This is a genomic window from Bacillus yunxiaonensis (assembly GCF_037104695.1).
Classification (GTDB): Bacteria; Bacillota; Bacilli; order Bacillales; family Bacillaceae_G; genus Bacillus_A; species Bacillus_A yunxiaonensis.
Map to the genome: position 1 here is coordinate 57,672 of NZ_JBAWSV010000009.1, position 57,671 is coordinate 115,342.

49 protein-coding genes (1 of these 49 only partly in view) are annotated in these 57,671 nt (G+C 35.4%); 15 read left to right on the forward strand and 34 right to left on the reverse strand.

Annotated features, from left to right (window positions below):
- Positions 1-86 precede the first annotated feature (86 nt).
- Positions 87-1,511: an amino acid permease gene (locus WAX78_RS21120; protein ID WP_336483998.1), complete on the forward strand. Its 1,425-nt coding sequence runs from the start codon at positions 87-89 to the stop codon at positions 1,509-1,511.
- Positions 1,512-1,522: 11 nt separating this feature from the next.
- Here WAX78_RS21120 and WAX78_RS21125 read toward each other — a convergent pair whose 3' ends face one another.
- From WAX78_RS21125 to WAX78_RS21150, 6 genes are all read right to left on the reverse strand, one after another.
- Positions 1,523-3,265, reverse strand: coding sequence for a putative bifunctional diguanylate cyclase/phosphodiesterase (locus WAX78_RS21125; RefSeq protein WP_336483999.1), 1,743 nt, complete (start codon positions 3,263-3,265; stop codon positions 1,523-1,525).
- 464 nt (positions 3,266-3,729) lie between these two features.
- Complete coding sequence (locus WAX78_RS21130; protein WP_336484000.1) at positions 3,730-4,464, reverse strand: Firmicu-CTERM sorting domain-containing protein; 735 nt, start codon at positions 4,462-4,464, stop codon at positions 3,730-3,732.
- Between the two features lie 192 nt (positions 4,465-4,656).
- The gene (locus WAX78_RS21135) at positions 4,657-6,006 is read right to left on the reverse strand and encodes a TIGR03111 family XrtG-associated glycosyltransferase (RefSeq protein WP_336484109.1); all 1,350 of its coding nucleotides are present in this window, start codon (positions 6,004-6,006) and stop codon (positions 4,657-4,659) included.
- 2 nt (positions 6,007-6,008) lie between these two features.
- The gene (xrtG, locus tag WAX78_RS21140; protein WP_336484001.1) at positions 6,009-6,593 is read right to left on the reverse strand and encodes an exosortase family protein XrtG; all 585 of its coding nucleotides are present in this window, start codon (positions 6,591-6,593) and stop codon (positions 6,009-6,011) included.
- Complete coding sequence (locus tag WAX78_RS21145; RefSeq protein WP_336484002.1) at positions 6,590-9,001, reverse strand: 6-pyruvoyl-tetrahydropterin synthase-related protein; 2,412 nt, start codon at positions 8,999-9,001, stop codon at positions 6,590-6,592. The genes xrtG and WAX78_RS21145 overlap by 4 nt, the downstream gene beginning before the upstream one ends.
- A gap of 13 nt (positions 9,002-9,014) precedes the next feature.
- A complete protein-coding gene (locus WAX78_RS21150) occupies positions 9,015-9,374 on the reverse strand; it encodes a 6-carboxytetrahydropterin synthase (protein ID WP_336484003.1) in 360 nt (119 codons plus the stop codon).
- A gap of 733 nt (positions 9,375-10,107) precedes the next feature.
- On the opposite strand from WAX78_RS21150, the gene WAX78_RS21155 reads away from it, so the two are divergent.
- The 4 genes from WAX78_RS21155 to WAX78_RS21170 all read left to right on the forward strand — a co-directional run bounded on the left by WAX78_RS21155 (position 10,108) and on the right by WAX78_RS21170 (position 15,144).
- The gene (locus WAX78_RS21155; protein ID WP_336484004.1) at positions 10,108-11,634 is read left to right on the forward strand and encodes a cardiolipin synthase; all 1,527 of its coding nucleotides are present in this window, start codon (positions 10,108-10,110) and stop codon (positions 11,632-11,634) included.
- Positions 11,635-11,892: 258 nt separating this feature from the next.
- The gene (locus tag WAX78_RS21160; RefSeq protein WP_336484005.1) at positions 11,893-12,786 is read left to right on the forward strand and encodes an ATP-binding protein; all 894 of its coding nucleotides are present in this window, start codon (positions 11,893-11,895) and stop codon (positions 12,784-12,786) included.
- Positions 12,787-12,789: 3 nt separating this feature from the next.
- Positions 12,790-14,673, forward strand: coding sequence for a vWA domain-containing protein (locus tag WAX78_RS21165; protein ID WP_336484006.1), 1,884 nt, complete (start codon positions 12,790-12,792; stop codon positions 14,671-14,673).
- Between the two features lie 213 nt (positions 14,674-14,886).
- The gene (locus WAX78_RS21170; RefSeq protein WP_336484007.1) at positions 14,887-15,144 is read left to right on the forward strand and encodes a hypothetical protein; all 258 of its coding nucleotides are present in this window, start codon (positions 14,887-14,889) and stop codon (positions 15,142-15,144) included.
- Between the two features lie 334 nt (positions 15,145-15,478).
- Here WAX78_RS21170 and WAX78_RS21175 read toward each other — a convergent pair whose 3' ends face one another.
- Both WAX78_RS21175 and WAX78_RS21180 read right to left on the reverse strand, forming a co-directional pair.
- A complete protein-coding gene (locus WAX78_RS21175) occupies positions 15,479-16,453 on the reverse strand; it encodes an L-threonine 3-dehydrogenase (protein WP_336484009.1) in 975 nt (324 codons plus the stop codon).
- A gap of 34 nt (positions 16,454-16,487) precedes the next feature.
- Complete coding sequence (locus tag WAX78_RS21180) at positions 16,488-17,678, reverse strand: glycine C-acetyltransferase (protein ID WP_336484010.1); 1,191 nt, start codon at positions 17,676-17,678, stop codon at positions 16,488-16,490.
- Between the two features lie 215 nt (positions 17,679-17,893).
- On the opposite strand from WAX78_RS21180, the gene WAX78_RS21185 reads away from it, so the two are divergent.
- Both WAX78_RS21185 and WAX78_RS21190 read left to right on the forward strand, forming a co-directional pair.
- On the forward strand, positions 17,894-18,625 hold the full coding sequence (locus tag WAX78_RS21185) for a class I SAM-dependent DNA methyltransferase (RefSeq protein ID WP_336484012.1): 732 nt from the start codon (positions 17,894-17,896) through the stop codon (positions 18,623-18,625).
- Between the two features lie 601 nt (positions 18,626-19,226).
- The gene (locus WAX78_RS21190; protein WP_336484014.1) at positions 19,227-20,618 is read left to right on the forward strand and encodes a peptide MFS transporter; all 1,392 of its coding nucleotides are present in this window, start codon (positions 19,227-19,229) and stop codon (positions 20,616-20,618) included.
- 31 nt (positions 20,619-20,649) lie between these two features.
- Here WAX78_RS21190 and WAX78_RS21195 read toward each other — a convergent pair whose 3' ends face one another.
- Entirely contained in the window at positions 20,650-20,829 is a 180-nt protein-coding gene (locus tag WAX78_RS21195; protein WP_336484015.1) for an acid-soluble spore protein H, read from the reverse strand.
- Between the two features lie 155 nt (positions 20,830-20,984).
- A complete protein-coding gene (locus WAX78_RS21200) occupies positions 20,985-21,272 on the reverse strand; it encodes an ArsR/SmtB family transcription factor (protein ID WP_336484016.1) in 288 nt (95 codons plus the stop codon).
- Positions 21,273-21,916: 644 nt separating this feature from the next.
- On the opposite strand from WAX78_RS21200, the gene WAX78_RS21205 reads away from it, so the two are divergent.
- The gene (locus WAX78_RS21205; protein WP_336484018.1) at positions 21,917-23,545 is read left to right on the forward strand and encodes an L-lactate permease; all 1,629 of its coding nucleotides are present in this window, start codon (positions 21,917-21,919) and stop codon (positions 23,543-23,545) included.
- A 24-nt stretch (positions 23,546-23,569) separates the two neighbouring features.
- Here WAX78_RS21205 and WAX78_RS21210 read toward each other — a convergent pair whose 3' ends face one another.
- On the reverse strand, positions 23,570-24,880 hold the full coding sequence (locus WAX78_RS21210) for a hemolysin family protein (protein ID WP_336484019.1): 1,311 nt from the start codon (positions 24,878-24,880) through the stop codon (positions 23,570-23,572).
- A gap of 114 nt (positions 24,881-24,994) precedes the next feature.
- The gene (gene gloA2 / locus WAX78_RS21215; RefSeq protein WP_336484020.1) at positions 24,995-25,381 is read right to left on the reverse strand and encodes an SMU1112c/YaeR family gloxylase I-like metalloprotein; all 387 of its coding nucleotides are present in this window, start codon (positions 25,379-25,381) and stop codon (positions 24,995-24,997) included.
- Between the two features lie 185 nt (positions 25,382-25,566).
- On the opposite strand from gloA2, the gene WAX78_RS21220 reads away from it, so the two are divergent.
- The 4 genes from WAX78_RS21220 (at position 25,567) to WAX78_RS21235 (ending at position 30,761) form a co-directional block, all read left to right on the forward strand.
- Positions 25,567-26,745, forward strand: a complete 1,179-nt coding sequence (locus tag WAX78_RS21220) for a NupC/NupG family nucleoside CNT transporter (protein WP_336484021.1) — start codon at positions 25,567-25,569, stop codon at positions 26,743-26,745.
- Between the two features lie 613 nt (positions 26,746-27,358).
- Positions 27,359-28,372 carry an LCP family protein gene (locus tag WAX78_RS21225; protein WP_336484022.1) on the forward strand — a complete coding sequence of 338 codons (1,014 nt, stop codon included), beginning with the start codon at positions 27,359-27,361 and terminating at the stop codon, positions 28,370-28,372.
- 369 nt (positions 28,373-28,741) lie between these two features.
- Positions 28,742-29,212, forward strand: a complete 471-nt coding sequence (locus WAX78_RS21230) for a nucleoside deaminase (RefSeq protein ID WP_336484023.1) — start codon at positions 28,742-28,744, stop codon at positions 29,210-29,212.
- Positions 29,213-29,504: 292 nt separating this feature from the next.
- The gene (locus WAX78_RS21235; protein ID WP_336484024.1) at positions 29,505-30,761 is read left to right on the forward strand and encodes a VanW family protein; all 1,257 of its coding nucleotides are present in this window, start codon (positions 29,505-29,507) and stop codon (positions 30,759-30,761) included.
- 1 nt (position 30,762) lies between these two features.
- Here WAX78_RS21235 and WAX78_RS21240 read toward each other — a convergent pair whose 3' ends face one another.
- Positions 30,763-31,035: a hypothetical protein gene (locus tag WAX78_RS21240; RefSeq protein ID WP_336484025.1), complete on the reverse strand. Its 273-nt coding sequence runs from the start codon at positions 31,033-31,035 to the stop codon at positions 30,763-30,765.
- 16 nt (positions 31,036-31,051) lie between these two features.
- Positions 31,052-31,570 (reverse strand): RNase A-like domain-containing lipoprotein, encoded by a 519-nt coding sequence (locus WAX78_RS21245; RefSeq protein WP_336484026.1) that lies wholly within the window; start codon positions 31,568-31,570, stop codon positions 31,052-31,054.
- 573 nt (positions 31,571-32,143) lie between these two features.
- Between WAX78_RS21245 and WAX78_RS21250 the strand changes: the two genes are divergently transcribed.
- Positions 32,144-32,692 carry a TVP38/TMEM64 family protein gene (locus WAX78_RS21250; protein WP_336484027.1) on the forward strand — a complete coding sequence of 183 codons (549 nt, stop codon included), beginning with the start codon at positions 32,144-32,146 and terminating at the stop codon, positions 32,690-32,692.
- A gap of 50 nt (positions 32,693-32,742) precedes the next feature.
- Here the strand turns inward: WAX78_RS21250 and WAX78_RS21255 are convergent, their stop codons facing one another.
- The 3 genes from WAX78_RS21255 to WAX78_RS21265 form a co-directional block, all read right to left on the reverse strand.
- Positions 32,743-34,425, reverse strand: coding sequence for a M4 family metallopeptidase (locus tag WAX78_RS21255; RefSeq protein WP_336484028.1), 1,683 nt, complete (start codon positions 34,423-34,425; stop codon positions 32,743-32,745).
- A 462-nt stretch (positions 34,426-34,887) separates the two neighbouring features.
- Positions 34,888-35,016, reverse strand: a complete 129-nt coding sequence (locus tag WAX78_RS21260; protein WP_336484029.1) for an NprX family peptide pheromone — start codon at positions 35,014-35,016, stop codon at positions 34,888-34,890.
- Between the two features lie 2 nt (positions 35,017-35,018).
- Positions 35,019-36,287: a helix-turn-helix domain-containing protein gene (locus WAX78_RS21265; RefSeq protein ID WP_336484030.1), complete on the reverse strand. Its 1,269-nt coding sequence runs from the start codon at positions 36,285-36,287 to the stop codon at positions 35,019-35,021.
- Positions 36,288-36,486: 199 nt separating this feature from the next.
- Between WAX78_RS21265 and WAX78_RS21270 the strand changes: the two genes are divergently transcribed.
- Entirely contained in the window at positions 36,487-37,950 is a 1,464-nt protein-coding gene (locus WAX78_RS21270) for a nicotinate phosphoribosyltransferase (RefSeq protein WP_336484031.1), read from the forward strand.
- 52 nt (positions 37,951-38,002) lie between these two features.
- Here the strand turns inward: WAX78_RS21270 and WAX78_RS21275 are convergent, their stop codons facing one another.
- Together WAX78_RS21275 and WAX78_RS21280 are read right to left on the reverse strand one after the other, a co-directional pair.
- On the reverse strand, positions 38,003-40,363 hold the full coding sequence (locus WAX78_RS21275; RefSeq protein WP_336484033.1) for a heavy metal translocating P-type ATPase: 2,361 nt from the start codon (positions 40,361-40,363) through the stop codon (positions 38,003-38,005).
- Between the two features lie 23 nt (positions 40,364-40,386).
- Positions 40,387-40,764 carry an ArsR/SmtB family transcription factor gene (locus WAX78_RS21280; RefSeq protein WP_336484034.1) on the reverse strand — a complete coding sequence of 126 codons (378 nt, stop codon included), beginning with the start codon at positions 40,762-40,764 and terminating at the stop codon, positions 40,387-40,389.
- A 147-nt stretch (positions 40,765-40,911) separates the two neighbouring features.
- Here WAX78_RS21280 and WAX78_RS21285 point away from each other — a divergent pair, with 147 nt between their 5' ends.
- Positions 40,912-41,529 carry a class I SAM-dependent methyltransferase gene (locus tag WAX78_RS21285; RefSeq protein WP_336484035.1) on the forward strand — a complete coding sequence of 206 codons (618 nt, stop codon included), beginning with the start codon at positions 40,912-40,914 and terminating at the stop codon, positions 41,527-41,529.
- 30 nt (positions 41,530-41,559) lie between these two features.
- Here the strand turns inward: WAX78_RS21285 and WAX78_RS21290 are convergent, their stop codons facing one another.
- The 15 genes from WAX78_RS21290 to WAX78_RS21360 form a co-directional block, all read right to left on the reverse strand.
- Entirely contained in the window at positions 41,560-42,120 is a 561-nt protein-coding gene (locus WAX78_RS21290; RefSeq protein WP_336484036.1) for a class I SAM-dependent methyltransferase, read from the reverse strand.
- A 186-nt stretch (positions 42,121-42,306) separates the two neighbouring features.
- On the reverse strand, positions 42,307-43,722 hold the full coding sequence (locus WAX78_RS21295) for an amino acid permease (RefSeq protein WP_336484037.1): 1,416 nt from the start codon (positions 43,720-43,722) through the stop codon (positions 42,307-42,309).
- A gap of 89 nt (positions 43,723-43,811) precedes the next feature.
- Positions 43,812-44,945, reverse strand: a complete 1,134-nt coding sequence (gene ald, locus WAX78_RS21300) for an alanine dehydrogenase (protein WP_336484038.1) — start codon at positions 44,943-44,945, stop codon at positions 43,812-43,814.
- Between the two features lie 781 nt (positions 44,946-45,726).
- Complete coding sequence (locus tag WAX78_RS21305; protein WP_336484039.1) at positions 45,727-46,827, reverse strand: ABC transporter ATP-binding protein; 1,101 nt, start codon at positions 46,825-46,827, stop codon at positions 45,727-45,729.
- A gap of 67 nt (positions 46,828-46,894) precedes the next feature.
- A complete protein-coding gene (locus WAX78_RS21310; protein WP_336484040.1) occupies positions 46,895-47,602 on the reverse strand; it encodes an HAD family hydrolase in 708 nt (235 codons plus the stop codon).
- Entirely contained in the window at positions 47,595-49,013 is a 1,419-nt protein-coding gene (locus tag WAX78_RS21315; protein ID WP_413789221.1) for a CehA/McbA family metallohydrolase, read from the reverse strand. The genes WAX78_RS21310 and WAX78_RS21315 overlap by 8 nt, the downstream gene beginning before the upstream one ends.
- Before the next feature lie 115 nt (positions 49,014-49,128).
- Entirely contained in the window at positions 49,129-50,490 is a 1,362-nt protein-coding gene (locus tag WAX78_RS21320; RefSeq protein WP_336484042.1) for an ABC transporter substrate-binding protein, read from the reverse strand.
- A gap of 25 nt (positions 50,491-50,515) precedes the next feature.
- Positions 50,516-51,343: a carbohydrate ABC transporter permease gene (locus WAX78_RS21325; protein ID WP_336484043.1), complete on the reverse strand. Its 828-nt coding sequence runs from the start codon at positions 51,341-51,343 to the stop codon at positions 50,516-50,518.
- 1 nt (position 51,344) lies between these two features.
- Positions 51,345-52,211: a carbohydrate ABC transporter permease gene (locus tag WAX78_RS21330; RefSeq protein WP_336484044.1), complete on the reverse strand. Its 867-nt coding sequence runs from the start codon at positions 52,209-52,211 to the stop codon at positions 51,345-51,347.
- Positions 52,212-52,381: 170 nt separating this feature from the next.
- Positions 52,382-53,170, reverse strand: a complete 789-nt coding sequence (locus WAX78_RS21335; RefSeq protein ID WP_336484045.1) for a DeoR/GlpR family DNA-binding transcription regulator — start codon at positions 53,168-53,170, stop codon at positions 52,382-52,384.
- Between the two features lie 485 nt (positions 53,171-53,655).
- A complete protein-coding gene (locus tag WAX78_RS21340) occupies positions 53,656-54,258 on the reverse strand; it encodes an NTP transferase domain-containing protein (RefSeq protein ID WP_336484046.1) in 603 nt (200 codons plus the stop codon).
- Between the two features lies 1 nt (position 54,259).
- Positions 54,260-55,216, reverse strand: a complete 957-nt coding sequence (locus WAX78_RS21345) for an XdhC family protein (protein ID WP_336484048.1) — start codon at positions 55,214-55,216, stop codon at positions 54,260-54,262.
- The gene (locus WAX78_RS21350) at positions 55,216-55,683 is read right to left on the reverse strand and encodes a (2Fe-2S)-binding protein (RefSeq protein ID WP_336484050.1); all 468 of its coding nucleotides are present in this window, start codon (positions 55,681-55,683) and stop codon (positions 55,216-55,218) included. Before WAX78_RS21350 ends, WAX78_RS21345 begins: the two co-directional genes overlap by 1 nt.
- Positions 55,680-56,522, reverse strand: a complete 843-nt coding sequence (locus WAX78_RS21355; RefSeq protein WP_336484052.1) for an FAD binding domain-containing protein — start codon at positions 56,520-56,522, stop codon at positions 55,680-55,682. The genes WAX78_RS21350 and WAX78_RS21355 overlap by 4 nt, the downstream gene beginning before the upstream one ends.
- Positions 56,519-57,671 carry the 3' portion of a xanthine dehydrogenase family protein molybdopterin-binding subunit gene (locus WAX78_RS21360; protein ID WP_336484053.1) on the reverse strand. It continues 1,187 nt past the right edge of the window, so the window shows 1,153 of its 2,340 coding nt (coding positions 1,188-2,340); its start codon lies beyond the right edge, outside the window; the stop codon is at positions 56,519-56,521. Before WAX78_RS21360 ends, WAX78_RS21355 begins: the two co-directional genes overlap by 4 nt.

The window sequence follows — 57,671 nt, forward strand, 5'->3', positions numbered from 1 at the left end:
TACATGGCTCTTTTTTATTTCCAAAAAACACTAGGTACAAAAAATAATAAAACAAAAAAACTATTACAAAAAGGAGTTAGACAATCATGGCAACAAAAAAATGGGGTTTATGGATTTTAACAGCATTCGTTGTTGGAAATATGGTTGGCGGCGGCGTGTTTATGCTTCCAGCAAATTTAGCGCAAGTATCAGGACCAATGGGATCCACGCTTGCATGGACAATTACCGGTCTTGGTGTATTTATGATTGCACTCGTGTTCGGAAACTTAGCAATGCGAAAACCGAATTTAAAAGCAGGTCCGCAAAGCTATGCGCAAGCAATGTTCACTTCACCAAAAGCTGGTAAAGTTGCTGGTTATAGCATGGCGTGGGGATACTGGGCTGCAAACTGGGCTGCAACAGCTTCTGTTATTATTTCATTTGCAGGATATTTATCTACGTTTTTCCCAGTTATGCAAAGTAAACAAATTTTGTTCACGACAAATGGTTTCTCGTTAGAACTAGGAAAATGCTTAACATTTGCTGTATGTAGTATTATGCTATGGGGCATTCAATATATTCTTTCTCAAAATATTGATCGTGCTGGTAATATGAACTTACTTGCAACTGTTGCAAAAATTATTGGATTTACGATGTTTATTATCATTACATTATTCATCTTTAATGCAGCGAATTTCGGTGATGGGCAAACGTTTATGAATGAGGCTGGAAAATCCATTCCATTAGGCGGACAAATCAATGCTGCTGCTATCTCAACACTTTGGGCGTTTATTGGTATTGAATCAGCTGTCATGCTTTCAAACCGTGCAAAGTCACAGCGCGATGTAAAAAAAGCAACGATTTTGGGATTAGTCATCGCTCTTATTATTTATGTAGCAATTACATTGTTAACAATGGGTGCTCTTCCGCAAGATGCGCTGAAAGGGTCACAAAAACCATTGGTTGACGCATTAAATATGGCTATTGGTAATAAAGGTGCATATATTATGGCATTCCTAGCACTTGTTTCTCTATTCGGCTCTACAGTCGGCTGGATTGTTGTAAGTGCAGAAGTTCCTTATCAAGCAGCAAAAAGCGGATTATTCCCAGCTTTCTTTGGAAAAACAAATAAAAAAGGAAGCCCAAAGAACTCATTATTATTAACAAATATCATGACACAAATATTCTTATTCTCTACTATTTCTGGATCAGTATCAGAAGCGTATAGCTTTGCAATTGTTGTTGCTACGCTTGCTTATTTAATTCCATATCTTGTTTCAACATTATATCAATTAAAACTTATTATTACTGGTGAAACATATGAGAACATGCAAGGCTCTCGTAAATTTGACGGTGTAATTACAGTACTTGCTCTTATATATTCCATTTGGGTTATCAAAACAGGAACAGCTGATATGAAAACTTTCTTACTAGGAATAGGATTATTCGCATTTGGATTTATTCTTTATCCGTTTATCATGAAAAATACTACTGAAAAGAACATAGAAACACTTAATACAAAAATTAGTTAAACTTAAAAACACTAGCTCCCTAAAGGGCTAGTGTTTTTAGGTTTAAACTCATTTTTTAATTCTGATACTGTTAACGGTTTCGCATAATAAAATCCTTGTACATAGTCACATCCCATTGATTGTAGTAACGTTTCTTGTTCAACAGTTTCCACCCCTTCTGCAACAATCTTCATATTTAAACTATGTGCAATGTCAATAACCGATTTTACAATTGTTCTTTCAGGTTGTGCCTCGAGATGATGAAATTCTTGAATAAAATTGCGATCAATTTTTACAATATCAAGTGGTAACTGTTTTAAATAATATAACGATGAATACCCTGTTCCAAAATCATCTAACGCAATTAAAATTCCCATACTTCTTAATTCTTGAAGGGCAGCAATAATGTATTCAAATTGCCTTACCGCAATACTTTCAGTGATTTCTAAAATTAATCTATTCGGTGAAAATGAAGTACGTGCTAATATACTACGCAAAGTAGGTATAAACCGATTTTGCATAATTTGTTGAATGGATATATTTACAGATAACTGTAAACCTTCTGCATATGCCGGCAATGTTTTAAATATTCTACATGATTGCTCTAATATCCAATCCCCTAACTTTGAAATCAATCCACATTCTTCTGCAATTGGAATAAATTCAGAAGGAGAAATGGGACCTTCTTCCGTATAGCAACGTAGTAATGCCTCCACTCCAGAATATTGCTTTGTTTGTAAATCAATGATTGGCTGCATTACTACTTTTAATTCTTCCTCACGAATTGCCTTTTGCAATACAAGTTCAACTTCCATTTTTCGTTGCATTGTTGATCGTAAATCATTTGTAAAATAACAAACGGAGGTTCTTCCTTGCTCTTTCGCACTGTACATAGATAAATCTGCATGTTTTAATAAAGACTCTATATCTCTACCATCTTTCGGGTATGAACATACTCCCAAGCTAGCAGAAACATACACTTCATTTCCTTCTAATATGAACGGTTCTTGAAAACAAGAAAGAATCGAACTTACTAACTGTTGTAGATCTTGTAATGTAATCTTCTGCGTTAGCAAGACAAATTCATCCCCGCCAAGTCTTGAAAGTACTTCCGTATCATCTAATACATTGTCGAGACGTGATGCCACTTCTTCTAGTAATAAGTCTCCAATCGCGTGTCCTAATGTATCATTTACCAATTTAAAACGATTTAAATCAAAATAAATGAGACTAAACGGTATTTTTTTATCTACGCGCTTATTTATTAATTCCATGAATTGTAAACGATTTGGCAAACCCGTTAGCATGTCATGATATGCTAATTCACGATAACGACTTTCACCTCCCCTTAACCGTTGCTCCATCTCTTTTCGCCTTGTTACCTCGTTTCGAATGGAAACAAATTGATATGGTTCTCCACTATCATCTAGAAAAGGAACAATGGTAGTACTTACCCAATAATAGGATCCGTCTTTTGCCTTATTACGAATTTCTCCACGCCAAACTTTCCCACCTGAAATACGCTTCCATAAGTGCTTAAAAAAAGCCTTTGAATGATATCCAGAATTTAAAATGCGATGATTCTGTCCGATTAGTTCTTCCTTTGTATATCCGGAAATTCCACAAAATTTATCATTTGCATATGTAATATAACCATCTCGGTCAGTAATAGCAACAATTGATGATTCATCTAAAGCAAATTTTATATCTTGCAATGCTTTCATCGCTCCTTGGAGCAATGAATCATGTAACACAAGATCTTGCTGCTCTATCATGCCTTATCTCTCCTTGTTTTTCTCTCTCAATAACAAGACAATACCTTTTCCTTTTTATAATTAACGAGAAGTAATATTCATTAAGTACCCAATCAATGGAAAACTTACTGACAAGAATTTTACTTTATAAATATCTCTAACTACAGATTTTGAATACAAATATCATACGTTTTATTTTTGCTCACGATTAACGTAATAACCGTATATGGAGTTATAAAACAATAATACCAAAATATTCAAAACTTTTCACCAGAAATTTGGAAATCCTTTCATTTAAAATCTAGTAATCCGCTCATCAGACATATAACATGCATAAACGAATCTAATAAAGGGAAACTTTCGTCAGTCGGGGGTTTTTCATCCCCCGCTGACGGAAAACTCTCACCAATCGAGCTTTTACATACCGTTATCCCTATCTGCCTCACTTCTCTCTGAATCTTGAAGTGGGGGTTTTACTACCATGACTAGTTTTTATTTCGCTTTTGAAAACGAAAAATGTGATATGCTGCAAATCCTGCGATTCCAAACCCTACGATTGCAGAGAATTGCCATAATGTTGGACCATTGTCAATGTTAATCCAGCCATCTCTGTCTGGAACCCAGTCAATTGTATTTTTTGCCGGGCAAACTTCTCCATTTACATTTGATTTTAATGCAAAGCGAATCTCCTTCTGCTTATCTAGTCCAAATTCTTTTAAAGGAACTCGGAATTCCATTTCCTTCTTATTATCACTTACAGAAAGGGTTTGTTCTTGGTATTTTCCTGAGTCCACATTTAGAGAATATTCATTCCCTTTTCCACTAATAAGATTTACAATTGCATAACGATACTGAACCATTTGACATTTACCATTTACCTCAATGGATTCCGAGTTACCTCTCCCGCCTTGTTTCGCATCGGGAAAAATTACGTGAAATGTCCAGCCATCTTGCTTAGAATGTCCTGCCGATTGTCTTTCTACATACAAATATAAATATTCTCCATCAGAATAATATTTAACACCCGTAATATCTTCATTATTCATTCCATTTGGCACATCACCTTTTGTATCCGAAACATACGGCATATTATTCCAATCAGAAAAATTCCCGTCAATTGTAATAGGAGATTTCTTAGTTTCTGCGAATACTTGGAGTTGTCCGATATTTAATAAACTTATACTGATTAAAAGTGACGCAAGTAGTTTGCTAGATTTCATAGTAGATCTCCTCCATTAATGAATCATGCTCATATAAAGTGAAACTTTAATCAGTGGGGGTTTTCTTCATCCCCCACTGATTATCAGCCCTCACCAATCGGGCTTTTACGGGCAGTTGATCTCCCACCTAACTTCTTTGCTTTCGCTGAACTTTGAGGTGGGAGTCTTACTGCCCGTTAATGCGGGATAAAATCATTTATTACCGCTGCCATTAATCCATTTCTTCAATTTAAAATAGAAGGAAAACTGTTTCTTCATTTTCTCACGAATCATCCGCATTTCTTTACTTAATGCACGCACATCCCAGCTTGCTTTCTCTTCTTTTGCATTAATCGTTCCAGCAAGGCGGCAAAAAAAGATAAACATCCGATAAAATGGAAGTAAAAATATTGTATATATATGCTTACGCATATATTTCTTTACATGCGGTTGTGGTTTCAAATACAATTTTGAAACAACATAAAACAACAACGAATTTGCTACATAAGAAAAATAAAGAATAATATTTGCAGTTACAATTAAATATAATGGATAATCTAAAAACATTAAGTATACTAGCGCAAAAATCCAAATCATTCTTGAAAAAATTAATGTATGATCTTTAATCATTGTATAACGAATTACATCTAAACTACCTCGCGTTTTTTTATTTAATAATTTATTAAATAAAGCAGTAACTTCTATACTGCCACGTTGCCAGCGTTGCCTTTGCATGTACAAACGGTCCGCAGATTCAATGGGATCTACATAGAAAAACGCGTCTTCGCATAATGCTACTTTTCCATCGTACATAAGACGAATTTGCGTTGTCATATGTGTGTCTTCTCCAAGCGTTTCAATATTATACATTTGTGTTTTTGTTAATACCTCTTTTCGGAATGCTGAAAACGCTCCTGATAAGGTAAAAATAGAATTACGTTTTGATTGGTAGCCTCGCCCTACTAAAAATGCTTCTACATACTCAAACAACTCACAACGCTGTAATAATTTTAATAATGGTTTATTATTTTCTTGAATTAACTCAGGGTTAATCATAACAACACCGGTCATTGCTGAAATACTCATATCTTGTTCAAATTTTCTTACTGTATTATAAACAGCTCTTGGATCAAGCATACCGTCTGAATCCACATTTAAAATATATCTTCCTCGTGAAAGATATATTCCTTGATTCAAAGCTTGTGCTTTTCCTTGCTTTGATTTTATATATCTAATATTTAAAACCGGCTGCTCTATTTGAAATTGTTGAAATACCTCAAAAGATCTATCTTCCGAACCATTATCAATTAAAATAACTTGTATATTTTGCAATGGATATTGTTGAGCTACAATTGAATTCAAACAATCTCCCAGTGTTTTCTCAGAATTATATACAGGAACAAGGATGGTTACATATGGAAAAAAAGTTAATTCTATCTCTTTCTTTTTTAAGTAAGCATGCAATACAACAATAGCACTTCCAAAGCCAGTGAAAAAATCAACAAGTAACGGAATAATAAGCCACACAGTCCAAAAAAAGACTTCCTGTAAAAACGCATCCATCGTCACTTTAATTCACCCACTTTCTGATATCTGATTTGAACAAGTGTAAATAGTACATAATAAAGGTATACTGTCAAACCAAAGAAAAGAATACGAGCAAATACCATATGAACGAGCTTATATGCTTCTGCTCCAAATATCTTTGTCATAACAATAATGAATAACAACCGCAAAATATTTGCTACAAATAAAAACGATACACCAAAAATAGTTGATAATACCTTTGTTTTTATATTTCCAAACGGGAAGAAAAGCACTAGAGAAAGAAATACAAGTAACTCAATACCACCAGAGCATTCATAATCCAATACCATGGTTACAATATCTTTTCCTGTTTCAATTGTTATTAATGCAAGTTCACTATGTACATGAAATACTGGAAATACATTCGAAATCCACTCTAACACATAGGAATTCATAAGGTTTGCGTATTTCTCAATATACGGCAGAAAGTACATCATACAAATTGTAAAAAAACCTACGCTTCCTACTACAAAAGCAAAAAAACGTAATCCAATACGTTGCATCATTATATAACCGAAAGCACAAAGTGCAATTAATAAAATACCCATTATAATAGAACTCATGCTTCTCCCTCCCTTCTTTGTCTTCTATAAATTCCATACGATAAACTACAAATTATACATAAAGCACTCACTGATAAAACAACACCTTGTAGCATATATGGGTGCCCAACATGTACTTTCACATGTTTCGTCTTCACATTCATAAATTGATTCATTTTTTCATATTTACCTTCTATTGTTTGGAAAGCATCAATTGCTGCAACAGGTACAAGTACATTTTCTTGTTCACTATCAACAATTACTTCATTATGATTCCGTTTTAAACTTACTGGTACAACTTCTCTTTTTGGTAATGTGTAAGCTTTTAATTGCAAGACATCCTCAAGAACTTTCAATGTATCTTCATTTTTCGTTAAAAACGTATAGTAAGGAATATTTAATGACATAAAAATTAAATTGTCATTCTTGCTTGTAGAAATATAATTCAAAATCTGTTTATCAACATATAATTGTGATTCTGAATGATTTGTATTACTAATAACATTCGTTCTCCAATCACTTGATTTTTTAGGAAACGGTTTTGTTTCTATTTTTTTATCTTTATAATATAATTCCCCATACTCATCTTGCAGCGAAATTGGTTGCACATTTACATTCAGAAATGACTCTGTCATTCCAGCTGTGTCAATTACCACTCTAATATTAGAATCAGCCAATTTTTTTACTAACTGTTCCGCTGCTTTCTTATCTTTATAAGCTAATCCTGAAATGTAAACAACCTTATAATTTTTCAACTCGCTAAAAGTGTAGTCATCAATGTTCATTTTGTCCCCTATTAACAATTGCGGAAACATATAAGTGATATTGGGTGCATATTTTCCAATTGCAATCCCATCATATTGCACTTTCGTTCCAAAATTCCCTTCAATAGGATATTTATAAATATAGTTACTAGGCGTCTCCTTTATTAATTCATATCCTACTTGTTTTGCCGATTCCTTCATTTCCTCTGGGTGTTTAACAAAATTTTTCTTTAATACGAATGTATCCGCTCCTGTTTCTAAAGTACGATCAAATAAAATATCATAATATTCATGTTCTAATGCTGTATTAATTTGTACTAAATTTTGTGTCGTTGTTGCGCCTTGCCATGCCCATCCATACACTTGATCTTTTACCTTATTTTGTTTTCCATGATAGGATAAATAGTAACTTGGAAAAGAACCATATTCGGAGTTATCTAACATTGATATACGCTGCGATGCTGCAGAGATCGCTACATCTAAATCTTCAGCTTGTCCTTTCGGAAACTCTCGGTTAAATCCAACTGTATAAAAAGAAGCACCTGAATCAACAGCTAACAACAAAATAAACATCCACATAAGAGACTTACGAAGATTTTTCCATAATAAAAAAGAAAATAAGATCATCGCCATGGCCATTGCAGTAAAGCGGCGCATCCATAACACTTGAACAAGAGGCATATTCTGTAAGAGTGGTAGAGCTAGTTTTGTTGTGCCTATCATAATTAATAATGCAACCGAAAACCCTGTCATCTGTTTCTTGGATCCAAAGAGTAAACCAAATAAAGCAAGCAAAGCAAACGAAAGTCCAAAATAATAGATTTCAATATCATTAAAACGTAAAAATGGATGCAGCGAAACAGTTAATGGATAAGAGTGTAGTGCCATTACTTCTAAATTAGCATCTCGGTCCATTCCAATAATACCGCCATTTAGTGCTGGAAATAGCCAAAATCCAGATAAACAAATCCCTAATGCAGCATAGATGAGAACAATAAACTTATGAATCATCTCTTTGTTTACAATTGAGTCGATAAGACAAAATAAAAAGAATGAAATACCAACCATAGCTGTTAACATCGGATGAATTAGTGTTATAATTGCCATTAATATAGAAAGGATTATGTACAAGTGAATTCTTTTTTCACGTACTGCACGGTAAAATATTAAAAATAGAAATGGTAATATCGATGTTATAGTACAAAAGGGAACATTTCCTTCTGCAAATAAAATGCGAAGATTTTCCGGAACAAAGAACCATAATATACTAATAAAAAATGCTAGCCATTGCCGTTTTGTATACACTCCCCACAATAACCAGCCCAAGCCCCCTACAATAAAAAGAAAAATAAAAAATAATTGATAAGCTCCAATCATATCCGTTGTAAACATTCGTAATACAGCTAAGATATAATAAGATAAAGGTGCCCAAAATCGAAATGGTTGAAATCCGTTATACCATTCAGCACTGTAATTAACATACCAGTTTCCTTTTTGAAATTCTTCATATAGTAAATTTGCTTTATATAAGTGTCCATACGTGTCCGATCCCCACGGATAACGCCCAAAACGATTCACATACCATGACATAAGTAAAGCACATGCTACTAATAAAGAAAATTGGAAAAGAAACAGCCAAACTCGTTTTCGTTGTTCAATTGTCATACTACTTTCCTCTCTACCCTCTTTGAATAACATATTGTCGCATTGGATTTTCACTAATTGTTAATTCTTCTAATGGCACGTGCTGTTTTCTTAAATTCTCTGTTAAGTCTGTAAAAAAGATTCTCCCAATTTGCTCCATCGTACAATTTTTTCCTGAAAATCTAGGAGAATCATTTAAGCATGTTCCCTGGTATTCATTTAAATACCCTCCAATGACATCTTCAATATGAGCAAAATTTAACTCTTCAGCTCCATCATGTGAAATAAGCAATGTAATTTCCCACGTATGTGGATGTACAGTAGACTTATTTCCATTGATAGATACATAATGTCTTGCATTCAAATAAAAATGTAAACGATATTTTGTAATCATTGCGATTTCTCCTTTAACCATTTTTCAGCATTCGTAAATAATACATTACGAACTGCATAATTTTTAAAAAACTTTCTCCTACTGAAATTACTTTAGAATATTGAAACGAAATATATAATAACACGCATTAATACTAAAAAATCAATTACCAATAAATACTTAACGTTTTTGCGATTATACAGCCTATTTAGCAGCCATCTCCTCCTTTTCCTATCATATTTAACATTTAAAATTTTATTATGATCATATTAAATTAAATGAATTTTGTATAGATACCTTATCATAAAACCTTATACTTCTTGAACACAACAAGTATAATCCTCCTCATTTTAACTATAATTATGAAAACTTCCACAGCTTATCTCCCGCTGATCTTGAAGCGGGAGATAAGCTGTGACATATGCTTTATAGGAGTGAAGGTGTCGAATCTAGATCTCCCTCTATTATCTACACTCTTTTTAACTAGTGAAATGAAGAACAAAAAAACACTATCCGTTCTAACAGATGATATCTCTTCCTATAATAGTTTTTAGACCTCACACTTAAAAATCTCCTTTAAATCAGTACCTTTTGATAATACGTAACTGTAGTTCGCCATGCCACCTATGACCAAACCCTCCGACAATACAAATATATGCAGGACAAATTTAGGAAGCATGGGCTATTGTTTAATGAAAATGAAACACTTTATAATAAGGATATAACTAATCAGAAAAAGGTGACATTCCTACCAATGAAAAATCGTGTTCTGCAATTATTATTCGTTATTGCAATTACAACTGTTATATTAATTCTATTAAACAAATCATCTATATCGTTATATACCTTCGTTGGAACAGTATTCTTTATTACATCTGTTGGTATTGCTTTCATCATCTTTATTGAAAACCGCTCCCCGCAAAGTACGTTAGCTTGGTTTTTAGTATTAGCAATTCTTCCTGTTTTTGGCGTATTTTTGTATGCTTTATTTGGTCGAAGCAGATGGCGCCGAAAAAAACATTTACATCGTGATGAAGAGCGAAGAAAGGTGTTCCGTGAAATTCTAGAAGGAAGTCGATTAAAACAAGAAATACCAGCGTCTCTAAATGAACGCGCTGCCCATTTGGCTACTATCGTTCAAAAATTTGGCGGGGGACCTATCGCTAATGAAACTGCAACAAAATTACTAACAAACGGAGATGAAACATTTACAGAAATTTTGACCTCCATTCAAGAGGCAAAACATCACATTCATATTCAATATTACATTTATCGAGCTGATGAAATTGGAACAAAGATCCGGGATGCTTTAATTGAAAAAGCAAAAGCTGGTGTAATTGTCCGCTTTTTATTTGATGACCTCGGAAGCTCCCAGTTACGAAGCAGCTTTTTGCAACCGATGAAGGACGCAGGAATTGAGGTAGTAGAATTCGAACCTATCCTTTCTCCGTGGCTAATCGAAACCGTCAACTACCGGAATCATCGTAAAATTATTATTATTGATGGAAAAATTGGATTTACAGGCGGATTGAATGTTGGAGATGAATATCTTGGTCGTTCTAAGAAATTTCCAATTTGGCGAGATAGTCATTTAAAACTTGAAGGGAAAGCACTATACAAACTACAAGCCATCTTTCTAGAAGATTGGTTATACGCATGTAGTGGATTAAATAGCTATTCTTGGGAACCTTTCATGAATAGAGAGTATTTTCCGAGGTGGACGGTTAACGCAGAAGGCGCTGTCCAAATTGTCGCAAGCGGTCCGAGTGCAAATGACAAAACAATTCGAAATGCCCTATTAGCGGCTATGACATCCGCAAAACGTTCCATTTGGATTGCAACGCCATACTTTATTCCCGATCAAGAAACGTTAACATTACTACGTTTAAGTGCAATCGCTGGAATTGATATCCGTATTCTATATCCTGGTATAAGCGATAGCGTTATAAGCGATCAAGCTTCTCAATCTTACTTTGCCCCGTTATTAGAAGCAGGCGTTTCTATTTATCGTTATAAAGACGGATTTATGCATGCTAAAATTGTATTAATTGATGAGGAAATTGCAACAATTGGAACAGCGAACATGGACATTCGTAGTTTTGAACTGAATTATGAATTAATCGCTATGTTATATGATTCTTCGACTGTCCTTGATATTAAACGTGATTTCGAACAAGACTTTAAAGATTCCACAGAAATTCGCTGGGAAGTATTTCAAAAGAGAAGCATTCGAAAGAGAATACTTGAATCACTGATGCGACTTATTTCACCACTTTTATAAAGTGAAACTTCCATCAGTGGGGGGCTTTATCCCCCACTGATGGTTAGTTGAACCAATCGGGCTTTTACGGACAGTTATCCCCCACCTATCTTCTTTGTTTCTCTCTAAATTTTGAGGTGGGGGTCTTACTGCCCGTTAATGCGGGATAAGGGAACATCTTCCAAATTGGAAGATGTTTTTTCTTTGCTTCACCTATAAAAACGCGTTATCATAAGAAGTATTGTTTACTTTATGAAAATAATGTTAGGTGGGAAATACATGTTAGAACAATTTCATATACATGAAGGATTAAAGCAACAACTTGTAAATATTCACGAAACAAATAAACATACAGCTGGCAATGCTGCTACTTTAATTGGAACAAAAATGTATAAAGCATCAGATAACAGCATTATTGAAGATGCTATTACTGCATTACTTCTTGGGAAAAACGTTTTATTAAAAGGCCCTACTGGAAGTGGTAAAACCGTTCTTGCGGAAACGCTGTCTTACTTATTCCAAAAGCCAATGCATAGCATTAACTGTTCTGTTGATTTAGATGTAGAAGGTATTTTAGGATACAACACATTAACAACAACAGACGGTGCATCTGAAGTTACTTTCGTTGATGGCCCATTAATGAAAGCAATGAAAAACGGTCACTTCCTTTATATCGACGAAATTAACATGGCAAAACCAGAAACACTTCCTCTTCTTCACGGTGCACTAGACTATCGTAAAATGATTACAAATCCATTCACACAAGAAGTTGTGTACGGTAGTGATGAATATCGTGTAATTGCCGCGATTAACGAAGGCTATGTTGGAACGAGCGAACTAAATGAAGCATTAAAAAATCGCTTTGTTATTATTGAAGTTCCTTATATTCAAGGTGATACATTAAAAGAACTCTTATTAGCAGAATCGAAATTAAAGGAAACAGCAACAATCGAAAAGTTTGTAGCATTCGCAAGTGACTTGATGCCGCTTGCTCGCGATGGCCGTGTAAGTGAAGAAGCTGCAAGTATTCGCGGTATTATCGATGCATGTGATTTAAGTGTATATATTCCAGTAATGCGTGCAATTGAACGAAGCATTATTGCAAAATTAAGCGATGAAACAGAACAAATGACGGTGCGTGAATTAGCAGAAAGTTATTTCTATGAGGGATAATTCATGAGACAAATTTTTAGTGACAAAAAAATCGATGCGTCTCTGTTTCTGCAAATGGAAAATTTAATGTATGCCCTTCTAAAAGAAGAAAATGCATATTTAGAATATGGATATAAAGCATATTATGACGAAATCGAAAATAAAATTGTCATCAGTCATTTTTGGGATGATCGAAGCGAAACTGATAAAGTGGTCGGTTTAAAAAGTGAGGTATATTTAAAAGCTCTCGGCTACAAACATCATTCCGATATGCAACTTATTCGCAACTATGCAAAAGAATTGCAGCAATCACCACTTAAAAATTTTTTAACGCAGTTATTTGTTCTATTAGAAGATTTACGAGTTGAAGAAATTGTTAAACGAGAGCGCCCTGGTACAAAACCAATTTTTGCACGCCGAAAAGAAATGTATCGGAATTATTTCAGCTCACAATACGAAATTAACCGTATTCGTAACTATCATACTGATATGCTCATTTGTTTATGTTACTTAACATTAACAAGCGACAAATACGAAATGTTTAACAACGATTACTTTGAGCATATTGAAGCAATCTTACACGAAACATTTCAAACGCGTACTACAGAAGATACAATGTATATTGTAGAAAAAATTCGCTATCGTTTAGAAGATTTCTTAGAGAACGATATGATTAATAACTACTTTGGCCTTGCGCCGCTCAATACTTCTATCGTTTTTGAAAAAATAGAGGAACGCGTAGATGAATTAGCAAATGACGATGTTCAAATTGTTGATGATGACGATAATAAGAGTAAAATAAATGAAAGTTTTTCAACTTGGCATCGTGAAAATAAAAACAATGAGAATGAAAACTTTTTACGCTTTGAATTAGAGAGCGGTACAAAAACAAATATGATGGGCGATACTGCCCGTGAATCTGAGGATAGTGATCAAGCGCTCGCTTCTGTGCAAGGCACTTCACAAAAAAGTACGCAGTCGAATTTCGACGGTGCGGATACTGAAGATACGAGAGCATCTCATGCTTCTAGCCAAAGTGAAGGTGTGTACGGTAAGTATAACGTCGGTGCATCACATATATTTAAAGAAGCACGAAAGCCTAATCCTGACGAAAAGAAAGACTATCAGGCCATTAAATCTGTCGTTAATAAAGATGTGAAAGAACTAAAGAAAATTATCGAAAAAACGATTGAAAATAAAACAAACGCACATGCTGATAAATACTACGGGAGACTTCGTAAAAAATTCCTGCGTATTTACACAGAAAAACAACCACGTATGTTCTATAAAAAAGGACAAGAATCACAAGAACTTGACGTTGTGTTCCACTTATTAGTTGACTGCTCTGGTTCGATGTATAACAAAATGGAAGAAACGAAAAAAAGCGTTGTTCTTTTCCATGAAGCTTTAAAATCATTAAAAATCCCGCATGCAATTAGTGGGTTTTGGGAAGATGCTTCTAGCGCGACCCCAGAAAACAAACCAAATGTCATTCACGAAGTCGTAACATATCAAAATTCAACGATTCCAAGCATTGGTCCGGAAGTCATGCAACTTCGTGAAGAAGAAGATAATCGCGACGGATACATTATTCGCATCGTTTCAGAAAAGCTTGCGAAACGTCCCGAAAAACATAAATTCCTGCTCGTATTTACAGACGGTGAACCATCTGCATTAGATTATCAACAAGATGGTATTTTAGATACACATGAAGCTGTAAAACTAGCTCGTAAAAGCGGCATAGAAGTCATTGGAATTTTCATTGAAGAAGGCGAAGCAAAAGAAGCAACCTATCAGTTGATGAAAAATATTTATAACCACCACTTCTTAGTGGCGAACCATGCTGAAGATTTACGGTTGAAGATTAAGCCGTTATTGAAAAAGTTATTATTGAAAACAATCGAATAGAAACAGGAGCTGGGTGCAGCTCCTGTTTTTTTTGCTCTTTTTATCCCGCTATTCGCGGGCAATAAGGCCCCCACCGCCGCTGGAAGTTTCACTTTATAGTCCACATTTTTAATATCAAAACAAAATGAAAGGATATCCAAAATTTATAGAAATCTTTTTGGGTATATTAAAAAGGAGCTTTACTCATAGAATGTATTTGAAAGGGTGTTCCATTTGTCTCCCAAAAAAGATGAACAATATACAGATGTTACTGCTGCTGAAGCTCGACATCAATATGTCATTCCTGAGGAACTTCCTGAAGGTCCTTACGGTTCTCCCACTAACAGAAAGCTAGGAAAATCGACACCTTGGGATGAGGATCAAAAAACACATAAAGCATTTAGCTACGAATATGAAAAACAATACGAAGAAACGGAATACCAATACCCAGAAGCGGAAAATATAGACACGCATGAACGAAAGTCTAGATAAAGTGAAACTTTAATCAGTGGGGGTTTTCTTCATCCCCCACTAATTATTAGTTGAACCAATCGGGCTTTTACGGGCAGTTTATCTCCCACCTAACTTCTTTGCTTTCACCGAATTTTGAGATGGGAGTATTACTGCCCGTTAATGCGGGATAAAGTGAGACTCCCATCAGAGCGGGGATTTTCTTCCCCCACAAATAGCGGGATAACGCCTTTAATCGCTGCTAGGCGGCTGGTTTCTTACCTAAATTGAACTTTCACCAGCAAGTAGCCCTCAGCTTAAATGAGTATACTGACAAAAAGAGCCGATTCAATACATTGAATCGGCTTTCTTTCAATTAGCCAAGTACTAACTCAGCTTCTAATTTTTTTTTTAATTTCGCAAGCATATCAGCAGTCATTTTATCTAAATCGTAGTCTGCTTTAAAGCCCCACTCTTCTTTCGCTGCTGTTGCATCGATTGAGTTTGGCCAGCTATCTGCAATCTTTTGACGAGCTGGATCAACTGCGTAATCCATCGTGAATGTTGGAATGTGCTTACGAATAGATGCTGCAATTTGTTCTGGCTCGAAGCTCATTGCTGTAATGTTAAATGCATTGCGATGTTTTAGCTTGCTTGGATCTGCTTCCATTAAAGAAATAATCGCTTGCAGTGCATCTGGCATATACATCATATCCATGTATGTTCCTTCTGCAATGTAAGAAGTGTACGTACCTTTTTTAATTGCTTCATAATAAATTTCAACTGCATAGTCAGTTGTTCCCCCTCCAGGAGGCGCAACATAAGAAATTAAACCTGGGAAGCGTACGCCGCGCGTATCTACACCAAACTTTTGATAGTAATAATCACATAAAAGCTCTCCAGCTACTTTGTTTACCCCATACATCGTAGTTGGACGCTGAATGGTGTCTTGTGGCGTATTATCTTTTGGTGTTGTCGGACCAAATGCACCGATTGAGCTTGGTGTGAAGAACTTACAGTTCAATTCACGAGCCGCTTCTAACGCGTTTACAAGACCACCCATATTTAAGTTCCAAGCAAATAGTGGATTTTTTTCTGCTGTTGCAGAAAGTAATGCTGCTAAATGAATGATTGTATCCACTTCATTACGCTTTGCAATCTCATGTAACTTTTGACCATCTGTTACATCTAGTATTTCAAATGGGCCAGACTTTACAACTTCACTATCTGTTTCACGAATATCTGTTGCGATAATGTTTGATGCACCATATACATCACGAAGTTTCGTTACAAGTTCAGAACCAATTTGGCCTAAAGAACCGGTTACTAGAATTTTTTTCATTTTCCCCACTCCTCATTTGCAAGCTTTCATAGATGCGAATGTGTTAAATAATTCCCATTTCTTTCCCAACTTTTTCATACGTGCGAATTGCTTCATCAAGCATTTCTTTCGTATGTGCTGCTGTTGGCATATTACGAACACGGCCTGTTCCTTTTGCTACAGTTGGGAACACGATTGATTTTGCATATACGCCCTCTTCATTTAGACGCTTACTAAATTGTTGTGTTAATACTTCATCACCAATAATACAAGGTGTGATTGGTGTTTCACTGTCTCCAATGTTAAAACCAAGCTCTTTTAAGCCTTGTTTTAAATAACGACCATTTTCCCATAAACGGTCATGAAGCTCTGTGCTTTCCATTAAAATTTCAATTGATCTCATACATGCTGCTGCATCAGCCGGCGTTAATGCTGTTGAGAATAAGAACGGACGTGAACGAACTTTTAACCAATCGATTAAGTTTTTCTTACCAGCAACATATCCACCAATTACACCAATTGCTTTAGATAATGTACCGATTTGGAAATCTACTCTATCAGATAGTCCAAAATGTTTAACCGTACCAGCACCTTTTCCAAGTACGCCAGAACCGTGCGCATCGTCAACATAAGTCATTAAATCTAGTTCTTCTGCAATTTCAACGATTTCTGGTAATTTTGCTACATCGCCATCCATTGAGAATACACCGTCTGTAATAACCATTAATTTATTGTATAAGCCAGATTCTTTTGCTTCGATTGCTTTTTTACGTAAATCTTCCATATCAGAATGCTTATAAACAATAATTTTTGCTCTTGATAAACGAGAACCATCAATGATTGATGCGTGGTTTAATTCGTCAGAAAGAATCGCGTCATTTTTATCCATAACAGCTGAAATCGCTGCCATATTACAGTTGAAACCAGATTGATATGCGATTGCTGCTTCTGTATGTTTAAACTTTGCAATTGTTTCTTCTAATTTCACATGTAAATCAAGCGTACCATTAATTGTACGAACAGCACCTGCACCAACGCCATATTTATGAATTGCACCAATTGCTGCTTCTTTTAAACGTTCGTCTGTTGCTAAACCAAGGTAGTTGTTTGAAGATAAATTAATATATTCTTTTCCGCCAATTGTAATAACTGGTCCATTAGAACTTTCAAGCGGATCAATAACGTTATAAAGCCCCTTTGATTTCAAATCATCTAGGTTTTCTACTAAAAATTTGTCAAGTGTTTTGCTAGACATCGTGAAACCTCCCTATCGTTCATATAAAGAAAGCATTATCATAATATAGGCAATACTCCCTTTAATAGCTTAACACGTTTCAAAAAAATATTATAGAAAAATAGCTAAAAGTAAACGCTTACAACTAATGATTATATCTTATATAATTACAGAAATCTATTATTATTATTTGGATTTTGCTAGAATAGAAAAAATGCTTTCAAGGAGAGGATACAATGTCTTATACAGAAGCTGACGTTTACAATGAGAACCTATTTTTTGAACAATATATGAAACGTAGACATCGAACCGATAATCCAAACGACACAATTGAAAAGCCCGCTCTCTTACAGTTACTTGGCCATATAAAAGATAAAAGTATTCTTGACCTTGGCTGTGGTGATGCACAATTTGGAGTAGAGCTAATGCAGAAAGGCTGCCAATCTTATACCGGAATTGAAGGCTCTCATCGTATGTATGAAGAAGCTCAAAAGCAATTACAAAATACAAATGGATTTGTCCATCTTTTAAACCTCAAAGACTATACATACCCCGATTCTACTTTTGATATCGTTACATCTAGACTTGTCCTTCACTATATTGAACATATTGAGGATACTTTCAAACAAATTTTTCAAACGTTAAAACCTAGCGGCACTTTTGCCTTTAGTATTCAACACCCGGTTATTACTTCCGCATTTGAAAGCTTACAAACAAGTGGAAAGCGAACTAGCTGGCTTGTTGATGATTATTTTAAAACTGGCAAACGCGTCGAGCCATGGATAAATGAGCAAGTTATTAAATATCATCGTACAATTGAGCAATACTTCCTTTCTTTACAAAATGCTGGTTTCACAATTACTAGTTTACGTGAAGCAACACCAGAGCCTCAGCATTTTCAAAGTGAAGAAGAATATGAACGTAGACTGCGTATTCCTCTGTTTTTATTATTTTCATGTACAAAATGAAGTGAAGCTTTCATCAATGTTTTTTCATCCCTACTTCACAATCTTGAGGCGGAGGGATCTCACTGCCCACGAATAGGGGGATAAAATTGGAAAAAGAATACATCAATGCTCCTTTATTAATGCTGCGAAAAACGATAAAATATACAAAATTAGTGATAATGCTTTAAATACAACTGATGACGTACTGGTTGCTAACTTAATGCCAGATAGCATTGAATAATACTTTACTTTGTAAAATAAAATATCTAGTAAAAAACAACTTCTATACTATAGAAGTTGTTTTTTATTTTGTATTCTTATTCAAAATATGTTATATTTCAAAAGTATATCAGAAAAGTATTCTGTATATCAGAAAAATTATTTTAATTAGAATTTTCTGAATTAGTACACTTTTTTATTCTTTTTGGACAAAAAAGAACACATTTGAAAACGCTTATTTTAAGGTTTTCGGGGAAAAATACAAATTATGACGAGGTTTTTTTAGAATTAACGAAATGTTTTTATTATATTTCCATATAATTCTATTGACTTCTAAATATTTTGTAAATTAAAATGATTACATAAATATCCGTTATACAGGACAGGATTAGGAGGAAAAAATATGGATGCAGCTTTAAAGTTACAAAAAGCTGAAGAACAACAATCACCGAAGAAACATCCTCCGGGATTATACTTGTTGTTCTTAACAGAAATGTGGGAAAGATTCAGCTATTATGGAATGCGTGGACTTTTAGTTCTTTATTTAACAACCGCAGTTGTTAGCGGTGGACTTGGATTTGACAAAGCTTTTGCAGTGCAATTATACGGAACTTTTACAGCTTTAGTATATTTCACACCGATTTTTGGTGGATGGTTAACTGACCACTTTATCCCAAGACGTCTTGCAATCACTCTTGGTGGTATTATTATGGCAGCTGGTAACTTTGTATTATTTTCAATGAATACAAAAACTGGACTCTTTTTAGGATTAGGATTATTAGTTATTGGTAATGGATTCTTCAAACCAAATATCTCTACCCTATTAGGTGAACTATACGGTGAAAATGATTCACGCCGTGACAGTGCTTTCACAATCTTTTACATGGGTATCAACGTAGGAGCTTTCTTTGCACCACTTGTTTGTGGTTTCCTAGCAGAAGATTTCTTTAAAACAAGCGTTAACGGCACTATGGTAATGGGATACAAATATGGCTTCCTAGCTGCTTGTATCGGTATGATTATCGGTCAGATTTTCTTTAACCTATTAGCTCCTCGTTACCTTGGTAAAGCAGGAACAACAGTTGTAGGTAAAAAATCAACAGACAAAAGCGCAAAAGTAGTTGAGAAAAAACCTTTAACAAAACAAGAAAAGAACCGTACTTGGGCAATCATCATTTTAACTTGCTTCGTTGTTTTCTTCTGGGCAGGTTTTGAACAAGCCGGTAGTTCTTTAACTCTTTATACAGATAAATTCGTTGATCGTACTATTTTCGGATGGGAAATTCCAACATCTTGGTTCCAATCTGTTAACCCATTATTTATCGTTTTATTAGCACCACTTGTTTCTATGTTATGGGCAAAACTTTCTAAAACAAAAAATGGTGATTTAAAAATCCCGACAAAAATGGCACTTGGTATGATTTTGTTAGGAATCGGTTACCTTGTATTAACATTAGCAGTTCTAAAAACAGGTAGTGATGAAGCTCATATTGTTACAAAAGCTAACTTACTATTTATTGTTTTCACATACCTATTCCATACAATTGGTGAGCTATTCCTATCACCAATCGGTCTCTCTATGGTAAGTAAAATTGCTCCTGTAAAATTAGCATCTCTATTAATGGGAGTATGGTTAGCAGGTTCTGGTATGGCAAACTATCTAGCTGGTGCACTAGCTTCCTTCACACAGTCTTTAGGCTACTTAGAAGTATTTGCAAGCATCGGTATTATCGTTATGGTACTCGGTTTAGTACTTCTTATGTTCTCTAAAATGATTTCACGTATGATGGAATAAATGAAAAAGCGGAGAAATTTCTCCGCTTTTTTTAATGCTCTTCTAATGCTGTAATATCTACTTGTACTGTTTCATGTGGTGTTTTTATATCGTGTACATTAGCAAGTCCACTTGCCTCATCACAGCTTTCAATCCAGACAGGCACACCGTGATATGTAACGTCAATTCTACTTGATGATGATAAAATTTGTTTTGCTCGCGTTATATCCACTATTGGTCCCTCCTTATTCTTTATTACATTCTTTTTTATATTGCCATGTCTGGATGAATTTTATCCCATTTATCCTCCTTCACTTCTATAACCTAACTTCACAAAAAAAAGGGCATGTACAAATACATACCCTTTTTTTCCATAATATCCAAATTTTAAGAAAATAATGTTTTTACAACTTCACTTACTTTATCACTGTGAACTTGATAATATACTTCTAAACCACGTCTTTCAAAACGTACGACTTTATTTTGCTTTAACTTTGTTAAATGCTGTGATACTGTAGATTGCGGAATTTCTAATACTTCCTGTAGCTGTGTTACGTTACAAGTTCCACGCTGCATAAGCTCCATTACAAGACGAAGACGAAGCGGATGAGCTAGCGCTCGCAACATTTGTACATCCTCTTCTGAAATACGACACTCAAATTGATTTGGACACATACTTTCCCCTCATTTTTTCTTTTTATTTTTCTATTTGTACACGTTTATTTTTATATTTCTTCCTATTATTAAATTTTATACTGAATAATTTCTAACAATAAAAACTACCTTCCCCCTTTATATAAAGAGAAAATTCTCTTTTTGATGTTTGAATATTATACTATACGACTCTGACAAAAAGCAAAGTATCTCTAATCATGTTCATTGCTTTCCAAAACTATTTTCTCAATACTTTTGTTATATTTTTTACACCTTACTTTTTCTATATTGGATCCCACTAGTAATCGTTCTCCTCAATTAGGCACGTATAAGACATATCCCCTATCTCTTTAACTCCTGAAGAGGGACCTTACTGTCCACGAATAGCAGGATAAAATATAAAAAACCAAAGAATATATAAGCACCACATAGCATACCCTATTCATGCACGCTTTTTACTGTATACTGATTCTCTTTTAATGTTTCCAATTTTTTCATAAAATGTAGCAGATTTTTTACAGTTCAAGGTTCTATGGAATAATTATACTTTTCCACGTTGACAATAGTGTTGAAGGAGACTATACTAACAATGTAAGTTGATTGTGAATGATTTCACAAATAAATGTGAATAGCTTCACAAATTATATATAGGAGATGTCGCAATTATGAGTACATGGACACAGATTTATGACCCATTACACAACATTTGGCTATCAGCACTTGTAGCCGCTCTACCAATTTTATTTTTCATACTATGTTTAACAGTGTTTAAAATCAAAGGATACTTGTCTGGACTTTATAGTGTTATTTTAGCTATTATTCTTTCTATATTTGTCTATAAGATGCCAGCAACTATGGCTGTATCATCCGCTGCCTTTGGTGTAGCTGCCGGGTTTTATCCAATTTGTACAATTGTTATCGCAGCAATTTTTCTTTACAAACTAACTGTAAAAACTGAGCAATTTAACGTCATTCGTGATAGCATTTCTAGCATTACAAACGACCCTCGTCTTCAAGTATTACTAATCGCTTATTCTTTCGGTGCTTTCTTAGAAGGTGCAGCAGGTTTCGGTGTACCAGTCGCTATTACAGCAGCATTACTTGTAGGTATGGGCTTTGATCCATTAAAAGCAGCTGGTATTTGTTTAGTTGCCAATATTGCCGGTGGTGCGATGGGAGCAATGGGTATTCCAGTTACAGTACCTGCTCAATTAACACAACTAGATCCATTAATTGTTGGCCATCAAACTGTAACATTATTACCTTTCATTAGCTTTGTATTACCATTCTTACTGGTTGCAATCGTCGATGGTTTTAAAGGAATTAAAGAGACTTGGCAAGGTATTCTTGTAAGCGGCGGTTCTTTCGCTCTTACTCAATTCGTTGTAACATATTTCCTTGGCGCAGAACTTACTGATATTTTCGCAGCTGTTGTCAGCATGATTGCATTAGCATTATTCTTACGTGTATGGCAGCCAAAATCTTCAGAAAAAAGTAAAACAAAACAAAAACAGACAGAAAAACATAGTTATACTATGAAACAAATTTTATATGCTTGGTCACCATTTGCATTCTTAACTATATTTGTAACAATTTTCAACTTAAAAGCAGTAAAAGTCTTATTCGCTCCAAATGGTACATTAAGTAACTTAGTATGGAATATTCAAGTACCTGGTCTGCACAATCACGTGATTAAAACAGCGCCAATCGTTAAAGCAAATACACCGTTTCCAGCAATCTTTAAGTTAGATGTATTCTCATCAACAACTACTGCAATTGTCCTTGCAATTATTGTATCTTTACTTGTATTCCGTGTAAGCGGTAAGTTAGTAAAAGAATTAACTGTTGAAACATTAAAAGAGTTAAAAGCACCAATTTATACAATCTGTAGTGTAATTGCATTAGCATATGTAACAAATTATTCTGGTATGTCTTCAACTCTTGGACTAGCCTTTTCATCTACTGGAAATGCATTTCCAATCTTATCTCCAATCTTAGGTTGGATCGGCGTATTCATAACTGGTTCTGTAGTATCCAGCGGCTCTCTATTTGCACCTCTTCAAGCTGTTACAGCCGCTCAATTAGATATCAACCCTTCTACTCTTGTTGCCTTAAACGTAGTAGGCGGCACAATGGCAAAAATGGTATCACCACAATCAGTTGCTGTAGCTTGTGCGGCAGTTGGAATAGTTGGTAAAGAATCAGAGCTATTTAAAATGACAATGAAATACAGCTTAATCTTCTTATTAATTATTAGCTTACTTCAACTGAACGCTGTGTTCCATATTTTCTAATATAAAAGGCTGATGACCCGTTCATCAGCCTTTTTCTTTCGTTTCCATTTTTTTAATCTCTACTCGCTTAATTTGATGAATATCTTTTTCAAGTATAGTAAATGTCCATTCACCAACAACAGTCGTATCCCCTTCTGCAATTGGTTGTCCTTGCATCATTAACCATCCCCCAATTGTGTCAACATCCTGTTCATCCAAATGTAAACCGAACAAATCATTAATTTCACTTACTAGTACTTTTCCGTCAACTATTTTACAATCGTCAGTAACATGTTGGATAGGTGGATGTTCATCCTCATCATATTCATCCCGAATTTCTCCCACAATTTCTTCTAAAATATCTTCAAGCGTAACAAGTCCTGCTGTTCCACCGTATTCATCATATAAAATGGCGAGTGGAATACGTTTTTTTTGCATGTTTAACAATAGATCATGTATTGGAATGTTTTCCATTACTTCAATAACTGGCCTTGTATATGTCGTGATTGATTTTGCTTCTTGCTTTTCTCCATCCATATAACGGATAAAGAAATCCTTTACATTCACCATTCCTATAACTTCATCTTTATCTTCACCGAATACTGGATATCTTGTATATTTTTCTTGCCGAATAATTTCAATATGTGTTTCAAATAAATCTTCCGCATATAATCCAACAATTTCCGTTCGCGGTACCATAATCTCTTTCGCAAGACGATTATCAAATTCAAAAATATTATTTACGTATTTGAATTCCGCTTGATTAATCTCTCCGCTTTCATAACTCTCTGATAAAATAAGGCGGAGCTCTTCTTCTGAGTGTGCAACTTCATGTTCAGAAGCAGGTTTTAGTCCAAATAAACTTGTCACAAAACGAGCAGCATGATTTAATGTCCAAATAAATGGATACATAATGCGATAAAAATAAATTAATGGCTTTGAAAACATCAGACTAATTTGCTCTGCTTTTTGAATTGCAAATGTTTTTGGTGCTAATTCTCCAATTACAACATGTAAAAAAGTAATAGCAGCAAATGCGATAATAAAAGATACAGTATTAGCAATTGGAGGAGCAATTCGAAGTGTAATCAATACAGGTTCTAATACATGTTTTACAGTTGGTTCACCTAACCATCCAAGTCCAAGTGCCGTAATTGTAATCCCAAATTGACACGCTGACAAATATTCATCTAAATTAGAAATCACCTTTTTTGCCGCTATTGCTCCTCGCCTTTTTTCTCCTACGAGTTGATCAATGCGACTACTGCGTACTTTAACAATGGCAAATTCAATTGCAACAAAAAAACCTGTTAACGCAATTAAAACGGCAACCAGTATTAAATTTCCTATTTCCAAATACCTCCCTCAGCTGCAGACAGCTAAGGTTACACCTCCTGCAAAAGATAAGTTTAACTTTCTTTATTTTCCCTCATTCCTTCATAAGAAAACCTGTATAAATTTCACATATTTTTATTTCTCATATAATTCCAGCGGTAATCCATCTGGATCTTGAAAAAACACAAAACGTTTTCCAGTAATTTCATCGATTCGAATTGCTTCAGTTTGTATACCATGCTGCTGTAGATATGACACCGCTTCTTCTATACATTCAACAGCAAACGCTAAGTGTCTCAATCCCGCTGCCTCCGGAAACGTTTTTCGCCTTGGAGGATTAGGAAATGAAAATAATTCAATTTGATATGTATCTCCAACACATAAATCGAGCTTATATGACTCCCTTTCTTCTCGATACACTTCACGCAGAACTTGAAAACCAAGTACTTCTGTATAGAATTTTTTTGATACTTCATAATTCGAACAAATAATTGCAACGTGGTGAACATGAGTAATATTCATAGTATCTTTTCCTTTCTTGCATATTCTTCTATGAAATGAAAAACCTATATAAAGTGAAACTTCCATCCGTGTCCCCCATTGATGGAAAGCCCGTCCAACCTGGCACATACTAGCAGTTATCCCCCACTCCTCGTTTCTCTTTGAATCTTGAGGTGGGGATAAAACAGTTCATAAGGAGGATTACTATGAAATTTTTCACATTTGTGCTCGGACTCATTGTTGTTTTTCTTCTTGCTTTTATAGCAAGTAACAATAGAAAACATATTAAGTTCAAGTCAATTCTTATTATGCTTATTATCCAATTAATTTTAACGTTCCTATTATTAAATACACAACTGGGACTTATCCTTATAACAGCAATTTCCAACTTATTAAATAAAATATTAGAATACGCTGCCGCAGGTATAAATTTTGTATTTGGTGGTCTTTTAAACAAAGGAGAAATGTCCTTCTTTTTAAATGTTTTACTTCCAATTGTATTTATCTCTGTGTTAATTGGAATCTTACAACACCTTAAAATTTTACCGTTTATTATTCGCTGGGTGGGCTTTGTACTTAGTAAAATAAATGGACTAGGTAAACTAGAGTCCTATAACGCAGTTGCATCTGCTATTGTCGGACAATCAGAAGTGTTTATTACTGTAAAAAAACAGCTCGGACAAATTCCAAAACATCGTCTATATACACTATGTGCTTCAGCAATGTCCACAGTATCCATGTCGGTCGTTGGCGCCTATATGACGATGATTGAACCAAAGTATGTTGTAACTGCTCTCGTCTTAAACTTATTTAGCGGATTTATTATCGTATTAATTATTAATCCATACGATGTGAAAGACGAAGAAGATATTTTAGAAATCAGGGAAGAAAAACAAACTTTCTTCGAAATGCTGGGAGAGTACATTTTAGATGGATTTCGTGTCGCAGTTGTTGTTGGAGCCATGTTGATCGGTTTTGTTGCTCTTATGAGCGCTATAAACGGTTTATTTGGAATTATTTTTGGTATTACATTTCAACAATTACTTGGGTATGCATTTTCTCCAATTGCTTTCATTATTGGTGTACCTGCTGCAGAAATTATACAAGCAGGCAGCATTATGGCAACAAAGCTTATTACAAATGAATTTGTAGCCATGATGGATTTAAATAAACTTGCCAATACACTCTCTCCTCGTACCGTAGGTATTATTTCTGTCTTTCTTGTATCTTTTGCAAATTTCTCTTCTATTGGAATTCTTACAGGAGCAGTGAAAAGCTTACATGAAGAACAAGGAAATGTCGTTGCAAGGTTCGGCTTAAAACTCCTATACGGAGCAACATTAGTGAGTATTCTATCTGCAATTATTGTCAGTGTTATGATTTAACATAGGTACATGTTAGCCTTTATTTTTTCTATACAATAATTTTTAAACAGATGCCTTCATTATGTGTAAGGTATCTGTTTTTTGTATAGAAACTTTTCATACAGTGTGACGTATGAAACATTTATCCCGCTATTCGCGGGCAGTAAAATCCTAATCTCAAAATTCAGTGAAAGCATTGTCCAGCTCCAGTGGCTAGAATGTTCGGTGGCTTCGCTTCTTCCAACGAGGTAAAAAACGCCTCTACGTCAGAAGCTCCATCCCCCTCACATTCTGAACGAGCCACTTCCGCATTTCTTCATTGTCCAGCTCTAGCGGCTAGAATCTCCAGTCGTTTCGCCCCCTTGGACGAGGCAAGAAGCGCCTCTACAGAAGATAGGTGGGGATAACTGTTGGCATGCGCCCGATTGGTGAGAGCTTTTCATCAGTGGGGAATGAAGCCCTCCACTGATGGAAGTTTCACTTTATGTCAAATTATATGTTTCATATATTTCATTTTCATGTCAATTAGAAATATATAGTGAAAACCCATTGTATTTATGTACAATAGAAAGTGTGCCTTTTTTAAAAATTATAAGAAAATATTTTAATTGATTGTTTAAAAGGAGAAATATTAATGAAGCCTGATTTAGAAACGACAGATAGAGTATCAACAAGACGCTCTAAGAAAAAGCGTATACTATGGTTTGTTCTCGTTCCTTTATTCCTTGTGATTATTGGAGGAGGCAGCTATTTCTTCCATATATATAACAAAGCACAAGCTGTTGCGGATGGTGCATTCTCCCAATTAGGACGAGGAGATAAATCTGATAAACGCGAAAAAGCAGTGAAACCGATGACAGATAATATTTCCATCTTAATCATGGGTGTAGATGAAAGTGATACACGCGCAAAAGAATACGGAAAAGCTATTCGTACAGATGCATTATTACTTGCAACTATTAATAAAAATGATAAGTCTGTAAAGCTATTAAGCATTCCTCGTGATTCTCGCGTATATATTCCATCAGAAAAGAAAGAAGATAAAATTACACACGCACACGTATTCGGTGGCGTTGATAGTACAATAAATACAGTAGAACGTTTTTTAGATGTTCCTGTTGATTATTACGTAAAATTTAACTTTAAATCATTTATAAAAATTGTTGATTCTCTTGGCGGCATTGATGTAGATGTACCAGTTACATTTACTGAGCAAGACAGTAAAGACCAACCTGGTGCTGTTCACCTTGAAAAAGGTCGTCAGCACTTAAATGGCGAACAAGCACTTGCATTAGCAAGAACACGTCATATTGATACTGACTATATGCGTGGTCAGCGTCAACAACTTGTTTTAGAAGCAATTGCTAAAAAAGCATTATCTGTAAATTCGATTGACAAGCTTGGTGGCTTACTAGATGCAGTAGACAACGATATCAAAACAAACTTAACTTTCGATGATATGATGGCAATTACTAAAAACACAATGGATTCCGGCCTGAAAATGGATAAATTACAAGTAAAAGGGAAAGACGAATATATCGATGGTGTATATTATTACATCCCTGACGAAAAAAATGTTCAATCTATTTCTGAAGAACTACAAAACCACCTCGGTGTTACAGGTAAATCAGATCATAAGAAACTATAAGAAAAACCAGCTGTTGTATACAATAAGTAGTTCAGATAACGTGAAGAAAATTGCAAATAAAAAAGCAATGTAATCAACCTAACAAATAACAAGTAAAGTAAAAAACACAAAGGACATTTTGTTCTTTGTGTTTTTTACTTTACTGTACTTATTTCTCAAATTGTTCAATTCCTTATGCCGTTATTACTTTTTTGAAATATACGTTTCAAATTCATATAAATCTTCATCGCATTCATCACATTGACAATATCCGTTGTCACGTTGTCAAAAACTATGTTATTTTGTGTGCTAATTATCATGTAAATCTAATAAAATACGATGAAGACGATGAATAATAGTATTCACCGATAAAGCAAAAAGGAGAACAAAATGAACATACATAGTAGGTTTATGAAAGAAGCCATTACACTTGCAACAGAAAATGTAAAGAATCAAGGCGGACCGTTTGGAGCTGTCATTGTAAAAGATGGAAAGGTCATTGCAAAAGGAGTTAATCGCGTCACAGACTCTTGTGATCCAACCGCTCATGCCGAAGTTGTTGCGATTCGTAATGCTTGTCAAACACTGCAAACCTTTGATTTAAGTGGATGCACCTTATATACAAGTTGCGAACCATGTCCAATGTGTTTAGGAGCAATATATTGGGCAAGACCTAATGCAGTGTATTATGCAGCATCACGAAAAGAAGCAGCACACGCTGGATTTGATGATGATTTTATTTATGACGAAGTACCACTAGAACCAGAGAAACGCTCCCTACCATTTTATCACCTTTCTTCAATTGAACACCACGAACCTTTTACAACATGGAATAATACAGAAAACAAAACATTGTACTAATCATTACTGTATACAACAGCTGCTTTTTTTCTTATACACACTTATCTTTCCATTACACATCGAAATATACATTTCATACTGCAATACAAGCATGAATTTCTTTCATTCCCCCACATAAAAATCCTAATTAAAGGTAATTATATTACAAAAATGTAACGTTTTTTTACAAAAATATTACACAGACGATAAAATTAGTAGTATACTAGTTTGTAATCAATATCGTTTTTATCATTTTATACGTTAAAAATCATACATATAATAACCTAAACATTTTCTTTTTGGGGGGAAATAAATGAAATTACGCAATTGGATTATTGGTTCTGCAATTGCTGGTGGAATCGTGCTTTGTGCTGGCGGTGTTGGCGCATATCAATATGTATCCAAATTGAATCATCAGTTAGATACATACGTTTTACCCCACACAACACTTGAAGGTATTTCCTTAGATGGCAAAACGAAAGCTGACGTTCAAAAAATTATTCAGCAAAAGGTTGATGAATTAAGTAAAAAATCCGTAAACTATGCCTTACAAGACAACACACATACATATACTTGGCAAGAACTAGGCGTTGAATATAAGGAAACAGATGTTGCAGATAAAATTTTCAAAGAACAAACAGGCAACATTTCCAATCGTTATAAAATGCGTAAACAAGCTGAAAAAGGTGAACTAAAGCGTGACTATAAGATAGCTCCCTCTATAAACACAGCAAAATACGATGCATTTATAAAGGAGAAATACAATGATCTCTTAGTAGAGCCTGTCAATGCAGAGTTATCTGTTTCGGGAACAACAGTTAATATTAGCGAGAGTAAAGATGGCGAAAAGGTTGATAAAGAAAAATTAAAATCTTTAACAGCAGAAGCAATTGCTACAAATAAACAGGACATCCAAGTTCCAGTCGTAGCCGTGAAACCCGAACACTCAACAGAAGATGTAAAAAACATGGGGATTCAAGAAGTAATTGGTGAATTTTCTACTCCTCTGGCTGGACGAAATGCAAACCAAACATTTAACGTACAACGCGCTACGAATACATTAACAGGAGTACTTATTGCACCAGGTGAAACATTTAGCTTTAACAACCGTGTTGGCATAACAGATGCGGCACATGGCTATAAGTCAGCTGCTGTATATGTAAACGGAAAAGTTGAACAAAGTGCTGGTGGTGGTGTTTGCCAAGTAAGTAGTACATTATATGGTGCTGTATTGCGTGCTGATTTAGGTGTTGTAGCTCGAAGTAATCATTCTTTACCAGTACATTACTTACCACTTGGTCAAGATGCAGCTGTTGCTGACTATGGTCCTGATTTGAAATTTACAAATAATACTGGTAAGTATATTTACATTCAATCATCCACGAATGGTAGTAGTGTAACTGCTCGTATTTTCGGTACAGATACAGGAAAAAATGTAGAAATTTCTTCGAAAGTTATAAGTGAAACTGATAAAAACATCATAGCTGTAACATATAAAAAAGTAACACAAAATGGCCAAGTGCTCTCCAACGGTCAAATTTCAAAAAGCACATACAAAAAGGCGGGATGATTCACGCCTTTTTGTTTTGTAATATAGAAACAAAATTACTAATATGCGCTTTTGTTTCTTCAATTGTCCATATACGATTCCCATACCGCTCAGCTTCTTGACAAACTTTCTTCCAATCTACTGTTTTTTGCATTTGAGCAAATTCTTGTAATAATTTCTCTTTCGTTTCTTGTTCTTCCTGTTCTTTGAACTGTTGCATAAGATCATTCATTTCTTCTTCATATATACTTAGTGTGCAATATGCCTTAAGGAAATATTGAAATGTCGAATACATAAATTCCCCGCCTTTCTTATTTCTCAGAAGGATAAGAAGTAATAATTTTAAAACCGAGCTGACTTCCTTTATCTTTCTGCAACACAGTTACCGTATTACGAAGTCCATCTTTTACACGCATATCTTTTTTTAATACTGCTTTTCCAACTGGAAATGCATGCTTTGTATTCAATACAAGACGGCTTTCCTTCGATTCTTTCAGCCATGTATCAATTTCTTTTTCATGCTGCTTTAAGCTATCTTTTACCGCCTTTGTTGCCGTTTCTTTATCATAATATGTACTTGCAGCAGATACTTTATCTGTACGCAATCGTTCTTTTAACTGCTCTTCTGTTTTACCAACGTGACGCTCTAACGTATGACCATTTTTTGGCGGTCCTTCCATTTCATCTAAAATGTTGTCACTAACTTTTACAACTGATGCTGTATTATTTTCCTTTGACTTAGTTTGTTTTTGTTCCTGTCCTGAACATCCACTTAATACAAGTATCATCATAAGCATTACGCTTATAACAACATTCCATAATCGTTTCATCGTATCACCTCTTTCATGATTATTGTATTATCTTTAGAAAAAGTCAATTCTATGGTTTATCACAAAAAGATGGGGGGTGAACTATAGATAGATGTACACTCCACTCCGAGTGGACGCTTTCCTCGCTATTCCCGCAGGAGTCGCCACTCTTCGTTCCGTGTATGAAAAATGATTCATTTTCAAAAAATCAATCCCACGTTACGGTGATGAACCAATTTTATGCTATCGCATACAGCAGCTCCCCCATTCACCCCTAGCGATACTAAATATATGGTATATATAAATCCATTTTAATTTTTCAGCATATAAGTCACTGCCACGTAGAATACAACATGATCGCTACTTGCTTTCTCCTTTTGTTTTAGGCAGGAAAGGGTGCTGACCGCTTCTATGCATGACCAGATGCTCTCGTCCACCTAAAAAGAAAAGGGTTTTTATGCCTGTTTTTCAACTTGGATATATATAAATAAGGTTTTTCATTTAAAGAAATGTATGATTTTGCTAAGCTATTCTATTGTCTCCATATGAAAAATATGGTGTAATGCTTAAAAAGGCAAAGGAAATTTAATTCATATGGAAGAAACGATTCAATCTTTTCTCATAGAGCATCACACGATAGCAATCCCACTTAGCATTTTACTCAATATTCTTATTAGCTTAATAGCCTTTATTCCCAGTATTTTTTTAACTGCTATTAACATCGCGTTATTTGGAATAACTGAGGGGACACTTATATCAATTGCTGGGGAAGCATTAGGCGCTATTTTCTCTTTTTATTTATATCGGCTTGGTTTTCAAAAAATGGCTCAAAAAAATATAGATAAGTATCCAAAAGTACAAAAACTTCTTTATGTACAAGGAAAAGAAGCTTTCTTTCTCGTTTTATCATTTCGCCTCTTCCCCTTTATCCCTTCTGGCATCGTTACATTATTTGCGTCTTTAGGAACGATGTCCATTTTAACTTTTAGCGTCGCTAGTACACTTGGTAAAATACCAGCATTACTTATTGAAGTGTATTCCACCTATCACGTTATAAACGGAACAAATGAAGCAAAGTGGATTATTGCCATTGCTGGTTGTATCGGCTTGTTTTATGTATGGAAAACATGGAAGAAAAAATGAAAAAAGGAGCAAATGCTCCTTTTTTCATTTTTTATAAACGAGAGTGAAACCTATTTCACACCAACTGCATCATAAGACTGCTTCACAGCTGCCACTTCTGCAGAATTTGCACCATATAAATCAGCAGCTGCTTGTACTAATCCAGCACGAGCTTGGCTAAATGTTGTAGATTGAGTGAAATATACTGTATTTGCACGATAGTAAATTGCACCTACTTTATCGTTACCAATACCATTCACTGTTACACCATAATGCGTACCGCCATTTGCTAATAAGTAAGCAGCTTTATTGATAATACTACTATTTGTATGAACGCCGCCATTATCACTTGTTCCTGTATAACGTTTAGAATAATGATCTGGGTCACCATATTTTGTTGGGTCACTCATAGAACGAAGCGCATCCCCAGCCGTACCAGGCGTATAAATATCTTCCCCAATTTCCCAATCTGGATTACGGTTATCATAGTATTCTATTAATGTTCCAAAAATATCAGAGATTGCTTCATTTAATGCACCAGATTCATTTTGATAAATAAGATTAGAACTTCTTTCTGTCACAGCGTGCGTTAATTCATGTCCGACAACATCTTCACCACCAGATAATGGAATAAATGTATATCCATCACCATCTCCATACACCATTTGTGTTCCATTCCAGAAGGCATTGTTATAGTTGCTTCCATAATGAACTGTTGATTTTAACGCCCCACCAGCGTTGTCATAAGAATTGCGGTTAAATTTGTTTTTATAGTAATCATATGTTACACCAGCATAGTACTGTGCATCTACTGCCGCTGCATCACGAGTAGCATTAAAGATGTTATCTGCATCTGCCCATAACGTTCCTGGAAGAGTCGTACGATTTTTCCCATCATATGTGTAAATTACTGCACCGCGTGTATTATCTTGTAAATAATAGCTAGATCCAGATAATGTTGTATTAATAGACTTTGTATCACCTAACACACCTACGCCTGTTCCTACTTTATTTGTTCCTGTTACAGGCTTAACACTAGTACCAGCTGCAGGTTTAATTGGTGACTTATTTTCTGTTGCATTATGAATTGTATTATATTTATTTAAAACTTTACCGCTATCAGCTTCAATGAAATAATAATAGTTTCCTGGCTCTGGATCTAAGAAGTTTAATTTCACAACATATGCATACGTTGTGTCATCACCATTTTGATATACATATAAGTCCGCAGATGGATCTACTTCATACTTTGGAGTGAATCCTAAGTCTTGTTGTGCAATTGCAATTGCTTTTTTGCCTTCAATTTTATTTTTGTTTTTCAATTTCTCTTTCTTATCTAACTCAGGCGCAACTGTTCCTGATACAACTTTCAATGCACCATCTTTCCCAACATGAGCCACTTGAGTAGATCCCCATACTGGTACACCTTCATATACTTGTTGTAAACGAACAACCGTTGCGTCGCCAACAGAGTCTTTTGTAACTTGTTGTACTTTAAAAGATTCTTCTGCACTTTTTGCGCCTAGTTTATAGTCCTTTTTAGAAGTATTTAAATAATCAAATACAACATTTTCCGCTTTCTTTCCTGATGCACTAGTTAGATTGCCCGATACAAACTCAGGAGACTGTACTGTCTCATTGTATTTCTTTGTGGAAAGTACGTTCTTTGAATCTGCAAACGCAGAGCTTGTCCCTCCAAATGTTGTCACTGCCATTCCAGCCGCTAACACAAACGCTAAACCCTTTTTCTTCATATTCTCTTCCCCCTAAAAATTTTTTAAAAAGAGTAGCTTTATAGTAGCATTAAGTTTTCACTATTAAAATACTGAAAATTGAAATAATTTCTTTCTCAAGTTTTGGAGAATTTTGACGAACAATTTTTGAAAAACCTCTTTCCTGCTGGAAAGAGGTTTTCTCTTCTACGCTATACTATTTAAATATTTATGTCGGGTTGATTCTAACAATTAACATATAAAATACTCAATATTAAAATATATTATTTCTCAAGTTTTGGAGAGTTTCGACTAACACTTTTTGAAAAGCCTCTCCAGAACGGATAGATCATCATATGCAAGATTACAATCATCATCGCTACCAGTGAACACTAAAAAAAGATGGCCTCGGTACAATACCGAAACCACCTTTTAAGTTCTTACATTTCTAAAGATCCCCCGCCATTTTTAGGCAGTAAGAGCCCGCTTGGTGAGGGCTAACCATTATATATTTACAACTTCAGTTTCATGTGCCTCTTGTCCAAAAACATCCGGTCTATTAGCATCCTGCGTATCAGCTATTACAACTAATGATACTACTGTTAAAATGATACCAATTACTACTTTTTTCATTCTTATCCCTCCCGAATTGTTTCTAGAGCCTCAATGGCTAGTTTATAATACTTATTACTTTCTTTAAATTCCAAGCAATTAGTGAAATATTCCGCAATCTCTACATATACTTTCTTTAATTCTTTTATACTTCCTGCACTTTTAAAAAAAGGAAGTGCCTCTGTTTCTAAAAATAGTTTATACGCACTTGGTTCTGCGAAATATTTATAACGAAGCATAAGGAGTAAGTACAACTTCGTATTGCACCTTTCATCTTTCTTAGCAAAAATGATCCCCTTATCAATCCACTCTTTTGCTTCTTCCAGTTGTTCAAGGTAAATACATTGAAGGGCCATCTCATATAACGTATCGACGTAGTTCACATCTTCTTTTTGATATTGTAAACTTTCTACATAATATTTTTTGGCCTCTTCATACTTTTTCTTTCTATTGTATATATCTCCAATATTGCTTAATGTGATTGACAGCAGCACATCTTTATCTGAAAAAGAATCCGCTTCACGCAGTATACTTTCAAAAATTTTTAATGCTTCATCATACTGTCCTTTTTCAACATAGCCTATCGCAACGATGATTTGACAATTAATCACATTTCGGAACTTATATTCATTTCGAAATCCTTCCATAGCAATATTAGCAAAATGAAGTGCCATATGTGGAATTTCCAAATGACTATATGCAAGTGCTAAATTATAATAAATTCCGGTTTCATAATAATTTTGCTCTTTTACCATTAAATCTGTCTGAATTAAAAGCTGCAAGCCTTCTTGCCATTTATGTTGTAAGCAATAGCATAAAGCTTGACTATACTTATATAACAGTTGCTGAAATGGAGAATATTTTTTATAAACTTTCTTAAGTTTCTCCAATTCCTCTTTAAGGGCTGGTATATTTCTCTTCATAATTAAATATCGCGTATATAATAATTTATAATAATTCACAATTTCAAAATCACTAATTTGTTTCATTTCAATTTCTAGTTCTCTATATAACTCTTCAACTTTATGCTTATTTAAGTGAACTAGCGCTGTTAACCACTCATCTAACTTCTCTTTCACTTCCGCCTCAATATCTCTTAGATCTGAAACCGCAATCTCTAATCTCGTACATAGGAGCTGCAATATTTCTTCAGAAGCTTCAATTTTTCCATTTTCAATTTTACTTAAATATGAAACGGAACAAATGCCCTGACAGAGCTCCTCTTGAGTCATTTTTTGGTGAAGGCGTTTGTAAAAAATTTGTTTGCCCATTTTTTCTAAATTCTGCTGCATACGTCCCTCCTCCATTCTAATGTATACCCTATTACTTTAATAATACATAAAATTGGACAAAAGATAAATTAATAAATAAAAATATTCCGAACATTTTTTTTCGTTTTCAATTTATAACATTTACATGATATTTATTATTTTTAGCAAAAACTACAAAAAAAGCGGTATACTATAACCAAAATATGGAGGTGTTTACGTTATGACGCATTATAAAGACGATAGTTACGCCTTACACACAGACTTATATCAAATTAATATGACCTATACATATTGGAAAGATAATATTCATAACCGTCGTGCAGTATTTGATTTATACTTTCGCAAGCTGCCTTTTGACAATGGTTATGCTATTTTTGCAGGGCTTGAAAAGATTATAGAGTACGTGGAGAGCTTTCAGTTTACAGAAAGTGATATTGCCTATCTAAAGGAACTTCAATTTGAGGAAGATTTTTTACACTACTTACAAAATATGAAGTTTAGTGGATCCATTCGCAGCATGCAGGAAGGCGAAGTTGTCTTTCATAACGAACCGCTTTTACGTATAGAAGCACCACTTGGAGAAGCGCAAATTATTGAAACAGCCCTCTTAAATATCGTGAACTACCAAACATTAATTGCAACGAAAGCTGCACGGATGAAACATGCAGCTGGTGATGATGAGCTCCTTGAATTCGGAACACGCCGCGCTCATGAATTTGATGCGGCACTTTGGGGAACACGCGCAGCATTCATCGGTGGTTTTTCTTCAACAAGTAATGTTCGGGCAGGAAAACGTTTTGGCATCCCTGTTGCCGGCACACATGCTCATTCATTTGTACAAGCGTATCGTGATGAATATATAGCATTTAAAAAATATGCAGAAACACATAAGAAATGCGTTTTTCTCGTCGATACGTACGACACATTAAAATCTGGTGTGCCAAATGCCATCCGAGTAGCGAAAGAATTTGGTGAACGCATTGACTTCTATGGCATTCGTCTCGATAGCGGTGATATGGCATACTTATCAAAAGAAGCACGTAAAATGCTAGATGATGCCGGTTTTACGAATACAAAAATTATCGCTTCAAGTGACTTAGATGAATACACCATCTCACATTTGAAATCGCAAGGAGCAAAAATTGATGTATGGGGTGTTGGAACAAAACTGATCACATCATTCGAACAACCTGCATTAGGTGCTGTTTATAAATTAGTTTGTATTGAAGATGAAAATGGTGTATTGAACGACACAATTAAAATTTCTTCCAATCCCGAAAAAATTACAACACCAGGATTAAAGCGTCTCTATCGTATTATCAATCGCATCAATCAGCATGCAGAAGGTGATTATATTGCATTAGAGGCAGAAGAACCACAGCAAGAAGAGCGCTTAAAAATGTTCCACCCTGTTCATACGTATATTAGTAAGTTTGTGACGGACTTTGAAGCAAAAGAACTTCATCATGATATTTTCGTAAACGGACAGCGCACATACGAATTGCCAGACATACTTACTATTCAGCGTCACACTCAACACAGTTTAGCATCCTTATGGGAGGAGTATAAACGGACACTAAATCCAGAAGAATACCCAGTCGATTTAAGTCAAGCGTGCTGGGATCATAAAATGAACTATATTCAAACAGTTCGGGAACAAATTGCAAATTCTACAAAAAAATAAGGAGAGAAGCATCTCGCTTCTCTCCTTTTGCTTTTATAAAGTGAAATTTCTATCAAGCTTTTACTCGTAATACACGCATCGCATTTAACACAGCTAGCAACGTTACACCAACATCTGAGAAGACTGCTTCCCACATTGTCGCAATGCCAAATGCTCCTAATAGAAGAAAAACTCCTTTTATCCCTAAAGCAAAAATAATATTTTGCCATACGATACTCCGTGTACGTTTCGCAATTTGAATAGCCGTTACAATCTTCAAAGGTTCATCTGTCATAATAACAATGTCAGCTGCTTCAATTGCTGCATCCGATCCTAAACCACCCATTGCAATACCAACATCTGCTCTTGCTAATACTGGTGTATCATTAATGCCATCTCCAACGAACGCAATTTTTTCTTTCGGATGTTTTGTCGCATCAATTTTTTCGATTTCTTCTACTTTTTGATGCGGCAACAGTTCTGCATGTACTTCGTCAACACCAAGCTGTTTTCCAACTGCTTCTCCTACTAATTTCGCATCGCCAGTTAACATTACTGTTCTCTTCACACCAAGTTGTTTTAAGGATTGAATTGCTTGCTTAGCATCCTCTTTAATTTCATCAGAAATGACAATGTATCCGGCATACACACGATCTACGGCTACGTGTACCAGTGTTCCAACAGTTTGCGGTTGCTGGAATGTAATATTTTCTTTACTCATTAACTTTGCGTTTCCAGCAAAAATTTCTTTTCCGCTTACTTTCACAACTGTACCATGACCAGAAATTTCATTATACTCCTCGATCATATGCTCGTTCACTGCTTTTCCATATGCAGCTCGAATTGATTGGGCGATTGGATGATTTGAATATACTTCTGCAAATGCTGCATACTCTAATAATTCTTCTTTCGTCACAAATTCGCTTGGCTGCATATCTGTTACTTTAAATACACCTTTTGTTAACGTGCCCGTTTTATCAAATACAATATGTTTCACATCGTTTAACGCTTCTAAATAGTTACTTCCTTTTATTAAAATTCCGCTTTTAGATGCTCCGCCAATACCGCCGAAGAAACCAAGTGGAATAGAAACAACCAATGCACAAGGACAAGAAATAACAAGAAAGACTAGCGCTCTGTAAATCCAGTCTGAGAACGTTGCTCCCTCCAAAATAATTGGCGGGACAAATGCTAATACTGCAGCTGTAATTACAACAGCCGGTGTATAATAACGAGCAAACTTCGTAATAAAGTTTTCCGTCTGTGCTTTACGACTACTTGCATTTTGCACCAAATCAAGAATTTTTGAAACGGTAGATTCACCGTATTCTTTCGTCACTTCAATTGTTAATACACCATTTTGGTTAACAAAACCGCTTAATACGTCACCGCCGACTTCTACTTCACGCGGCACAGATTCTCCAGTTAACGCTGATGTATCTACCATCGATGTTCCTTCTATTACTTTACCGTCTAACGGTACTTTTTCACCTGGCTTGACGATAATGAAATCACCAATTTGCACATCTTCTGGTGATACTTGTTTCGTTTCATTTCCTAGCTTTAAGTTTGCATAATCAGGTCTAATATCCATTAACGAACTAATCGACTTACGCGAACGATTCACCGCAATACTTTGGAACAGTTCACCTACTTGATAAAAGAGCATAACCGCGACAGCTTCTGGATAGTTTTGAGTCCCAAAAGCACCAAGCGTCGCAACTGCCATTAAGAAATTTTCGTCAAACACTTGCCCGCGTGTAATATTCTTCACAGCACGTAAAACAATCTCTCCACCTATAATAATATAGGCAATAACAAAAAGCAGGATTGTAACCATTTGTGGTAATGAAGCTAGTGCAGCAACAACTGTGAGAATTGCCCCAATCGATAAGCGCCAAATCATTTTTTTCATACCAGCTTCTCCGTGGTCATGACTATGATCATGCTCTGTTTGCTCTTTTTCTCGCACTACTTTCACTTCTGGCTCTAATCGCTGTACAATTTCTTTTATGTTTTCAATAGTAGTCTCTAATTCTTTTTTATTTGCTACTTCTACTCTTAATTTTTTAGAAACAAAGTCAACAGATGCAGATGCAACTGCAGGCATTTCGTTTATTTTTGTTTCTATTTTCATTGCACAATTCGCACAATCCAAGCCCTCTAACACAAATGTTTCTTTTGTTGCTTTTGTTTTTTGTTCTTCTTTCACACGAATATGCGGTTCTAATTTATTTACAATTTGCTTTGCTTCCATTACAACGTGTTCTTCTTTTTGTTTTGCTGTTTCTACCGTCATTGTTTTCGTTACAAAATTAACAGAACAAGAAGATACTCCTTCTAACTCTCCAACACCTTTTTCAATTTTCATTGCGCAGTTCGCACAATCTAATCCCTCTAACACAAGTTTTCGTTTTACCAATGCGTCCCCCATATGTTTCCCTCCTTGTGTCTCTACTACTGTTCTTCGTTTACATGCTCAAATGCCTGTTCGAAAATACGAATGACATGATCGTCAGCAAGTGAATAGTACACTACTTTTCCTTCTTTACGATTTTTCACAAGCTTTGCTTGCTTTAATACACGTAATTGATGAGAAATAGACGATTGTGTCATTCCGAGTAAATATGCTAAATCACATACGCACAGCTCTGCTTCAAATAAAGCATGCAAAATACGAGTGCGCGTGCGGTCTCCTAATACTTTAAATAACTCTGCTACTTGACTTAAGCTATCATCCTTTGGAATCGTTTGTTGTACTTGCTCTACAATTTCTTGATGAATCACATTTTGTAAACACGTTTCTTCGTTTGTTTCTACTTTTTGTTCAGTCACAATAGCTCACCTCTTTATTTGAACATATGAACGACCGTTCATATGTGTTATGCTTTTATTATATGAACGGTTGCTCATATGTGTCAATAATTTCCGTATTTATTTTTTGAACATTGTGTGTAAAAGTAAAAAACTGGAGGGAGCGTCATGAAAAATAAGCAAAATCAAAAAATTTATAAAATATTATCTAGCTTTTATGATTTGTTCATGCAAAACCGTTTCTTTATCGAAGCAAGAAAACGAGCACTTTCACTTATACCTTTTACAAAAAATCAGAAAATATTATTAGTTGGAGTTGGTACAGGACAAGATATTCCTCTTCTTCCAAAAGATACCCTCATCACTGGAATTGACCTCTCAGAACATATGCTAAAGCAGGCCAAAAGAAAGTATCCTTATTCTCATGTTACATATCAACAAATGAATGCTGAAGAGCTTACATTTCCAAACAATTCATTTGATGTTGTTATTTTAAATCTCATTTTAAGCGTTGTAGAACATCCTAATGCCGCGCTTTCAGAAGCGCTGCGCGTAATGAAAGCAAAAGGGATTATTGTAATCTTGGATAAATTTCTTCCTGAAGAAAAACAACTACATACATCAAGAAAGCTAATGAACTTTATTACCGAGCGACTCGGAACAAACATTAATCGTAAGTTGAGTAATATTATAGGAACGTTGCCACTCACCATCCAATACGAAGAGTCATCTATTTTTCATGGTAATTACCGCATTGTGCTTTTAAAATATGAAAAAAAGAACTGAGTGAGCTTTGCTCACCAGTTCTTTTTTCTTTTATTTAGGCCTAATTGCATCTACAATTAATGAGACAAAACCAAGTTTCTCATCTTGGTTGCGATGATCGAAGCGTTTCGACCGATAAATAAAGCCTGCTTTTTCATTCCATTCATTATAATGAAACTCTCCGTTTTCATCACAATACTCTAGTAATTTTACCTCAAAACCAGCTTCTTCAAACATCGAAGTCATCGTTTTATAATTATGAACAATTTTATGACTTGCAGCTGGATGATCTAGCGGCCCAGGTCCCCCGACTTGTACCCCAGCCTGATAATCTTCATCTGGAAAAAACGCATCTGGTACTGCACAGCGAATATAGCCGCCTGGCTGTAAAAATTCATAACAAACTTTTGCAGCTTCTATTCCCTCTTCATATGTTAAATGCTCCCACACATGCTCTGCCAAGATTGCTGCTATAGAGTTCGGAGCAAATTTTTTCGTCCAATCTGTCCTTTTTAATAAATTCAGTTCAGCTTCCTGTGTATGCAACCAACCTGGATTATTGTTATATCCTTCTGCTCCAACTACAACTTTTAATTCTTCTTTTACAAACATTATTCCACCCCATATTTTTATATATAATAAATATAAAATTCCATAGATTACTCTTTTTTCCTGCTGGAACATGTATTTCCAAAAGTGAGTTTCTCTTTGAATCTTGAGGTGGAGGATTTACTGCCCGTTAATGCGGGATAAAATAAAAAGCCTTGCACGCTCCCCAACGCACAAGGCTTTCTCCCTTTAATTTGCTTGTTTTAAATGATCTTGCGAACTCTCATCTTCTTTTAAATGGCTATGTTTCTTAGAATACACGAAGTATACAATAACTCCTAGTGCAAGCCATGCACCGAAGTATAACCATGTTGTCAATGGTAAGTTAACCATTAAGAATAAACAACATGCAATCGAAATGATTGGTAGTACTGGTACAAGCGGCACCATAAAACCACGTTGTAACTTTGGATGTGTTTTACGAAGGATCAGTACAGAAACACCTACCATCGCAAATGTTAATAATGCTCCAATATTCGCTAAGTTTGACAATTCTTTTAAATCGACAAATCCGGCAATTAAAGCACTTCCGATACCTGTTAACCATGTTGAAAATACCGGTGCTTCTGTTTTTTTATTAATTTTTGCAAATGATTTCGGAAGTAAACCGTCACGGCTCATTGCAAAGAATACACGTGTTGTTGCATAAATGTAAGCAAAAATTACAGCCATGATACCAATTACTGCACCAATTGAGATAACACCCGCTACTTTATTCTGTCCAACAACTTCTAATACGTAAGACATCGCTTCTGGTACATTTAATTCTTTGTATGACACCATTCCTGTCATAACAAGACAAACTGCAATATAAATAATTGTACAAATTGCAAGTGATGCAATAATACCAATCGGTAAATCACGCTGTGGATTTTTTACTTCTTCAGCTGAAGTTGCTAACGCATCAAATCCTAAGAAAGCAAAGAATACTGCTGCTCCCCCAGCAAAAATCCCACTTAAACCATAAGGTGCAAATGGTGTCCAGTTTGTTGGTTTTACATAGAACACACCAACCACAATAAACAATACAACAATACTAATTTTAATTAATACCATTGCATTATTAACACGTTTACTTTCTTTCGTACCACGAGATAGTAACCATGTTAATACTAACGTAATTACAACCGCTGGAAGGTTCACAATTCCGCCCTGAGCTGGAATCGTTAATAATTGTTTCGGAATTTCTAATCCAAATCCACTCACTAAATTATTAAAATAACCAGTCCAACCACCAGCTACCGCTGCTGTTGTTAGAACATATACTGACAATAATGTCCATCCCATTAAATGAGCAACAAATTCCCCTATTGTTGCATATGCGTACGTATATACACTCCCTGATACAGGTAGTGCTGTCGCAACCTCTGCATAACATAATGCCGCAAAGCCGCAAACAATTGCTGCAATCATAAATGAGAAAATAACAGCTGGACCAGCATCTCTTGCTGCTACTATTCCAGTCAATACAAGAACACCTGTACCGATAATCGCTCCAATTCCTAACATTGTTAAGTCAAATGCCCCTAATGTTTTTGTCAAAGTCTTACTTTGACTTTGGCTTAACAATTGCGTCACAGATTTCTTTTTGAATAAGTTGGCCATAATTCTTGCCCCCTTCTAGTTAAGAAGAGCTAAGAGGCACTTCTCTTAGCTCTTATCCTGATGTATGAAAATATTGTTCGATATTTAAATTAGCAAGATACTGCTTCTGCTTCTAATAATTCTTTTGCTGCTTTATATTCTACACCATGAGCTTCTGCAACTGCTTCGAATGTTACATAGCCTTCTAATGCGTTAATACCTTTTAATAATGCAGTGTTTTCTAAGCAAGCTTTTTTGTAGCCTTTGTTTGCGATTTGTACTGCATATGGTACTGTAACGTTTGTTAATGCAAGTGTAGATGTACGTGGAACCGCACCAGGCATGTTTGCAACTGCATAGTGAACTACGCCGTGTTTTTCATAAGTTGGGTTGTCATGTGTTGTAATGCGGTCAGTTGTTTCGAAAATACCGCCTTGGTCGATTGCGATATCAACAACAACAGAACCTGGCTCCATAGACTTGATCATTTCTTCTGTTACAAGTTTTGGTGCTTTTGCTCCTGGAATTAATACTGCACCGATTACAAGATCAGACTCTTTTACAGCTTGTGCAATATTGTAAGGATTAGACATTAAAGTTGCCACTTGGTTGCCGAAAATGTCATCTAATTGACGAAGACGCTCTGCACTTAAGTCGATAACTGTTACTTCAGCACCTAGACCAACTGCAATTTTAGCTGCGTTTGTACCAGCTTGTCCACCACCGATAATTGTTACTTTACCGCGTTTTACCCCTGGAACACCTGCAAGTAAGATACCTTTTCCGCCTTTGTTTTTCTCAAGGAACTGCGCACCAAGTTGTGCTGCCATACGACCTGCAACTTCACTCATAGGTGCTAATAATGGTAAAGAACGGTTTTCTAATTGAACTGTTTCGTAAGCAATTGCTACTACTTTATTTTCAATTAATGCTTTTGTTAATTCTGGTTCTGGAGCTAAGTGTAGGTAAGTGAATAACACTAAACCTTCACGGAAATATTTGTATTCGCTCGCAATTGGCTCTTTAACTTTCATTACCATTTCCATAGACCAAGCTTCTTCAGCTGTTTCTACGATTTTTGCTCCTGCTTCTACATATTGCTCATCTGTAAAACCAGATCCTAATCCTGCACCTTTTTGAATGAATACTTCGTGGTTGTTACGAATTAAATGTACAACACCAGCTGGTGTCATAGCTACACGGTTTTCGTTGTTTTTAATTTCTCCTGGTACCCCAATACGCATAATGAAATGCCCCCTTATAATTAACAGAAAAAAGGAATTCTTTTTTCTTTTTATAATAATTAATAACTTATGAATTTATTCTAGCATAACTTTTCATTTATGAAAACGCTAACATATTCAAAATGTAAAAGTTTTTATATTTTGAATATTGTAAATAAAAGGAACTATATTTATTTAAGAAGGATGTATACTCTCACTCTTTTTTCTATCATTCTATTTTTATTATTTCCAGAAAATGTTCTAAAATAGATAAATCTTGTACAAATATTGAAAGATTAAGCCTGGATTATATAGGTAAAACTTCATAAACGGTTCCTGTAAATTCTTGGTTAACATCTTTACAAACCCTCAGATAATATACATATTATTTTATTGATATAATTTTTGGAATTATATCAAATACTATGTTCATTAAGTTTAATTGAACAAGATTACTTACAAAGCCGAGCATTATCCTTGTATGTTTTTACATCAATCTGTGTTTTTAAAAGAATGCCAAGTATAGTTAAGTTACATCATATATAAGTTCCTATACGATTTCGAATAATTTTTTCTTACATCAGCTGCATTTTCCGAAATAGTATCAGCTGCAACCTAATTTTGGCAAATGACCTGAGGATAAATAAGTGGGGAATGAAAAAAACTCACTGACGGAGGTTTCACTTTATTAAAAGTTAAAGAAAGTAATCAATACCAAAGGCCTACCCCAGTTTGGGATAGGCCTGATACAATTTATCAATATGATACTGTTGAAGTATTAATGACTTGTTCGTTGAATAATCTATAACACAATTCGTTTTTCAGTTTCAGATTCAAAATAATGAACTTTGTCCATATTCAAAGCTAGATCCATCTCAGATTGACTATGTACATCAACTGAGGAGTTAACACGTGCAACGAAGGATTGACCATTGATATTAGAATAAAGATATGTTTCTGATCCCATTAATTCTGATACATCAATCGTTACCGTTATCTTTGTGTTATGAGGTAAATCTAAAAGTGCTTTTCCATAATAAAAATCTTCTGGACGTATACCAATGATAATTTCTTTATTCACATACCCTTTGTTTCGTAAACTTTTCATCTTCTCTTCTGGAACTTCAATTTTCCATTTATCAATCATAACAGCATTTTCTGTTAATGTTCCTTTGAAAAAGTTCATTCCAGGAGAGCCGATAAAGCCTCCGACAAATACATTTTCTGGTTTTTCATAAACTTCTTTAGGTGTACCAACTTGTTGAATGATACCGTCTTTTAGCACAACTAAGCGCGTTGCCATTGTCATCGCTTCTATTTGATCATGTGTAACATACACAGTTGTTGTTTGCAGCTGTTGGTGTAACTTTGTAATCTCGGCACGCATTTGAACGCGCAGCTTCGCATCTAAGTTTGATAATGGCTCATCCATTAAGAAAACTTTTGCATTTCGAACAATCGCTCGACCTAATGCAACACGCTGACGTTGTCCACCTGAAAGTGCTTTTGGTTTTCGGTCTAAATATTGCTCAAGTCCAAGGATTTGTGCTGCATGTTTCACACGTTGGTCAATTTCCTCTTTACTATATTTTCGCAACTTTAAGCCGAACGCCATGTTATCATAAACTGTCATATGTGGATAAAGAGCGTAGTTTTGAAAAACCATTGCGATATCTCGATCTTTCGGTGTAACATCATTTACACGCTCTCCATCAATATAAAAGTCTCCCTCTGAAATCTCCTCAAGTCCTGCAATCATACGTAATGTCGTCGATTTCCCGCATCCTGAAGGTCCAACCAAAACGATAAATTCTCCATCATTCACTTCTAGATTAAAATCTTTTACGATTGTCACATCATGATCATATTTCTTATAAATATTTTTGAATGATAGCTGAGCCATAATTGCCTCCTAGAATTTTAACTATTTTTAAAGTTACCGTATTGACAATATTGATCACACAGTTGTTTTATAAAATTTTTGTAATATCCTTCATACTGTCTAAAATATAATCCGCTTCGCCTTCCAAATCTTCCTTACTGCTTGCACCCGATAAAACGCCCACTACTTTAATATTGCTATTTCTTGCAAATTTAATGTCTGTTAGTGTATCGCCTACCATTAAAACATCTTCTTCATTCAGTGAAAATTTCTCTTTGAACATATAATAGAAATCACTGTCAGGCTTTGTCTTATGAACACCATCATCTGCGCCTAAAAAGTCTACATAATCATATAATCCTGTCATTTTAAGTGAGTGAACAGCTGCATCAACGTCGTCTGCTGTAACAACCCCTATTACATATTTATGATCTTTTAAATATTTTAAGGTTTCTTTCGCACCTTTCACTTCTGTAAATACGAGATCATCTGCTGTAGAATGTTTTTTAAATAATGCACATACATGATCAATAAAACTCTCTTTATCTACATTTTGATTTTCTAATAACGAAAACCATGCAGCCGCAATAAAGTAATTTGTTTGACAAGCTAGTAAACTCGTACTCTCAAAATCATTATCACCCATACCAATAATCTTAAGGTATTCATTTCGTTTACTTTTTTCATTTGGATACATTTGAAATATATCATCTAGCACACGATGAACAACTTTGTACCATACAGAATCTAGCTGTATGAGTGTTCCATCTTTATCAAAAATAATTCCTTTATTCACCTTCTAGTCCTCCTAAAACTTCATACCATGTTTTAATGCTCTGGCGCTTAACGTTATTATGAATAGGATTTATAAACGCTACTAATTCATCATCTTCCCAACCTTCAGCTCTAGCATATGCTCCTTCATTTAAAGAAAAGTCAAAGGCTACTTGACTGCCAAATTCTTTTTCAATCACTTGGCCATTCACAATGAATCTCCACTCGCACGGTTTATCTGTATGAATGCTGTAACGAATATTTCCTTGCGCCTCGTCACCGACATAAATGGTTTTACCTTCGTTTTGAATATCTATCTCTAATTTTCTAAATCGAGAAAAGTAAATTCTGCCTCTTTGAATAGAATCTTTTAAGTTTTTCATAGATAAGCCATCACATAATACGTACGTTCCTGGGTCACCATAAATCGATGGGTCTTTAGATCCTGGGAATGTTTTAGATGGATGTAAATGAGAATCACTTCCGCCAATCCCCCAAATTTTAAGACCATTTAACCACATTTGATCGAAGAACTTTAAAGCTTCTAAAGTAGACGGTTTGCTTTTGCTATAAGTTGGATCACACATGATTTCCATTGTATGAATATTGTCTAAATCAATATCAATTTGATTCGTCCAAGGTTTCATAAATGGGTGATTCACACTAATTAAATAGCCTTTTTCTTTTATGAAAGAAAATAGTTCATCCATGCTTTTAGCGTTAAGCGATTCATCTACATACTCTGTGAAGTTCACGTATTCTTTCATCCCGAACACATTGTAATGACCGTAAGGAGTTGTAAGTTCCATCGATGGTATGATCAATGTGCTTCCTTTTTGATAAGATGGCATAACGATATTGTGTTCCGTTGCATATAAGAAATCTAACTCTTGTTTTTCACATACGCTCATTGCCAGCTCGTCATCCATCTCGCCATCTGTTAAATCTGTGTGGACGTGAAAATCTCCTTTGTACCAACGATGCTCTTCATTCATTACCTTTTCAAAATTGTATTCATCAATAAAAACATTTTCTTTGCAAAAATGCTCTCGATTATATTCTCTTTCTAACTCGTCATTCACTAAGATGTTTATCTTATAGTCCATTTTTCTTCCGGTAAACTTTAGTGCTTTATTTGCACAATGAGGGGTATATACTACTTCTAATTCCCAATTACCAGATGGTATTTCCCCTCCAACGCAACCAGCTGAGCAAAACTTTGAATCGTTTGCAACAACCAGTTTTTCGTCAACAATTGGCGTTTGATACTGTATACGTACATACCCATTAGGATCTCTCAAGATTAGTAAAAGCGGAATTTTTCGGCCGACCCCTTGATCGATAGTTAATGTAAAGTTGACAATGTCAGTTGAATCCATTTGGAAACAATGTTTATTTTTTACGAATGGAGAAAGAGTCATGGCACCTTTCATTTCAATCATGATTCCCACACCCTTTTTTTATTTTTACTTACTAAAAGATAGAGGAGAGGTACCTCTTTGATTCAAAAGCACCCCTCGTTTCTCTACAAACTAATTCATGGAAAATTTATTTCTGCTTTTTCAGAACTTTATCTAATTCTTCCTGCGCAACCTTAGCTGCTTCATCTAATGCCTGTTTTGCAGGGACTCCTTCAATTTCTACTTTATCCTTAGCTACATTTAATGCGTCATTGATTTTACCGCCTGTTGGATCCACAAATGGCGCAACTCCATATTTGTTAGCTTGCTCTAATGGAACTAATGCTTGTGGTTGTTTTTTAACAAATTCAGCATAAGGAGCATAATCTGTTACATGGTTACGAACAGGAATATAGCCTGTTGCCATTGACCATTCAGCCGTTTTCTCAGTGCTTGTAGCAAATTTCATAAAGTCATATGCACCTTTTGCTACTTCTGGATCAACATTTCTCGTTAATGTGAATAAATAACTTTCTAATTTTGGTGCTGGTTTATTATTACCCCAAGCTGGTTGTGGTACTGCTCCAAATGTGTCAAGACGTTCTTGCTCAGTCATTCCTTTTCCTAACGATTTAAAAACAAATCCTTGGTCACCAGATGAGCCTGTAAATCCTAACGTTCTACCTTCAACTAAATCAATGATTGTTTTATCCCAATATTCCCATCCAGTTCCACCTGAATTAATCTTCATAATTTTATCTTGGTGAAGCCATGTACGGAATTTTTCCCATACCGTAACCCAAGTGTCATCGTTGATTAATACTTTTTTACCATCTTCACTTAATACATTTCCTCCAGCACTGCGCACCGCGTCAATTAAGTTTGACGTACCCCACATTGGCATCCAGCCTGCGTATGTGACATTTCCATTTGCGTCACGTTTTGCTACTTTTTGCGCTACTTTTTCTACACCTTCCCACGTCTTTAAATCGTCAGGTGTAAAGCCATTTTCCGCTAACACTTTTTTATTGTAATAAAAGATTTGAGTTGTACCGTAAAAAGGAATTCCATATAATTTCCCATCAATTGTCGCTTGATCCATAAAACCTTTTCCGTAATCTTCTTTGTTAAATTGCTTATCATCTTTAACATATTGATCTAAAGGTACAATTAACTTTTTCTTCGCATATTCTTGCACAACGTCTGAACCTAACAATGCAATTGCCTCTTGGTTATTCGCTGCAAATCCACTTTGAAGCTTTTGATAAGACTCATCGTAGTTACCTGCTTTTGTTGTTTTCACTACATATTTGTTTTGACTTTTATTGTATTCCTCGACAATCTTGTCTACTTTGTCTGCAAGTGAACCACCTACACCATTAATAAACGGAACAACAATCTTATCTCCTTCTTTACTTACTTTGACAGTACTTCCCGTTCCACCTGAACAGCCTGCAAGTGCACCAACAAATAAGGACAAAACTGTTAACAGCATTAATAATTTTCTCATCCCGAATGTCTCCTTTAATGTTTAGTTAGCCTTTTATTCCTGAATCAGTAACGCCTGAGAGGAACCATTTTTGTAAAACTAAAAATACGATTAAGAGCGGCACTGTAGCGATTGTACTTGCAACCATGATGTGCGACCAATCTCGGCCTAAAGAACTATTAATGAAATAATCAGCAATTCCGTTAGTAATTAATTTTTTGTGGCCATCATTCAATATAAGAGCTGGCCAAATATAATTGTTATAATTCCCAATAAATGTAACTAATCCTAATGTGACAAATGATGATTTCGTCATCGGAAAAATAATCTTCCAAAGAATACGCCAATCACTTGCTCCATCAATTTTGGCTGCTTCTACTATTTCGTAACCAACCTTGTGGAATGATTGTTTTAAATAGAAAATACCGAATACACTAACAGCCATAGTAATCATGTATCCAAAATGCGAATTAAGTAAGCCCATTTTTCCTAACATCACATATACCGGAACATAAGATACAGCTCCAGGAATCATGTACGTTGCCATGACAACACTAAATGTCAAGTTCTTCCCTTTGAACTTATAAAATGCCAACATATAAGCAAAGAGTGCAGACGAAACAAGTACATATATCGTGATAAGGAAAGAGGTATAAAAACTATTAAATATATACGTGCCAAATGGAAGAGTGTCTAATACTTGACGATAATTTTCCCAGTGAAATTGCGTAGGCCAAAAACCTCCTTGTAATACTTCACTGGACGTTTTAAACGAACCGAGTACCATCCATATGAATGGAAAGACAAACACAATACTTGATAAAATCAAAAAGATATGCTTTAAAATTAATGGCTTCTTTTTCGTATCATTCATCTTAATAGTTCACCCACTTGTCACCTACTATCTTGTTTATAACGGATAGCAGAATTGTAATGATTAATATAATAAATGCGATTGCCGTTGCAGACCCCATATCGAACTGTTCAAACGCTTGTTGGAAGAATAAATAAAGTAACGTTCGTGTCGAACCGCTCGGTCCACCTTGTGTTAAAATTTTAATTTGATCATAAGCCTGCACCGAAGTAATGATATTGACAACAACTAAGAAGAATGTTGTTGGTGAAACCATCGGTAGTGTTACATATCGAAATTTCTGCCATGCATTTGCTCCATCAATACTAGCAGCTTCATACAAGCTATCTGGTACTTTCTCTAGTGCACCGATATAGAAAAGCATCGTCCATCCAACTAGTTTCCATACCGTTACAATAATGACCGCTAGCATCGCTGTATGACTACTCTTCAGCCAGTCCAAACCCGGTATCCCGAAAAATTCTAGCACCTTATTGATAGCTCCAAATTGAGGCTCATATAGAAGTGACCATACAATGGATACAGCTACCGTTGGCGTTACCCAAGGTGAAAAAATCATTAATTGATAAATTGCAGAACCTCTGAACTTCTTTCGGAAGAATAATGCTAAACCTAAACCTAATACAATCGTTGGAACGACTGTCCCAATTCCAAAATAAAGAGTATTTAACAATGCCTGTATAAAAGAATCCTGCGTGAACAAATTTAAATAGTTATCTAAGCCAACAAAATTAAAACCGTTGGTCATGAAATCCCAGTCTGTAAAACTAATACCCAAACTAATGAAATTCGGAATGATCCAAAACAATATTAGAGGTATTCCAACCGGTAATAGAAAGAACATAGCTTTTGATAATTTTATTTGCATTCTCGCACCTCCTAATTCATATTGTACGGACACATTATTAATGCAATGTTGTTATTATGTTAACGAATTGTAAAATCAACATAATAACAAAACAAAACAAAACATTTACAAAAAATATAACAAAAAAGACTATTTCTCATTAAGAAATAGTCTACTTTATTACGTTCTTTCTATACTGTTATTACTTCAATACCTTTATTTAATAAGGCGTTTTGCCATTTTTCATCGAGTTTAGCATTTGTATACAGCGCATCAATATCCTCAAAATTTCCGCTTTTATAAAACTTTGTTAAATTAAACTTTGACTCATCTATCATCATCACAACTTGTTTTGCATTTTTCTTTAATTGCTGAAAAACTTGCGCATCCTCAATATACGAACACGTCAGTTCCTTTTCTAAAGAAATTCCATCACATGAAGCAAATAATTTATTAACAGTAAATTGGTCAAGATAATTTAACATCATTTCTCCAGACAATGCTAATGAATTTGAGTTTAGCATTCCACCAAAGACTATTAATTTGCAATCAAATGAATGATACTGCTCTTTCAGCTCGATAACTTTATTAACAGCTGGTATCGAGTTTGTTAGAATCGTCAAATTCTTTTTATCATGTATAAAATCTAAAATTTGCATCGTGGTTGTCCCAATTTCAATTGCAATAATATCATTATCTTCTACTAATTTACTTGCTTCCATAGCAATTTTTCGTTTTTCTTCAATATTCTCATATCGACGCTTATCAAAATAGAATTCAATGGTATGATCTTTTTTCTTAACTGCACCACCATGTATTTTTGTAAGCTTACCTTCCTTATGCATCATATCTAAATCTCTTCGAATTGTTTCTGTGGTAACATTTAACGCCTTAGCTAAATCATTTACCATCACCCGATTGTATTTTTCTAACTCATCAAGTATGTATTTTCTTCGTTCAAATTGTGTATAGGATTTCATTCAATTACCACCTCTTTGTATTACACAAATATACATATTTCTAAAAATGCTTATAAAGACTAGAATGATGCCTTTAGAATGGCCTATATAGACCCATTTAAATTTTTTAATATATGTGTGTTTTTAAGTAATAAACAAAAAACCCCTTAAAATGAAGCTGGGTAATCCTGTCCAATTTTCTAATAAAAAGGAGCCTCACACGGACAAGGATAACACAAATGATTCAATAAATGAACTACTAGAATTATGAGATAAAAGACCGTTTTCTATATGTATATAAGTAAAAAACGATATAAAAACCTCTTTCTTTTTTTATAGGAGGACGAGGGCATCTGGCAGTGCATAGGAGCAGTCAGGGCCCTTTCCTACCACATGCCAAAGGGAGCAAGATGCATAGCAGCGACTTATATGACCAAACATAAAAACAGATTTATATAGATTCTTTTCAGTTATAAATGTTCAAAAATATAATAAAAAACTACATATTATTTTCCGTAACACTGCACTAGTTTCTTATAATCACTCCAGCTATTCACATCATAAAAAAAGGCCGCTTCTTCATATGATATCGTTATCCCCTTCACAAATGACTCTTGAAAAATAGTACGAGCTCCTTGATCACCTTTTAACGTTTGCAAATAAGGAAATATTTTTTTGGCAAACAAAACAGGCGGTCTTACAATTCCACGATACTTTGCTGCTACATAATAGACCATTTCATTTTGTTTATAACAATCTATTAATTCATTAATTAGCTCTGTTTTAATAAAGGGTTGATCAGCAAGTAAGACAACAATCCCATCTGCTTTCATATGCATTGCTTTCTTAACACCGCAGCGAAGTGAATATGATTGTCCTTGACTAGAATGGGAACAAGAAAGAATGTGCACGTTCTCATATCGTAATGATTGTGAAACCCAACTCGCATCATTTGTGACAATAATAATATCGGAGAGATTTGAGGACAAAGCGGTTTTGAGGGCTGCATTACCTAGTGGTTCATTATGTAAAGGAAGAGAAAGTTTATGTATTCCAGGTCCCATTCGTCTGCTATTTCCAGCCGCCAAGTATACACCAATGATCTTCATCTCACTTCACCCGTAATTGCCCGATGATTTCAGCCATGATACTAATGGAAATTTCACTTGGACCTTGTGCACCAATTGAAATGCCAACAGGAAAATGGAGATGATGAGGGATTGGTTTACCTTCTAATAAGCGCTCTGTACGATGACGCGGCCCTAAAATGCCTATATAGCGAACATTTTTTTCTAATAAGAGAGATAGTAATTGTCGATCTTTTTCAAAGTGATGCGTCATAATTACAAGAAAATCACTTTGATGTAATGAAAGTTTTTGTATCATTTCTACTGGAAAACCAACTACACATGCATCAGCGTGTGGAAATTGATCAGTATTACATAAGGCCTCCCGCCAATCGCAAACTGTTACAAAGAAGCTCGTTTCCTTCGCAAAACGAACGAGTGGCTTTGCATCTTCTCCTGCACCAAAAATAAAAAGACGGGGCTTTGGTATAAAATGTTGGCGATAATATTCATCTTGTAAACCATTTTTCAAGTAAGTTTCCTGCGGAATAGATCCTTCCCAATTACCACGCGTATTACCATCGTTATATATAAGTGCAGTTTGCTCTAAGGAAAGGTTTTTGACCATCCAAGCGGAGGAACCATTTGTAAGGTGAATATATAACTCTTGTAAAATCGCTTTATAGGTATCATCTATATGTTCTACTAGTACATGAATGACACCATTACATCCTACTCCCCAAGACAAATCATCTTCTGCTTTCGTGTTAAATGTATGAACAGCCCATGTATTATGCTCTATAACAGCTGCAGCATAGTAGAAAAGCTCTTCTTCTATGCAACCTGCGCTTAGCATTCCTACTTTTGTACCATCTTCTCGAAAGAGCATCATCGTTCCTTCTTTTCTATATGCCGATCCTTCAACATGAATAATCGTTGCTAACGCACAGCGTTTTTCACAACATAACAGCGCTTCTAATACATCATATGTGGAAGCCATTATGAATCCCCTCGCTGCTTTTGTAAAACAGACTTTACAGCTTCTTCAATTTCTTGATAACTCGTGCATCGGCAAATATTAGAACTTAACCATTCTTCAATCGTTCGATCATCCGCATCAGGCCTTTGTGTAACAAGCCCGTGACAATTCATAATGAATCCCGGTGTACAGTAACCACATTGGAAAGCCCACTTCTCTTCAAAAGCTCGTTGAATGGGTGCCCCTTGTAATCCCTCAATCGTTATAATTTGCTTTCCAACTGCTTCAACAGCTAACATAATACAAGACTTAATGGGTGTCCCATCAACAAGAACTGTGCAAGCTCCACAATCACCATTTTCACAGCCAGGCTTCGCTCCTGTTAAATCAAGTTCATGACGCAATATATATAATAGCGTATCAGCCATTCTCGCAACTACTTCTCGTCTTTCTCCATTTATATGAAGAATAAGTTGGACGTTTCTCATGATTCTTCCATCCCTTCAAGCTTGATCAGCATATCGTGAAGTACATATTGAAATACAAATGTCCGATAAGCACGCGAGCCTCTTATATCATCTAACACAGGAGCAGGAATATGAGTTAGAGCCCGTTCAATTCTTTTCTCAAATGGAATATGCTTATTATTTAAATCCACTTCCATCCGAAATGAACGAAATGGAAAAGCACATAAGCCGCTGCACGCCATCCGAATTTCGTCGCCATATTTTATCGCCGCAACTGTCACAAGGGGATAATCAATTTTTTCAAGTTGGCGTTTTTTCACACTATAATACGGCGCTGTCACATACCGCCGATCTGTAATGATTTGTACAAGAAACTCACCCTTTTGTAACTGTAGTTTTTCCACAAAAGCTTGATGAGCAGGTACATACCGAATCCTCTCTATCCCTGCAATGACAAATGTACTATCAGCTAGTAAAAAAGGCAGCACCGCCTCCTTATATCTAATCCTTCCCGCAACATTTCCACCAATCGTAATTTTATTTCTTGCTGTGCGATCTGCAGCTCGGCCAGCAGTTTCACCAAGGAGTGGAAATACTTTTGCTTCTTGAACATTTGTTATCGTCAATGTTGCACCAAGGAAAAGCTTGTCATCCTTCCATTCACAAACATTACATTCCGGAATATCTTTTATATCAATAACAGCTTTTGTTCGAATCCGCTGCGAACGTCCCATCGTAATAATTTCTGTGCCGCCTCCATAGTAGAGCGGCTTCTTTCCCTCTTTATCTAGCTGGTGAAATAACTGAATTGCTTCTTGAATAGAATTCGGACGATAATACTCAAAATCAAATGGTATCATTCAATCCCATCCTTTTTTTGCGTCTCTTTCCAAATTAATTCTGGAGTAAGCGGTAAGTTTCGCAATGAAATACCAGCCGCAATTGATAGACTATTCGCTAAAGCTGCCGGCATGCCGATAATTCCATGCTCCCCAAGTCCTCTAGAACCAAATGCAGCTTCTTCGTGCGGTACTTCTACAAAATCCACTATATATTTGGGCTGTTGGCCGTAATGGATTACTTTATAAGAACGAAACTGATGATTCAAATTCCTTTCTTTTGCATCATAGTGAAATGTTTCTCGCGTTGCAAAGCTTAATCCCATACTCATGGCTCCCATAATTTGTGTCTCTGCTCCCTTTTTATTTAAAATTGTTCCCGCATCTGCAACTGTTACAGCATTCAATAGTCGATACGTATAGTCTTTAAGATTAAACTCCACTTCTACCGCTTGCGCTCCTACTCCCCATTCAGGTCCTTGTCTGCCTTTCCCTGTCTCATAATCAATTTCTGTAAGTCCCTCAGATACGTAACTACCTCTCCCCACCACTTCAGTTCCTTTTACATTTCCATTTGAATCTACATATCCAAACACAATTTTCGAAAAAGGTACATACATAGTCGGATTCATTTTGACATAGACTTGTTTTCCTGCAATCTCTAATTCTTCTGCGGGGTATCCAAGTAAATTTGAAGCCGTTTGTCGCAACTGCCTCATTGCATCTTCTGCAGCCATTACAACCGAATTTCCAACAAGGAGTGTTGTTCGACTCGCTGCTGTTTTCCAATGTTTTGGAGAAACTTGTGTATTAACCTCCATCATTACATGTACATCATCAGTATTCATGTTCATTTTCTCTGCAACCATTTGTGTGAGCACCGTTTTTGTTCCCTGCCCAATTTCAACAGCACCGCAATTAATATTGACACTGCCATCACCGTTAAAGGTTAACACAGCACCTGCTCCGGCATTACTTGGTGTAGTGGAATTTTTCCAGAAGCAGCTAATCCCTTTTGCACGTACCATGCCATTAGATAGAACAACTTTATTTCCCTCTTCCCAATTTATAAGCGATTTTAATTTTTGTAGGCATGCTGTCACGTCTCCCGTATTACTTGATGTGACAGGTACTTGTGTCGGTGTTGTATCTCCTGGTTTAATCGCATTT

What these genes read in the sequence shown, in the direction of transcription:
- WAX78_RS21135 (WP_336484109.1), bottom strand. Translation starts at nt 6,006, where the DNA reads ATGGATGCGTTTTTACAGGAAGTCTTTTTTTGGACTGTGTGGCTTATT.
- WAX78_RS21305 (WP_336484039.1), bottom strand. Translation starts at nt 46,827, where the DNA reads ATGGCTCAGCTATCATTCAAAAATATTTATAAGAAATATGATCATGAT.
- WAX78_RS21145 (WP_336484002.1), bottom strand. Translation starts at nt 9,001, where the DNA reads ATGACAATTGAACAACGAAAACGAGTTTGGCTGTTTCTTTTCCAATTT.
- gloA2 (WP_336484020.1), bottom strand. Translation starts at nt 25,381, where the DNA reads ATGAATATTACTCATGTTCACCACGTTGCAATTATTTGTTCGAATTAT.
- WAX78_RS21240 (WP_336484025.1), bottom strand. Translation starts at nt 31,035, where the DNA reads ATGTATTCGACATTTCAATATTTCCTTAAGGCATATTGCACACTAAGT.
- WAX78_RS21315 (WP_413789221.1), bottom strand. Translation starts at nt 49,013, where the DNA reads ATGAAAGGTGCCATGACTCTTTCTCCATTCGTAAAAAATAAACATTGT.
- WAX78_RS21355 (WP_336484052.1), bottom strand. Translation starts at nt 56,522, where the DNA reads ATGATACCATTTGATTTTGAGTATTATCGTCCGAATTCTATTCAAGAA.
- WAX78_RS21325 (WP_336484043.1), bottom strand. Translation starts at nt 51,343, where the DNA reads ATGAATGATACGAAAAAGAAGCCATTAATTTTAAAGCATATCTTTTTG.
- WAX78_RS21285 (WP_336484035.1), top strand. Translation starts at nt 40,912, where the DNA reads ATGAAAAATAAGCAAAATCAAAAAATTTATAAAATATTATCTAGCTTT.
- WAX78_RS21250 (WP_336484027.1), top strand. Translation starts at nt 32,144, where the DNA reads ATGGAAGAAACGATTCAATCTTTTCTCATAGAGCATCACACGATAGCA.
- WAX78_RS21350 (WP_336484050.1), bottom strand. Translation starts at nt 55,683, where the DNA reads ATGAGAAACGTCCAACTTATTCTTCATATAAATGGAGAAAGACGAGAA.
- WAX78_RS21200 (WP_336484016.1), bottom strand. Translation starts at nt 21,272, where the DNA reads ATGTGTCCAAATCAATTTGAGTGTCGTATTTCAGAAGAGGATGTACAA.
- WAX78_RS21155 (WP_336484004.1), top strand. Translation starts at nt 10,108, where the DNA reads ATGAAAAATCGTGTTCTGCAATTATTATTCGTTATTGCAATTACAACT.
- WAX78_RS21255 (WP_336484028.1), bottom strand. Translation starts at nt 34,425, where the DNA reads ATGAAGAAAAAGGGTTTAGCGTTTGTGTTAGCGGCTGGAATGGCAGTG.
- ald (WP_336484038.1), bottom strand. Translation starts at nt 44,945, where the DNA reads ATGCGTATTGGGGTACCAGGAGAAATTAAAAACAACGAAAACCGTGTA.
- WAX78_RS21295 (WP_336484037.1), bottom strand. Translation starts at nt 43,722, where the DNA reads ATGGCCAACTTATTCAAAAAGAAATCTGTGACGCAATTGTTAAGCCAA.
- WAX78_RS21320 (WP_336484042.1), bottom strand. Translation starts at nt 50,490, where the DNA reads ATGAGAAAATTATTAATGCTGTTAACAGTTTTGTCCTTATTTGTTGGT.
- WAX78_RS21245 (WP_336484026.1), bottom strand. Translation starts at nt 31,570, where the DNA reads ATGAAACGATTATGGAATGTTGTTATAAGCGTAATGCTTATGATGATA.
- WAX78_RS21220 (WP_336484021.1), top strand. Translation starts at nt 25,567, where the DNA reads ATGAAATTTTTCACATTTGTGCTCGGACTCATTGTTGTTTTTCTTCTT.
- xrtG (WP_336484001.1), bottom strand. Translation starts at nt 6,593, where the DNA reads ATGAGTTCTATTATAATGGGTATTTTATTAATTGCACTTTGTGCTTTC.
- WAX78_RS21270 (WP_336484031.1), top strand. Translation starts at nt 36,487, where the DNA reads ATGACGCATTATAAAGACGATAGTTACGCCTTACACACAGACTTATAT.
- WAX78_RS21190 (WP_336484014.1), top strand. Translation starts at nt 19,227, where the DNA reads ATGGATGCAGCTTTAAAGTTACAAAAAGCTGAAGAACAACAATCACCG.
- WAX78_RS21330 (WP_336484044.1), bottom strand. Translation starts at nt 52,211, where the DNA reads ATGCAAATAAAATTATCAAAAGCTATGTTCTTTCTATTACCGGTTGGA.
- WAX78_RS21165 (WP_336484006.1), top strand. Translation starts at nt 12,790, where the DNA reads ATGAGACAAATTTTTAGTGACAAAAAAATCGATGCGTCTCTGTTTCTG.
- WAX78_RS21260 (WP_336484029.1), bottom strand. Translation starts at nt 35,016, where the DNA reads ATGAAAAAAGTAGTAATTGGTATCATTTTAACAGTAGTATCATTAGTT.
- WAX78_RS21335 (WP_336484045.1), bottom strand. Translation starts at nt 53,170, where the DNA reads ATGAAATCCTATACACAATTTGAACGAAGAAAATACATACTTGATGAG.
- WAX78_RS21125 (WP_336483999.1), bottom strand. Translation starts at nt 3,265, where the DNA reads ATGATAGAGCAGCAAGATCTTGTGTTACATGATTCATTGCTCCAAGGA.
- WAX78_RS21180 (WP_336484010.1), bottom strand. Translation starts at nt 17,678, where the DNA reads ATGTCTAGCAAAACACTTGACAAATTTTTAGTAGAAAACCTAGATGAT.
- WAX78_RS21205 (WP_336484018.1), top strand. Translation starts at nt 21,917, where the DNA reads ATGAGTACATGGACACAGATTTATGACCCATTACACAACATTTGGCTA.
- WAX78_RS21225 (WP_336484022.1), top strand. Translation starts at nt 27,359, where the DNA reads ATGAAGCCTGATTTAGAAACGACAGATAGAGTATCAACAAGACGCTCT.
- WAX78_RS21290 (WP_336484036.1), bottom strand. Translation starts at nt 42,120, where the DNA reads ATGTTTGTAAAAGAAGAATTAAAAGTTGTAGTTGGAGCAGAAGGATAT.
- WAX78_RS21345 (WP_336484048.1), bottom strand. Translation starts at nt 55,216, where the DNA reads ATGGCTTCCACATATGATGTATTAGAAGCGCTGTTATGTTGTGAAAAA.
- WAX78_RS21275 (WP_336484033.1), bottom strand. Translation starts at nt 40,363, where the DNA reads ATGGGGGACGCATTGGTAAAACGAAAACTTGTGTTAGAGGGATTAGAT.
- WAX78_RS21230 (WP_336484023.1), top strand. Translation starts at nt 28,742, where the DNA reads ATGAACATACATAGTAGGTTTATGAAAGAAGCCATTACACTTGCAACA.
- WAX78_RS21160 (WP_336484005.1), top strand. Translation starts at nt 11,893, where the DNA reads ATGTTAGAACAATTTCATATACATGAAGGATTAAAGCAACAACTTGTA.
- WAX78_RS21340 (WP_336484046.1), bottom strand. Translation starts at nt 54,258, where the DNA reads ATGAAGATCATTGGTGTATACTTGGCGGCTGGAAATAGCAGACGAATG.
- WAX78_RS21235 (WP_336484024.1), top strand. Translation starts at nt 29,505, where the DNA reads ATGAAATTACGCAATTGGATTATTGGTTCTGCAATTGCTGGTGGAATC.
- WAX78_RS21130 (WP_336484000.1), bottom strand. Translation starts at nt 4,464, where the DNA reads ATGAAATCTAGCAAACTACTTGCGTCACTTTTAATCAGTATAAGTTTA.
- WAX78_RS21150 (WP_336484003.1), bottom strand. Translation starts at nt 9,374, where the DNA reads ATGATTACAAAATATCGTTTACATTTTTATTTGAATGCAAGACATTAT.
- WAX78_RS21185 (WP_336484012.1), top strand. Translation starts at nt 17,894, where the DNA reads ATGTCTTATACAGAAGCTGACGTTTACAATGAGAACCTATTTTTTGAA.
- WAX78_RS21265 (WP_336484030.1), bottom strand. Translation starts at nt 36,287, where the DNA reads ATGCAGCAGAATTTAGAAAAAATGGGCAAACAAATTTTTTACAAACGC.
- WAX78_RS21120 (WP_336483998.1), top strand. Translation starts at nt 87, where the DNA reads ATGGCAACAAAAAAATGGGGTTTATGGATTTTAACAGCATTCGTTGTT.